The sequence below is a fragment of the Stenotrophomonas sp. FW305-3-2-15-E-LB1 genome, from assembly GCF_058787375.1.
On the sequence record NZ_JBYSZR010000018.1, the window covers coordinates 34490 to 90909 of the forward strand.

50 protein-coding genes are annotated in these 56420 nt (G+C 68.4%); 26 read left to right on the forward strand and 24 right to left on the reverse strand.

The features are described from left to right. Positions 1-99 precede the first annotated feature (99 nt). Genes AC3WL7_RS13670 through AC3WL7_RS13680 form a run of 3 tightly spaced genes read left to right on the forward strand, consistent with a single transcriptional unit; the run spans position 100 to position 1654 of the window. Complete coding sequence (locus tag AC3WL7_RS13670) at positions 100-726, forward strand: superoxide dismutase (RefSeq protein WP_492750845.1); 627 nt, start codon at positions 100-102, stop codon at positions 724-726. Continuing rightward, positions 726-1304: a flavin reductase family protein gene (locus AC3WL7_RS13675; protein WP_492750847.1), complete on the forward strand. Its 579-nt coding sequence runs from the start codon at positions 726-728 to the stop codon at positions 1302-1304. Before AC3WL7_RS13670 ends, AC3WL7_RS13675 begins: the two co-directional genes overlap by 1 nt. Next, the gene (locus tag AC3WL7_RS13680; RefSeq protein ID WP_492750849.1) at positions 1301-1654 is read left to right on the forward strand and encodes a tetratricopeptide repeat protein; all 354 of its coding nucleotides are present in this window, start codon (positions 1301-1303) and stop codon (positions 1652-1654) included. Before AC3WL7_RS13675 ends, AC3WL7_RS13680 begins: the two co-directional genes overlap by 4 nt. A gap of 5 nt (positions 1655-1659) precedes the next feature. Here the strand turns inward: AC3WL7_RS13680 and AC3WL7_RS13685 are convergent, their stop codons facing one another. Next, complete coding sequence (locus AC3WL7_RS13685; RefSeq protein WP_492750851.1) at positions 1660-2808, reverse strand: fatty acid desaturase family protein; 1149 nt, start codon at positions 2806-2808, stop codon at positions 1660-1662. Between the two features lie 12 nt (positions 2809-2820). Continuing rightward, positions 2821-3891 (reverse strand): ferredoxin reductase, encoded by a 1071-nt coding sequence (locus AC3WL7_RS13690; protein ID WP_234458271.1) that lies wholly within the window; start codon positions 3889-3891, stop codon positions 2821-2823. 92 nt (positions 3892-3983) lie between these two features. On the opposite strand from AC3WL7_RS13690, the gene fabR reads away from it, so the two are divergent. After that, a complete protein-coding gene (gene fabR / locus AC3WL7_RS13695; protein ID WP_079222136.1) occupies positions 3984-4643 on the forward strand; it encodes an HTH-type transcriptional repressor FabR in 660 nt (219 codons plus the stop codon). 304 nt (positions 4644-4947) lie between these two features. Here fabR and mntR read toward each other — a convergent pair whose 3' ends face one another. After that, positions 4948-5418, reverse strand: coding sequence for a manganese-binding transcriptional regulator MntR (gene mntR, locus AC3WL7_RS13700; protein ID WP_108746847.1), 471 nt, complete (start codon positions 5416-5418; stop codon positions 4948-4950). Between the two features lie 116 nt (positions 5419-5534). On the opposite strand from mntR, the gene AC3WL7_RS13705 reads away from it, so the two are divergent. Further along, positions 5535-6866, forward strand: a complete 1332-nt coding sequence (locus AC3WL7_RS13705) for an Nramp family divalent metal transporter (protein WP_492750856.1) — start codon at positions 5535-5537, stop codon at positions 6864-6866. Positions 6867-6957: 91 nt separating this feature from the next. Here AC3WL7_RS13705 and AC3WL7_RS13710 read toward each other — a convergent pair whose 3' ends face one another. The 4 genes from AC3WL7_RS13710 to AC3WL7_RS13725 all read right to left on the reverse strand — a co-directional run bounded on the left by AC3WL7_RS13710 (position 6958) and on the right by AC3WL7_RS13725 (position 11214). Continuing rightward, positions 6958-7284, reverse strand: coding sequence for a thioredoxin family protein (locus AC3WL7_RS13710; RefSeq protein ID WP_492750858.1), 327 nt, complete (start codon positions 7282-7284; stop codon positions 6958-6960). Further along, the gene (locus AC3WL7_RS13715) at positions 7256-7735 is read right to left on the reverse strand and encodes a flavodoxin (RefSeq protein WP_492750922.1); all 480 of its coding nucleotides are present in this window, start codon (positions 7733-7735) and stop codon (positions 7256-7258) included. The genes AC3WL7_RS13710 and AC3WL7_RS13715 overlap by 29 nt, the downstream gene beginning before the upstream one ends. Before the next feature lie 13 nt (positions 7736-7748). Continuing rightward, complete coding sequence (locus AC3WL7_RS13720; protein ID WP_079222141.1) at positions 7749-8789, reverse strand: ribonucleotide-diphosphate reductase subunit beta; 1041 nt, start codon at positions 8787-8789, stop codon at positions 7749-7751. A gap of 61 nt (positions 8790-8850) precedes the next feature. Further along, positions 8851-11214 carry a ribonucleoside-diphosphate reductase subunit alpha gene (locus AC3WL7_RS13725; protein ID WP_492750861.1) on the reverse strand — a complete coding sequence of 788 codons (2364 nt, stop codon included), beginning with the start codon at positions 11212-11214 and terminating at the stop codon, positions 8851-8853. A 432-nt stretch (positions 11215-11646) separates the two neighbouring features. On the opposite strand from AC3WL7_RS13725, the gene AC3WL7_RS13730 reads away from it, so the two are divergent. After that, positions 11647-12624 carry a zinc-binding dehydrogenase gene (locus AC3WL7_RS13730; RefSeq protein ID WP_079222143.1) on the forward strand — a complete coding sequence of 326 codons (978 nt, stop codon included), beginning with the start codon at positions 11647-11649 and terminating at the stop codon, positions 12622-12624. A gap of 200 nt (positions 12625-12824) precedes the next feature. Further along, complete coding sequence (locus AC3WL7_RS13735) at positions 12825-15449, forward strand: TonB-dependent receptor (protein WP_492750863.1); 2625 nt, start codon at positions 12825-12827, stop codon at positions 15447-15449. Between the two features lie 97 nt (positions 15450-15546). On the opposite strand, the gene betT is transcribed toward AC3WL7_RS13735, so the two are convergent. The 4 genes from betT to AC3WL7_RS13755 all read right to left on the reverse strand — a co-directional run bounded on the left by betT (position 15547) and on the right by AC3WL7_RS13755 (position 18788). Next, positions 15547-17526: a choline BCCT transporter BetT gene (gene betT, locus AC3WL7_RS13740; protein ID WP_079222144.1), complete on the reverse strand. Its 1980-nt coding sequence runs from the start codon at positions 17524-17526 to the stop codon at positions 15547-15549. Positions 17527-17666: 140 nt separating this feature from the next. After that, positions 17667-18047 carry a VOC family protein gene (locus AC3WL7_RS13745; RefSeq protein WP_295516868.1) on the reverse strand — a complete coding sequence of 127 codons (381 nt, stop codon included), beginning with the start codon at positions 18045-18047 and terminating at the stop codon, positions 17667-17669. 67 nt (positions 18048-18114) lie between these two features. After that, entirely contained in the window at positions 18115-18435 is a 321-nt protein-coding gene (locus AC3WL7_RS13750; RefSeq protein WP_492750868.1) for a DMT family transporter, read from the reverse strand. After that, on the reverse strand, positions 18432-18788 hold the full coding sequence (locus AC3WL7_RS13755; RefSeq protein ID WP_079222147.1) for an SMR family transporter: 357 nt from the start codon (positions 18786-18788) through the stop codon (positions 18432-18434). The genes AC3WL7_RS13750 and AC3WL7_RS13755 overlap by 4 nt, the downstream gene beginning before the upstream one ends. A 157-nt stretch (positions 18789-18945) precedes the next feature. On the opposite strand from AC3WL7_RS13755, the gene AC3WL7_RS13760 reads away from it, so the two are divergent. Beyond that, positions 18946-19797: a LysR family transcriptional regulator gene (locus AC3WL7_RS13760; protein WP_079222148.1), complete on the forward strand. Its 852-nt coding sequence runs from the start codon at positions 18946-18948 to the stop codon at positions 19795-19797. A gap of 93 nt (positions 19798-19890) precedes the next feature. On the opposite strand, the gene AC3WL7_RS13765 is transcribed toward AC3WL7_RS13760, so the two are convergent. Then, a complete protein-coding gene (locus tag AC3WL7_RS13765; protein ID WP_200732026.1) occupies positions 19891-20811 on the reverse strand; it encodes a M14 family metallopeptidase in 921 nt (306 codons plus the stop codon). Positions 20812-20955: 144 nt separating this feature from the next. On the opposite strand from AC3WL7_RS13765, the gene AC3WL7_RS13770 reads away from it, so the two are divergent. Together AC3WL7_RS13770 and AC3WL7_RS13775 are read left to right on the forward strand one after the other, a co-directional pair. Then, positions 20956-23031 (forward strand): TonB-dependent receptor family protein, encoded by a 2076-nt coding sequence (locus AC3WL7_RS13770; RefSeq protein WP_492750873.1) that lies wholly within the window; start codon positions 20956-20958, stop codon positions 23029-23031. 62 nt (positions 23032-23093) lie between these two features. Then, entirely contained in the window at positions 23094-24866 is a 1773-nt protein-coding gene (locus AC3WL7_RS13775; protein ID WP_492750875.1) for a chloride channel protein, read from the forward strand. A 90-nt stretch (positions 24867-24956) separates the two neighbouring features. On the opposite strand, the gene AC3WL7_RS13780 is transcribed toward AC3WL7_RS13775, so the two are convergent. From AC3WL7_RS13780 to AC3WL7_RS13800, 5 genes are all read right to left on the reverse strand, one after another. Beyond that, entirely contained in the window at positions 24957-25247 is a 291-nt protein-coding gene (locus tag AC3WL7_RS13780; RefSeq protein WP_237772068.1) for a DUF6959 family protein, read from the reverse strand. A 118-nt stretch (positions 25248-25365) separates the two neighbouring features. Then, complete coding sequence (locus AC3WL7_RS13785) at positions 25366-26205, reverse strand: OmpA family protein (protein ID WP_108759728.1); 840 nt, start codon at positions 26203-26205, stop codon at positions 25366-25368. Between the two features lie 62 nt (positions 26206-26267). After that, positions 26268-30848: a YadA-like family protein gene (locus AC3WL7_RS13790; protein WP_492750882.1), complete on the reverse strand. Its 4581-nt coding sequence runs from the start codon at positions 30846-30848 to the stop codon at positions 26268-26270. 181 nt (positions 30849-31029) lie between these two features. Next, positions 31030-32022: an AraC family transcriptional regulator gene (locus AC3WL7_RS13795; protein ID WP_108746860.1), complete on the reverse strand. Its 993-nt coding sequence runs from the start codon at positions 32020-32022 to the stop codon at positions 31030-31032. Positions 32023-32202: 180 nt separating this feature from the next. Further along, the gene (locus tag AC3WL7_RS13800) at positions 32203-32421 is read right to left on the reverse strand and encodes a hypothetical protein (protein WP_492750885.1); all 219 of its coding nucleotides are present in this window, start codon (positions 32419-32421) and stop codon (positions 32203-32205) included. 276 nt (positions 32422-32697) lie between these two features. On the opposite strand from AC3WL7_RS13800, the gene AC3WL7_RS13805 reads away from it, so the two are divergent. The 13 genes from AC3WL7_RS13805 (at position 32698) to AC3WL7_RS13865 (ending at position 45295) form a co-directional block, all read left to right on the forward strand. Beyond that, a complete protein-coding gene (locus AC3WL7_RS13805; protein WP_079222156.1) occupies positions 32698-32886 on the forward strand; it encodes a Flp family type IVb pilin in 189 nt (62 codons plus the stop codon). Between the two features lie 91 nt (positions 32887-32977). Beyond that, the gene (locus AC3WL7_RS13810) at positions 32978-33523 is read left to right on the forward strand and encodes an A24 family peptidase (protein ID WP_079222157.1); all 546 of its coding nucleotides are present in this window, start codon (positions 32978-32980) and stop codon (positions 33521-33523) included. Beyond that, complete coding sequence (locus AC3WL7_RS13815; protein WP_079222158.1) at positions 33520-34008, forward strand: TadE/TadG family type IV pilus assembly protein; 489 nt, start codon at positions 33520-33522, stop codon at positions 34006-34008. The genes AC3WL7_RS13810 and AC3WL7_RS13815 overlap by 4 nt, the downstream gene beginning before the upstream one ends. Positions 34009-34032: 24 nt before the next feature. Beyond that, positions 34033-35070 (forward strand): Flp pilus assembly protein CpaB, encoded by a 1038-nt coding sequence (gene cpaB, locus AC3WL7_RS13820; RefSeq protein ID WP_492750889.1) that lies wholly within the window; start codon positions 34033-34035, stop codon positions 35068-35070. 18 nt (positions 35071-35088) lie between these two features. Then, positions 35089-36447, forward strand: coding sequence for a type II and III secretion system protein family protein (locus tag AC3WL7_RS13825; RefSeq protein WP_079222160.1), 1359 nt, complete (start codon positions 35089-35091; stop codon positions 36445-36447). 24 nt (positions 36448-36471) lie between these two features. Next, entirely contained in the window at positions 36472-37728 is a 1257-nt protein-coding gene (locus AC3WL7_RS13830) for a CpaE/TadZ family protein (protein WP_313418098.1), read from the forward strand. After that, a complete protein-coding gene (locus tag AC3WL7_RS13835) occupies positions 37713-39062 on the forward strand; it encodes a TadA family conjugal transfer-associated ATPase (protein ID WP_313418101.1) in 1350 nt (449 codons plus the stop codon). Before AC3WL7_RS13830 ends, AC3WL7_RS13835 begins: the two co-directional genes overlap by 16 nt. A gap of 2 nt (positions 39063-39064) precedes the next feature. Next, positions 39065-39997: a type II secretion system F family protein gene (locus tag AC3WL7_RS13840; RefSeq protein ID WP_492750894.1), complete on the forward strand. Its 933-nt coding sequence runs from the start codon at positions 39065-39067 to the stop codon at positions 39995-39997. Positions 39998-40025: 28 nt separating this feature from the next. Continuing rightward, positions 40026-40955, forward strand: coding sequence for a type II secretion system F family protein (locus AC3WL7_RS13845; RefSeq protein WP_492750896.1), 930 nt, complete (start codon positions 40026-40028; stop codon positions 40953-40955). Between the two features lie 5 nt (positions 40956-40960). Then, on the forward strand, positions 40961-41842 hold the full coding sequence (locus tag AC3WL7_RS13850; protein ID WP_492750898.1) for a tetratricopeptide repeat protein: 882 nt from the start codon (positions 40961-40963) through the stop codon (positions 41840-41842). Further along, positions 41839-42336: a DUF3613 domain-containing protein gene (locus AC3WL7_RS13855; protein ID WP_492750900.1), complete on the forward strand. Its 498-nt coding sequence runs from the start codon at positions 41839-41841 to the stop codon at positions 42334-42336. The genes AC3WL7_RS13850 and AC3WL7_RS13855 overlap by 4 nt, the downstream gene beginning before the upstream one ends. 10 nt (positions 42337-42346) lie before the next feature. Further along, the gene (locus AC3WL7_RS13860) at positions 42347-44491 is read left to right on the forward strand and encodes a TadG family pilus assembly protein (RefSeq protein ID WP_492750902.1); all 2145 of its coding nucleotides are present in this window, start codon (positions 42347-42349) and stop codon (positions 44489-44491) included. A gap of 99 nt (positions 44492-44590) precedes the next feature. After that, positions 44591-45295, forward strand: coding sequence for a DUF2968 domain-containing protein (locus AC3WL7_RS13865; protein WP_079222167.1), 705 nt, complete (start codon positions 44591-44593; stop codon positions 45293-45295). A gap of 50 nt (positions 45296-45345) precedes the next feature. Here the strand turns inward: AC3WL7_RS13865 and AC3WL7_RS13870 are convergent, their stop codons facing one another. Continuing rightward, positions 45346-45765 carry a hypothetical protein gene (locus AC3WL7_RS13870; protein WP_492750905.1) on the reverse strand — a complete coding sequence of 140 codons (420 nt, stop codon included), beginning with the start codon at positions 45763-45765 and terminating at the stop codon, positions 45346-45348. 202 nt (positions 45766-45967) lie between these two features. Between AC3WL7_RS13870 and AC3WL7_RS13875 the strand changes: the two genes are divergently transcribed. Further along, positions 45968-46792: an alpha/beta fold hydrolase gene (locus tag AC3WL7_RS13875; RefSeq protein WP_492750907.1), complete on the forward strand. Its 825-nt coding sequence runs from the start codon at positions 45968-45970 to the stop codon at positions 46790-46792. A 121-nt stretch (positions 46793-46913) separates the two neighbouring features. On the opposite strand, the gene AC3WL7_RS13880 is transcribed toward AC3WL7_RS13875, so the two are convergent. The 6 genes from AC3WL7_RS13880 to AC3WL7_RS13905 all read right to left on the reverse strand — a co-directional run bounded on the left by AC3WL7_RS13880 (position 46914) and on the right by AC3WL7_RS13905 (position 52509). Then, the gene (locus AC3WL7_RS13880; RefSeq protein WP_492750909.1) at positions 46914-48563 is read right to left on the reverse strand and encodes an MFS transporter; all 1650 of its coding nucleotides are present in this window, start codon (positions 48561-48563) and stop codon (positions 46914-46916) included. Positions 48564-48615: 52 nt separating this feature from the next. After that, positions 48616-50463: an amidohydrolase gene (locus tag AC3WL7_RS13885; protein WP_492750924.1), complete on the reverse strand. Its 1848-nt coding sequence runs from the start codon at positions 50461-50463 to the stop codon at positions 48616-48618. Between the two features lie 119 nt (positions 50464-50582). After that, positions 50583-51008 carry a DoxX family protein gene (locus AC3WL7_RS13890; RefSeq protein ID WP_079222172.1) on the reverse strand — a complete coding sequence of 142 codons (426 nt, stop codon included), beginning with the start codon at positions 51006-51008 and terminating at the stop codon, positions 50583-50585. Between the two features lie 2 nt (positions 51009-51010). Then, positions 51011-51667 (reverse strand): hydrolase, encoded by a 657-nt coding sequence (locus AC3WL7_RS13895; RefSeq protein WP_492750912.1) that lies wholly within the window; start codon positions 51665-51667, stop codon positions 51011-51013. After that, positions 51664-52098, reverse strand: a complete 435-nt coding sequence (locus tag AC3WL7_RS13900; RefSeq protein ID WP_079222174.1) for a helix-turn-helix transcriptional regulator — start codon at positions 52096-52098, stop codon at positions 51664-51666. Before AC3WL7_RS13900 ends, AC3WL7_RS13895 begins: the two co-directional genes overlap by 4 nt. A 78-nt stretch (positions 52099-52176) precedes the next feature. Continuing rightward, complete coding sequence (locus tag AC3WL7_RS13905) at positions 52177-52509, reverse strand: hypothetical protein (protein ID WP_108745828.1); 333 nt, start codon at positions 52507-52509, stop codon at positions 52177-52179. Positions 52510-52608: 99 nt separating this feature from the next. Between AC3WL7_RS13905 and AC3WL7_RS13910 the strand changes: the two genes are divergently transcribed. Next, the gene (locus tag AC3WL7_RS13910) at positions 52609-55635 is read left to right on the forward strand and encodes a sensor histidine kinase (RefSeq protein WP_492750915.1); all 3027 of its coding nucleotides are present in this window, start codon (positions 52609-52611) and stop codon (positions 55633-55635) included. Next, on the forward strand, positions 55628-56281 hold the full coding sequence (locus tag AC3WL7_RS13915) for a response regulator (RefSeq protein ID WP_108759709.1): 654 nt from the start codon (positions 55628-55630) through the stop codon (positions 56279-56281). The genes AC3WL7_RS13910 and AC3WL7_RS13915 overlap by 8 nt, the downstream gene beginning before the upstream one ends. Positions 56282-56420 lie beyond the last annotated feature (139 nt).

Genomic DNA, 56420 nt, shown 5'->3' on the forward strand with positions numbered 1-56420 from the left:
CCGCCCCCCGCCACTACCCCACCCCTTGACCTCAACCAAAGTTGAGGTGCGATAACAGTCCTCCCGAGGCCCCCGGCCTTCCCCACGGAGACTGTTGCAATGCCGTACTCGCTTCCCGCCCTCCCCTACGCCTACGACGCCCTGGAACCGCACTTCGATGCGCGCACCATGGAGATCCACCACGGCAAGCATCACCAGGCCTACATCAACAACCTCAACACCGCACTGGAACAGGCCGGCATCGCCGAAACGCCGGTGGAAGCGCTGATTGCCGACCTGGATGCGCTGCCCGAGTCCGTGCGCGGCGCGGTGCGCAACAACGGCGGCGGCCATGCCAACCACAGCCTGTTCTGGACCGTGCTCAGCCCCAGCGGCGGCACGCCGGACGCCGGGCTGGCGGCAGCCATCGAGCGTGATCTCGGTGGTTTCGACGCCTTCAAGGACGCCTTCAGCAAAGCTGCACAGACCCGCTTCGGCAGCGGCTGGGCGTGGCTGACCAGCGATCGCGAAGGTCACCTGCAGGTCGAGAGCAGCGCCAACCAGGACAGCCCGCTGATGGGTGCCGCCGCGGGCCTGTCCGGCAACACCCCCATCCTCGGCCTGGACGTCTGGGAACACGCCTACTACCTGCACTACCAGAACCGCCGTCCCGACTACATCGGCGCGTTCTTCAACATCATCGACTGGGCAGAGGTCGGCCGTCGCTACCGCCAGGCACGCGGCTGATGGACGCCGGCGGCCCTGCCTACCCCGGGCCGTGGGCAGGGGTCTTCCCTGCCCCGGCGCCGGCCCCATCGGTGGACCTGCCGCCGCGCGCGCTGCGCCGACTGCTGGGCCACTACCCGACCGGCGTGGCCATCGTCACCGCGCGCGACGCACGGGGCACGCCGCACGGACTGACCATCAACTCGTTCGTGCCGGTATCGCTTCAGCCACCGCTGGTGCTGTGGAACCTGGCCCTGCACGCGCAGAGCCTGCGGGTGTTCCAGCGTGCCACGCGCTTCACGCTCAGCATCCTCGGTGCACACCAGGAAGCCCTGGCCCGGCGCTTCGCCGATCCGGCCGTGCGTGATCGCTTCACGGATGTGGCACTGCTCGATGGCGAACACGATGAACCCCCGCGCATCGCCGGTGCCGTCGCCCACCTGCACTGCAGCCGCCATGCGCAGTGGCCGGTGGGTGACCACCTGCTGCTGGCCGGACGCATCATCGGCGCACACGACGCCGGCGGCGCCCCCCTGCTGTTCCACCGCGGCCGCTTCCTCCCCGGGCCGCTTGAGCACCTGCACGAGGTAAAACCATGAACATCGGAGCACTGGAGAGCCTGCTGGCCAGCGGCAAGGACAGCGCGCTGCTGCGTTTCGGCCTGGGCAAGAGCTGGCTGGATGCCGGACAGCCGGTGCATGCGGCCACCCACCTGGCCCGGTGCGTGGCGCTGGATCCGCACTATTCGGCGGCGTGGAAGCTGCTCGGCAAGGCCTGGCTGGCCAGTGGCCAGCCACAGGCGGCGCGCGAAGCGTGGCAGCGCGGGCTCAGCGTGGCCGGCAGCAAGGGCGACCAGCAGGCGCGCAAGGAAATGCAGGTGTTCCTGCGCCGGCTGGACCGCGCCCCGAAGGACGGCGGCCCACCGGCAGCGCTGGCCAAGGCCAGCTGAAGGTCTCAGCCCGCGTTGGCGGGCGCCGGTGCCGGCATGATGTCCGGCATCGGCAGGCGGCGCGGCTTGCTCGGGAAGGCGTGGCGCAGGATGCGCCAGACCACCTGGGCGAACTGGCGCGGCAGCGAGCCGTTGTTGTAGTGCTGGCCGTAGCGGCGGCAGATGTCCTTCACTTCCCTGGCGATGGCCGCATAGCGGTTGGCCGGCAGGTCCGGGTAGAAGTGGTGTTCGATCTGGTGGCTGAGGTTGCCCGACAGCACGTTGATGATGAAGCCACCGCTGATGTTGGACGAACCACGCAGCTGGCGCAGGTACCAGTGGCCGCGCGATTCATTGCGCAGGCATTCCTTCGGGAAGGTTTCCGATTCGGCGGTGAAGTGGCCGCAGAAGATGATCACGTAGGTCCAGACGTTGCGCATGCCGTTGGCGACCAGGTTGCCCAGCATCACCGGCAGGAAGAACGGGCCGGCCAGCAGCGGGAAGAACACGTAGTCCTTCAGCACCTGGCGCAGCATCTTGCGTGCCACCGGGCGGGTCTGCAGCCACATCGCACGGCTGCTGATGCGGCCCTTGAACCAGCGGCCCAGGCGCAGGTCCTGTGCAGCCACGCCCCACTGGAACAGCAGCGCGAAGATCGGCGCGATGATCGGCTGCAGCAGGTAGAACGGCGACCAGCGCTGTTCCGGGAAGATGCGCAGCAGGCCGTAGCCGATGTCATCGTCCATGCCACGCACGTTGGTGTAGGTGTGGTGGCGGAAATTGTGGGTCTTGCGCCAGTTGTCGCCGGTGGCAACGATGTCCCACTCATAGGTGTTGCCGTTGAGCTTGGGGTCGCCGGTCCAGTCGTACTGGCCGTGCATCACGTTATGGCCCAGCTCCATGTTCTCCAGGATCTTGGCCAGCGCCAGCAGCAGGGTGCCGGCGATGCAGGCCGGCCACAGCAGCGGCGCCCAGAACAGCGGCGAGAACGCGCCCAGGAACAGCAGGCCACGGCCCAGCACGCCCGACCAGCGCACGGCGGCGGCCACGCGGCGGATGTAGCGGGTGTCGGAGGCGCCGAGGCTGCCCAGGATACGGTCACGGATCGCGTCGAGCTCGGCACCGAAGGCGTTCATCTCGGCGGGGCTCAGGGCACGGTCGGAAGCGCGGGTCATGGCAGCAGGTCCTCAGAGATCCAAAGTCAGGTCGGTAGTCGGTGCGCTCACGCAGATCCGCACCGGCTGCGCCGCTTCGGACTGCATTTCACCGGTGCGCAGGTGGCGGGTGGTGCCACTGACGCGGTCGCAGGTGCAGCTGTTGCAGATACCCATGCGGCAGCCGTGCTTGGGCTTGATGCCCTGCGCTTCCAGGCTTTCCAGCAGCGAACGGCCGCGCGCGACCTTCAGCTGGCGGCCACTGCGGGCCAGGGTCAGGGCGATCTCGCCGGCACTGTCGGCATCGCCGAGCGGTGCCGGCGGGGTGAAGGCCTCGGCCTGGAAACCGGCCACCTGGTGCACCAGGCGTTGCCGTGCAGCCGCCACGAAACCATCCGGGCCACACGCCAGCACGTGGCGCTGGGCCAGCGGGGTGTCGTCGCCGGGCACGGCCAGCGAATGGGTGGTGACGCGCGCAGCCGGGACCTCGCCTTCGCGGGTGGTCAGCAGGTGCACGCGCAGGTTCGGGGTGGCCGCGGCCAGCGCCTGCAGTTCCTCACGGAACTGGAACGCGGCGGCGTTGCGTTCCCAGTAGAACAGGTCCACTGGCGCGGCCAGCGGGCGGCGGCAGGCCTCGCGCAGCAGGCTGCGCATGGGCGTGATGCCGCTGCCGGCGGCCAGCAGCAGCACCGGGGCGGCGGCGGGCATGTGGAAGTCACCAAAGGCCGCGTCCAGGCGGAACAGATCGCCCGGCTTGGCGTGGTGGACCAGGTGCTGGCTGATGGCGCCGCCCTCGACCGCCTTGACGGTGATGGCCAGCTCGCGGCGCCCCAGCGCGGTCGGGCTGTAGCTGCGGCGCAACACGCGCCCTTCAAGCTCCACGCCCAGGGTGATGTGCTGGCCGGCGCGCATGCCGGCCCAGTGCCGGTTGCAGCGCAGAACCAGGGTGGCGGCGCCCTCGCCGGCCGGCTCGCGCCGGACCAGGCGGGCCAGGGGCTCGCGCAGGGTCCACAACGGATTCAGCTGGCCCGCCCAGAAATCGAACAGCGACGGCGACAGCCAGCGGTACGGGGAAAACAGGGAGGGACGGATCACAGCGCTCATGGGCGCACTATACGGCCGCACATACACCTGTGTATACATGTGTATATTGCTCCGGATTGGGTATGATTCAGCCTTGCCCCTCCGGAAGTGCCATGGCCGCCGCCACAGTTCTGTCGCCGCCCGAAGATGCCAACAGCCCGGCCCGCCGTACGGTGAGCCGCGAGGATCTGTTGGCCGCCGCGCTGAAACTGATCGGCCCGCACCGCAGCCTGTCCACGCTCAGCCTGCGCGAAGTCGCACGCGAAGCGGGCATTGCCCCGAACAGCTTCTACCGGCAGTTCCGCGACATGGACGAACTGGCCGTGGCGCTCATCGACGTGGCCGGCCGCTCACTGCGCACGATCATCGGCGAAGCGCGCCAGCGCGCCACGTCCAGTGCGACCAGCGTCGTGCGCGTATCGGTGGAAACCTTCATGGAGCAGCTGCGCGCAGACGACAAGCTGCTGCACGTGCTGCTGCGCGAAGGCGCGGTGGGCTCGGATGATTTCAAGCACGCGGTTGAACGCGAACTGCACTATTTCGAAGAAGAGCTGCAGCACGACCTGGTGCGCCTGGCCGCGCTGGACGGCGCCAAGCTCTACAAGCCGGAACTGGTGGCCACCGCCATCACCCGCCTGGTGTTTGCCATGGGCGCCACCGCGATGGACCAGCCACCGGAGAAAGACCCGGAGCTGGTCGAACAGATTTCCACGATGATCCGCATGATCATCGTCGGCGCCCGCAGCCCGGCCGCGTTCCGCCGCGGCAGGTAGATCCACGCCATGCGTGGATCTACTGTGTCGGCCAAGGTCGACATCCACCAGATCCTACCCCGTGCCGACCAACGGTCGGCACCCACCAGAGCAGAAAGCTGTTCTGACACATCGCGGGAAACTGTCGAAGGCGGGGTGGGTCCGGTTGAGGGGGTGTGAGCGCCATGGATGGCGCGACCAAGCCCCCATGGATGGGTTTACGGCGTCCCCCTCAACCGGACCCACCCCGCCAACCCTCAGCAAACCGGCTTTTGCCGTTGACGTTGATTCTGCAGGTGCAGGGCTGCAAGCCCTGCCCCAAACCTCAGCCCGCCCCGCCCTCGGCCTTGCGCACGAACGCTTCAAACAGCGCCAGCGTCTGCTCGCTCACATGGTGTTCGATGCCCTCGGCATCGCGTCGCGCCGTGTCCGGGTCGACGCCCAGCGCCAGCAGGAAGCGCTCCACGGTCTGGTGCCGCTCGCGGCTGGCATGGGCCAGCGCCTCGCCTTCCGGGGTCAGGAACACGCCCCGGTATGGCCGCTGTACCACCCAGCCATCACGGGCCAGGCGCCGCAGCATCTTCGCCACCGTCGGCTGCGCCACGCCCAGGCGGGTGGCGATGTCGACCTGGCGCGCCTCGCCGCCATCGGCCAGCAGGTCGGAGATCAGCTCCACGTAGTCCTCGACCAGCTCCATCCGGTGTGCCTCGCGCACCTGCCGGAAGCTCTCGACCTGGCGCTCGGCCTCGATCAAGGGTGGGTTCTTTGCCGATGTCGAAGCGCCTGTCTTGCCCACGCGTGTGCCTGTCCTGCCGAGGTATTCCGGATCTGAACCTGAATTCTGGACCAGTGACGCAGCAAAGACGATTGTTTCACATTGCTAATGGATATAGCAGTGGCTATATTGCAGCCATGAATACCGTCGCGCCCACCGACTCCCCGGCCGCCCCTGCAGCCAGTCTCGGCGCGCTCAACGCCTCGGTGGCCGTACCCGAAAAAGGCCACTGGTGGTTCCGCCTGCTGGCCTTCATCGGCCCCGGCTACATGGTCTCGGTCGGCTACATGGACCCGGGCAACTGGGCCACCGACCTGGCCGGCGGCTCGCGCTTCGGCTACCTGCTGCTGTCGGTCATCCTCATCTCCAACCTGATGGCAGTGATCCTGCAGGCCTTGTCGGCGCGGCTGGGCATCGCCACCGGCATGGACCTGGCCCAGGCCTGCCGCGCGCGCTACCCCAAACCGGTAAACCTCGCGCTGTGGGGCCTGTGCGAAGCGGCGATCATCGCCTGCGACCTGGCCGAGGTGATCGGCACCGCCATCGCACTGAAGCTGCTGTTCGACCTGCCACTGCTGTGGGGCGCGGTGATCACCGCACTGGACACGCTGCTGGTGCTGCTGCTGATGAACCGCGGCTTCCGCGCGCTGGAAGCCTTCGTCATCGCCCTGCTGATGATCATCTTCGGCTGCTTCCTGGTGCAGATCGCACTGGCCGCGCCGCCGGTGATGGAGGTGCTGGGCGGCTTCATCCCGCGCACGCAGGTGGTCACCGATCCGCATGCGCTGTACATCGCCATCGGCATCATTGGTGCCACGGTGATGCCGCACAACCTCTATCTGCACTCGTCCATCGTGCAGACGCGCGCGTATCCACGCACCGATGAAGGGCGTCGCAGCGCGCTGCGCTGGGCGGTGACCGACAGCACCATCGCCCTGACCCTGGCCCTGTTCATCAATGCCAGCATCCTGATCCTGGCCGCTGCCGTCTTCCATGCCAATGGCCGGTTCGACGTGGAGGACATCGAGCAGGCGCATCAACTGCTGGCACCGATGCTGGGCGTAGGCCTGGCCTCGACCCTGTTCGCGGTGGCCCTGCTCGCTTCGGGCCTGAATTCCACGGTGACCGCCACCCTGGCCGGACAGATCGTGATGGAGGGATTCCTGCACCTGCGCCTGCCCCCGTGGCTGCGCCGGTTGATCACCCGGGCGCTGGCGATCATCCCGGTGGTGGTGGTGATCCTGCTGTTCGGCGACCAGGGCGCGGTGAAGCTGCTGGTGCTGAGCCAGGTGGTGCTGTCGATGCAGTTGCCGTTTGCAATCATTCCGCTGGTACGGCTCGTGACCGACAAGGCCACGATGGGCGCGCTGGTGGCCCCGCGCTGGCTGGGCAGCATCGCCTGGGTGATCGCCGTGGTGATCGTCACGTTGAACGTGAAGCTGCTGGTGGATACCTTCGCCGGCACGTAACGAAAAGGAGCGTGGCTCCAGTAGATCCACGCCATGCGTGGATGGCGCCTCATCACGCACCGCGCGAACGGCAGCCGAGCATGGCTCGGCTCTACAGGTGCATCGCGATCGCGGCTTCTATCTGCTGCGGCGACTGGAAGCCTGGCAGGCGCTGGCGCTCGTCACCATCGCGGAACAAGGACAGCGTCGGCGTCTGCCGCAGCCCCAGTTCGCGGAAAAACGCTTCGCCCAGCACCTCCAGCTGCACGCGCAGCAACGTCGTGCCCTGCCCTGCCACGCTGTTGGCCACGCGGTGCAGCGACATCTCCAGCATCCGGCACCCCGGGCACTGGTCCTTGTGGAAATCCACCAGCACCCGCGGGTGCTCGGCCAGCAGCTGATGGAACTGCTCAGGCGTGGTGGCGTCGATGATCTGCATCGCAGGTGCTCCTGTAGTGGGCCAGGACCGTATCGGTCCAGGCGTCGATGGCCGCGGCGTGGCGTTCGCCATGCGGCATCTGTTCGATTTCCAGCGGCGGGTAGCTGCTGTTGAAGTAACGGATCAACCGGTGCACGGCGCCGCAGTAGTACTCCTGCCCCCACTGCGTTTCGCCGGTCCCGAACACCGCCAGCTGGCGTGGGCGCTGGCCGCGCTCGGCGATGCCGGCCACCCAGGCCTTCATCTCCGAGGGCGTCCGCCCGGCGTTGTCGGTCCAGCAGCCCAGCAGCACCAGGTCGGCTTCATCGGCAGCCAGCGGCGCGGCCGCGCGCAGGTCATCGACCTCCTGCCAGTGCACCACATGCCCGGCCGCCTGGCAGCGCGCCTGGATGTGCCGGCCCAGCTCGCGGGTGTTGCCGCTCAGCGAGGCCACCACCAGCAGGATGCGCAGCGCTGCACCCGGCTCAGAGGTCGTCGAAGCCGTTGTCGACGTTGGTCTTCTTGTAACTTGCATTGCGCATCTCGAAGAAGTCGGTCTTGGTTTCGGTGAAGTTGTCGGCGTAGGCCTTGATCCACGGCATCACGTTGTCGGTGGTGTCGCTGTACAGGCGCTCGATGCCCAGCATGCCGGCCATCTTGTTGGCGCGGTACTTCACGTAGCGGGTCATCTCTTCGACGTCGATGCCGTCGATGCCGTCCAGCACTTCCGACGACCACTGGGTTTCCAGCTCGATGGCGTGCTCGAAGGCCTGGTGCACATAGGCCGTCAGTTCGTTGGTCTGCAGCTCCGGGTTCTCGCCGATGATGGCGCGGATCAGCTCGCTGATGAACTTGGTGTGGGCCAGCTCGTCGCGGTTGATGAAGCTGATGATCTTGCCGGTGCCGGTCATGCGGTTCTGCCGGACCATGTTGTAGAAATACGCAAAGCCGGAATAGAAGTTGATGCCCTCCAGGATGGACGACTGGATCAGCGACTTCAGCAGGGTCTCGGCGGTCTTCTCGCGCATGAAATCGTCATACGCCCCCATGATCGGCGCATTGCGCTTGATGATGGTCGGATGGGTGCGCGCCAGTTCGAACACGCGGTTCTGGTTGGGCAGGTCGGTGATCGAGGCCAGCACGTAGCTGTAGCTCTCGTTGTGGATCACTTCCTGCTGGCCGATGATCGCCGCGTTGGCATGTGCCGCCGGGTCGGTGATGTACTCGGCCACGTTGTAGATGAAGCGGGTCTGCGGCGAATCGAGCGTGGCCAGCAGGCCGATGATCGAGTCATAGGCATTCTTCTCGCGCCCGGACAGCTCGCCGTACTGGCGCGCGTCCAGCTTCATGTCGACCTCGTCGGGGATCCAGAAGTTGGTCGACAGCTCCTTGTAGGCCCGGTAGAACGACGGGTACGGAATGTCGTTCCAGTTGAGGATGCCACTGGTGCGGCCGTTGATGATGCCGGTGCTGCGGTTGGGATGGCGCGGTTCGAGGATCTTGATGCGGTCGAGGGGGGTTGCCATGGTCGTCTGCCTTCGTTCTGTTTCTGACGTGTTGCCGGCCAGCGGCCGGCACTACCGTTGATCAGCTGGAGCACCACTCGCATTCGCTGATGTCGATGTCGTTGGAGCGCACGTAGTAGGTGGTCTTCAGGCCCTCGCGCCACGCGCTCAGGTGCAGCTCCAGCAGGGTGCTGGCGCGGATGGTGCTGGGCACGTACAGGTTGAAGCTGATGGCCTGGTCGACATGGCGCTGGCGGCGGGCGTTCTGCCGCACGCTGGCGAACTGGTCGACCTTGTAGGCGCCCTTCTCGTAGTAGGGCCACGTTTCCAGCGACAACCCCGGTGCGGCCACGGGCCGGCGGAAGTCCTTCTTTTCCTCGTAGTAGAACGCGCTGTAGATCGGGTCGATCGACGCGGTGGATCCGGCGATCTGAGCGGTACTCATGTTCGGTGCCACCGCCAGCAGCCAGCCGTTGCGCAGGCCATGCGTGGCCACGTCGCGGGCCAGGCTGTCCCAGGCGGCGCCTTCGTAGCGGCGGTCACGGAAATAGGCACCGGTCTGCCAGTCGCTGCCAGCGAACATCGGGTAGCTGCCCTTTTCGCGCGCCAGCTGCAGGCTGGCCTGGATGGTCAGGAAGTTGATGCGCTCGAACAGCGTGTCCGACAGCGTCTCGGCCTCTGCCGTCTCCCACTGGATGCCCTGCTGCGCGAGCAGGTGATGCCAGCCGAAGGTGCCCAGCCCGATGGCGCGGTACTTGCGGTTGGTGATGGTGGCCTGCGGCACCGGCAGTGCATTGAGGTCGATGACGTTGTCGAGCATGCGCACTTGGATGGGAATCAGGCGCTCCAGCACATCCTTGGCCAGCAGATCATCCGGCGCGGTGATGGCCCGCCCGAGGTTGATCGAGGACAGGTTGCAGACCACGAAATCGCCGGCACGCCGGGTGGTGACGATCTGGTCGCCGCTGACGATCTCCTGGATCATCCGCGTCGGGCTCATGTTCTGCAGGATCTCGGTGCACAGGTTGCTGGAATAGACCATGCCCGCGTGCTTGTTCGGGTTCTTGCGGTTCACTTCATCGCGGTAGAACAGGAACGGGTTGCCGGTCTCCAGCTGGCTGACCATGATCCGCTTGAACAGATCGATGGCACGCACCGTGCGGCGGCTGATGCGTTCGTCGCTCACCAGTTCGGCGTAGCGGTCGCGGAAGCTGCCCGCACCCCGCGTCTCATCGTAGAAGTCCTGCAGGTACCAACCCTTGGCCTGCTTCACCTCGTGCGGGTCGAACAGGTACCAATCGGCCCGACGCTCCACCGCCTCCATGAACAGATCAGGCACGCAGACCGCAGTGAACACATCATGCGCGCGCAGCCGCTGGTCGCCATTGTTCAGGCGCAGATCGAGGAAGGCCTCGATGTCGCGATGCCAGATGTCCAGATACACCGCCACCGCGCCCTTGCGCTGGCCGAGCTGATCGACCGACACGGCGGTGTTGTTGAGCTGCTTGATCCACGGCACCACGCCGCCGGAGGAGTTGGGCACGCCGCGGATCGGCGCGCCGCTGCTGCGCACATAGCCGAGGTAGGCACCCACGCCGCCACCGTGCTTGGACACCCGGGCGATATCGGTGTTGGAGTCATAGATGCCCTGCAGGCTGTCATCCACCGTATCGATGAAGCAGCTGGACAGCTGCCCGCCGACCTTGCCGGCGTTGGCCAGGGTCGGCGTGGCCACCGTCATGTACAGGTTGGACAGCGCCCAGTAGGCCTCGCCCACCAGCTGCATGCGGCGTTCCCTGGGCTTCTCGTCCTGCATCAGGTACAGCGCGATGGTCAGCCAGCGCTCCTGCGGCAGTTCGTACACCTCGCGGCTGCGGTCGCTGGCCAGGTAGCGCGTGGCCAGCAGGTACAGGCCGTTGTAGGCGAACAGGCGGTCGCGCTCGGGCTCGATCATCTGGCCGGCCTGCTGCAGTTCGTCCTTCGAATAGCAGCGCAGGATGTCGTTGCTGTACACGCCGCGGTCGGCCAGGCTTTCCTGCAGGCCCACGTAGGAACCGTATTTCAGGCTGACATCGTAGAAGCGGTTGCGGCTGGCACGCTTGTACAGCCGGCGCAGGTACAGCCGCGCGGCAAACTGCTCCCACTCCGGCGCCACCAAGTCCACGCGCGATTCGGCCTCGCGGATCAGCAGGTCCACCAGGTCATCGGCGCTGATGCTCGGCTTGCGCTCGACCATCGCCTGCACCACGCGGCGGTAGTCGCCCACGTCCAGCTGCGGGAACTCGGCATGCACGCTGTCGATGCTGCGCTGCAGGCGTCCGGCGTCGAACGGCAGCCGGCGGTTGCCCGCTTCCTTGGTGATCCAAGTCGGCACGTGCTCGCCCGCAGCGCGCAAAGCGTCGCCGGCGCCGGCCAGATCGGCCGTGCGGTGGGTGTTGTCGGTCATGGTGGTGGAACTCCAGGCTCGCACGCGCGGTGGCGTTCGATGCCATGGCGGCCCTGCACGCGATACCGGCGCACGGGGCGATCGGGGATGTATGCCAAAGCGCGGGAACACGAGGTCGTCGGCGATAGCCTGCGCCTGCGGCCGGTATCCGGGCCGTGGGGGCGACCTGTGTCCGCACGATGGCGGCCGCGTCGACACGGCAAGCCTTCAGGGGCGGGCCGCGGGACGTTTGCTGCGTGTCCGGCGGCGGCGGCTGACCGGGGGTGACGGCCACAACATAGTGGGGATGGATCGAACCGTCAACACAAGATGCGGTAATCACGACATGCCGCGACGATCCGTCGCAGGATGCCGTGTTGCACCACCGGCGCCTTGTCCACGGCGCCGCCATCCCCAGTTGGTTACAACCTCCTTTTCAACCGGAAGTCCCCCATGCGTGCTGCCCAGTACACCGCCTTCGGCGATCCCGCCACTGTCCTTGCCATCGCCGATGTCGCCCTGCCCGAGCCCGGCCCCGGCGAGGTACGCATCCGCACCACGCTTGCCTCCATCCACAACCACGACCTGCTGACCGTGCGCGGCCTGTATGGCTACAAGCCGACCTTGCCGGCAGTCGGCGGCAGCGAAGCGCTGGGCGTGGTCGATGCTCTCGGCGAAGGCGTGCAGGGCCTGCAGGTCGGCCAGCGCGTCGCCGCTGCGTCGGTGCATGCCACCTGGGCCGAAGCGTTCATCGCGCCGGCGCGCATGGTCATCCCGATGCCGGACGCCATCGCCGATGAAACCGCGGCACAGTTGATCGCGATGCCGCTGAGCGCCCTGATGCTGCTGGAATTCCTGCACGTCGAGGCCGGCCAGTGGATCGTGCAGAACACCGCCAACGGCGCCGTCGGCAAGTCGCTGGCGATGCTGGCGCGCGCACGCGGGGTCAACGTGGCCAACCTGGTGCGCAATGCCAAGGCGGTCGCGCAGCTGCAGGCCCTCGGCATCGACCATGTGTTCGATACGTCGCAGGACGGCTGGAAGGACCGCGTGCGCGAGGCCACGGGCGAAGCACAGGCAGCCGCTGCGGTCGATTCCATCGGTGGCGATGCCAGCGCCGATCTGGTCGAGCTGCTTGGCCTGCACGGCACCCTGGTCTCGTTCGGGGTGATGAGTGGCGAGGCGATGCGCATCCCCGCCAGCGGCCTGATCTACAAGGAAGCCACGGTGAAGGGCTTCTGGGGCAGCAAGGTCAGCCAGGCGATGCCGGTGGAAGACAAGCGCCGGCTGGTGGGCGAACTGCTGCAGCGCGCGGCCAGCGGCGAGCTGACCCTGCCGGTGGACGGCATCTTCGCGCTGGACGACATCCAGGCCGCGGCCACTGCAAGCGCGCAGCCGGGGCGCGGCGGCAAGGTGCTGCTGCGGGTCTGATCGCCGCATGGTGGAGCCTGGCACGGGGCCCGGCTCCACAACATCGCCAGAGAAACGGTAGCGCCGGGCCATGCCCGGCGGTGTGGACACCGCGCGGGTTCGTTAAGAACCTGTGATACATAACTGAATGCGTATTCGTCATTGGTCGTCCCTGCAACCGCCATGCGGTACTGGGAACTCCTCCAGCCACTGGCGTTTCCATGTTCCGCACCACCCTGCTGGCCAGCGCCGTCGCGCTGGGCCTGGCGGCCGGCACTGCCGCCGCTGAAACCTCTCCCGCCGAAACCGGCAAGGACAGCACGACCCTCGGCGCCGTGCTGGTCACCGGCTCCAACATCAAGCGCAGCGATACCGCTGGCCCCAATCCCGTGCAGGTGCTGTCGCGCGAGCAGATCGAGCTGAGTGGCAAATCCACCCTCACCGATGTGCTGCGCAGCCTGTCGGCCAACGCCGGCAACAGTTACGACGAGCAGTACACCGGCAGCTTTGCCGCCGGCTCGGCCTCCATCGGCCTGCGCGGCCTGTCGCCGAAGAACACCCTGGTGCTGGTCAATGGCTACCGCGTGTCCAACTTTGGCTTCGCCCTGAACACCCAGGACACCTTCGTCGACCTGAACGCGCTGCCGATCAGCGCCGTGGACCGCATCGAAGTCCTGAAGGACGGTGCCTCGGCCGTGTACGGATCCGATGCCATCGCTGGCGTGGTCAACATCATCCTGCGCCGCAATTTCCAGGGCGTGGAAGTAGGCGGCGGCCTCGGCACGGCAACCCAGGGTGGCCTGAACGAGCGGAAGGCCAACCTGCTGGCAGGATTCGGAGACGTCGACCGCGATGGCTGGAACGTGCTGTTCGGGCTGGACGTGCTCAAGCGTGACCGCCTGGATGCCGACGAACGCGCCTTCACCCGCAGCGGCGACTTCCGCGACAAGCCCGGCGGCCGCCTGGCTGGCTGGAATACCGCAGGTGGCAACTGGCTGTCCGACCCACGCGCACCGCAACCGTTCTCCAGCTGCCCGGACGGCAGCCAGCTGCGTCCCTACAGCGATTTCGGCAGCACCCTGCCCGGCCAGGCCTGCGCATTCAACGCGCAGCCGTACAAAACCCTGCAGCCCGGTGCCGAGCGCCTGCAGGCGTCACTGAGCGCGACCTACCGCTTCAATGACAGCGTCGAAGCCTTCGCCGACATCCTGTATGCGCACAACAAGGCCGACCAGATCTTCAGCGCACCGCTGACGGTCGGCCCTGGCCTGCGCGCCTATGACGCCACCAGCGGCACCCTGGTCGACATTCCTGCCGTGCTGCCGGTGGGCAACCCGTACAACCCCGGCACCACGCCACTGCCGTTCGAGACATCGCTGTTCGCGCTCGGCCCGCGACTGAAGGACAACACCCAGGTGTTCTACCGCGCGCTGGCCGGCGTGCGCGGCACGACCGAGCGCTGGGACTGGGAGCTTGCCGCACTCAGCTCGGAGAGCGCGCAGCGCGAATACGTCGACAACTTCGTCAACCGCTATGCGTTCCAGCAGGCGCTGGCCGATGGCAGCCTGAACATCGTTGATCCCTCGCAGACCCCGCAGGCACTGGAGGCGCTGCGACTGCAGACCAAGCGACCGGGCTGGTACCGGTTGAGCCAGGCCTCGTTCAAGGCCTCCACCCAGCTGTGGAACCTGCCGGCCGGTTCCATCGGCTTCGCCTGGGGTGCCGAAGTTCGCCGCGAGTCACTGGACGCGCGCACCAGCGAACAGGTCTTGTCCGGCACTGAATTGCGCCCGGCCATCAACGTGGTCAACGGCGAACGCGAGGTCAGCGCAGCCTACGCCGAGTTCAGCATTCCGCTGCACCGCACGCTGGAACTGCAGCTGGCCGGGCGCGGCGACCATTACGACGATTTTGGCAATGCGTTCTCGCCGAAGGTGGCGCTGCGCTGGCAGCCCTTGGACAGCCTGCTGCTGCGCGGCTCGTTCTCGCGCGGCTTCCGCGCGCCGTCGTTGCCGGAGATCGCGCCGGGCCAGACCATCAGCTACGGCTCGGTGGTCGATCCCTACGATCCGCTGCAGCCCGGCGGCAGCCGTGGCGTGACCAACGTGCGTACCGGCAACCCGGACCTGAAGGCCGAGCGCTCGCGCAACTACAACCTGGGCGCGGTCTGGTCGCCCGACGCTGACACCAGCATCGGCCTGGACTGGTACCGCATCGAGCAGGACAACCTGGTGCAGCCGGACAACGCACAGTTCATCGTCAACAATCCGGAGCTGTTCCCGGGTCGCGTGCAGCGCGATGCGCAGGGGCGCATCCAGTTCATCACCAACCAGTACGCCAACCAGGGCGAGCTGAAGACCTCCGGGCTGGATCTGGAAGCCAGCCGCCGCTTCCGCACCGACCGCTGGGGCAGCTTCACCGTGGCCGGCAGCTGGACGCACCTGCTGGACTACAAGCAGCCGCTGGTGGCCGGCCAGGCCGCCTATGACGGCGCGGGCAACAACCGCCTGGGCGCCCTGCCGAGCAGCCGTGGCACGACCTCGCTCACCTGGAACGCGGGCCACTGGACCAGTTCGCTGAGCCTGCAGTACATCAGCGGTTATGACCAGCGCGTGGCCACGACCACCAGCAACCCAGGGCTGGATTCACGGGTGAAGTCGTACCAGCAGCTGGATCTGTACGTGGCCTATGAAGGCATCGCCAACACCACGCTGTCGCTGTCGGTGTTGAACCTGGCCGACAAGGATCCGCCGTTCGATCCGGCCGGCGGCGCCAATGGCTTCGACATCACCCAGTACAACCTGCGCGGGCAGTTCGTATCGCTGGGCGCGCGTTACCGGTTCTGATGGATATCGGAGGGGCGGTGATACGCCGCCCCGTTCGCGCAGCCGGCCAGCGGCCGGCACTACCACCGACCGCCGGGCCATGCCCGGCGGTCGCGCATCAACGGCTCAGATGCAGGAACTGCAGGTGCCGTTCGTACTGGCTGATGATGTCGTTGATGATCTGCTTGCGGCTGTAGCCGACCAGGTCGTAGTCCTGGCTGCCTTCGAACAGATGCACTTCGGCGCGGTAGTAGCGCTGGTTGCGCAGCTGCTGGGCGGCGAAGGACGGGGTCAGGTAGCCGCTGAGGATCACCCGGTACAGGAAATCCTGCTGCTCGCCGTGGTTGACCGACAGTTCCATGTCGCCCGCCTCGAAGCGCGTGGCCACATCCCAGCCCTGCCCGCGCAGCTGCTCGGCCACCGCTTCCATCGCCGGCTTCACCGTATCGTCCATGAAGCGGTAGACCTGGTCGCGCACCGGGAAGTGCATGGCTTGGCTCAGGCGCTGGCGCCAGCCCTGGTGGTGGCGGTCATCGCCGATCAGCGGTGATGGCCGGAACTGCTGCGCGCGTTCGCGGTGCGATTCGTCACTGAAGGCGCGGGTCAGGCCCCACATCATCAGCAGCAGCACCGCCGAGAACGGCAGCGATGCCAGCACCACCGCCGATTTCAGCGCATCGATGCTGCCGGCCAGCAGCAGGCCTGCGGTGAGCACCGCGATGACCGTGCCCCAGAACACGCGCAGCCAGCGCGGGCCGTCGTCCTCAGGCGCACCGCCGTGCGAGGACAGTGTGGACAGCACCACCGCGCCCGAATCGGCCGAGGTCACGAAGAAGATGAAACTCACCAGCACGGTCACCGCGATCACCACCCGGCTCCATGGGTAGCCATCCAGCAGCGCGTACAGCACCGTGGGCGGATCATCCACCGCCAGCTGTGCCAGCTGCTGCTGGCCATGGTGCAGCACCTGGTCCAGCGCACTGTTGCCGAAGATCGACAGCCACGCCAGGGTGAAACCGAGCGGTATCAGCAGCACGCCGAACACGAATTCGCGGATGGTGCGGCCACGCGAGATGCGCGCGATGAACAGCCCCACGAACGGCGCCCAGCCGATCCACCAGGCCCAGTAGAACACCGTCCAGCCACCCAGCCACTGCGGGCGGCCGCCATAGGCATACACGTCGAAGCTCTTGCCGACCACGCTGCCCAGGTAATCGCCCAGGTTCTGCATGAGCGTGCTGAGCAGGTACTGGGTGGGGCCGGCGCACAGCATGAACAGCACCAGCGCGATGGCCAGCAGCATGTTGATGTTGGCCATCCAGCGCACGCCCTTCTCCACCCCGGACACGGCCACCGCCACGGCGGCGCCCATCATGCTGGCCACCAGCAGGATCTGCACCAGGTTGGAGTGCGGCACGTTGAACAGGTGGGTCAGGCCGGCGTTGAGGTGCAGCACGCCGAAACCCATGTCCGCACCGATGCCGAACACGGTGGCGACGATGCCCAGTGCATCCACGGTGTAGCCGATGGGGCCGTTGATGCGCTTGCCGATGAGCGGGTACAGCGCCGAGCGCAGCGCCAGCGGCAGGTTGTGGCGGTAGGCGAAGTAGGCCATCGCCATGGCCGCCAGCGCGAACACGCCCCAGCCATGCAGGCCCCAGTGCAGGAACAGCAGCTGCATGGCCTGCCGCGCGCCTGCCTCGCCAGCAGCGGCATCGCCCTGCGGTGGCTGCAGGTAATGGGTGAGCGGCTCGGAAACGCAGAAGAAGAACAGGGTGATGCTGATGCCGGCGGCGAACAGCATGCCGGCCCAGGAGAGATAGCTGAATTCCGGCTCGTCGTGGTCGGCACCGAGCTTGATGCCGCCGTACTTGGACAGCGCCACGCCCACCACGAACACCAGGTACAGGGTCATCGCCAGCAGGTAGTACCAGCCGACGTTGAGTGCGGCCCAGTCCTGCGCCTTCAGCAGCAGGCGGCCGGCCCCCAGCGGGAACAGGCTGACGAACAGTGCGAAGGCAACGACAACGATCGCCGCAAAGGCGAAGACAGGCCGGAGAGTGCGCACCGGGGTGTGTTGAGGCTCCAGTGCTTCCATCGGCAGCCATCTCCGGTCGATCAGGGATTAGCCGACCGAGTCTGCATGAACGGCAGTGGACGCAGGATGAAGTGCGGGGTCGCAACGACAGCCCGCGGACAGGTACGGCGTGCTATCACGCGCGCGCCGCGCCGCGCCGCTCAGTCCATCACGTGTACACCGCACAGCTTGTTGCCATCCGGATCGCGCAGGTAGGCCAGGTACAGCTGGCGCCCCGCCTTGTGGCGCACACCGGCCGGCGCTTCGATGGCGCTGCCGCCCTGGGCCACGCCGGCATCCTGCCAGGCATGCACCGCCTGCGGGGACTGCAGCGCGAAACCAATGGTGCCGCCGTTGGCGTGGCAGGCCGGCTGGCCATCGATGGGCGGGGTGACGATGAACATCCGCCCCTCCTTGATGTAGACCAGCTTGCCGTCTTCGTCGGTCATGCCCGGGCGCCCGCCCATGGCGGCGAACAAGGCATCGTAGAAGCGGCGCGAGACTGCAAGATCGTTGGAACCGACGGTGATGTGGCTGAACATGGCGGGCACTCCATTGCGGGATGGCTGCAGTGTCGGCCACCCCACCGCGCGCCGCAATCGCGGTCGCTCAGGCGGTGCTGAGCAGCAGGACCGCAGCGGTGACCAGGGCGATGCCCACCCAGCCGATGGGGCGCAGCCGGTTGCCGAACAGCAGGCGGCCGCAGGCGGCCGTGCCGATCACACCGATGGCACCCCACAACGCATAGGCCGTGGCAAGGTCGATGTGGCGCACTGCCTGGCCCAGCATCGCGAAAGCGATCCAGACCAGCACGATGGCCCCGGCACCCCAGCGCCAGCGGCGGAAACCATCGGATCGGGCCACCATCATGTTGGCGGCCACGTCGATCAGGGCCGAACAGATCACGAAAAACAGTGCAGTCGTGTTCATGCGTGCGCCTCCCCCAGGGTGACGCAGACGATGCCGACCACCGCCAGCCCCAGGCCGGCCAGCTGCTGCAGCGACAGGTGCTCGCCGAACACCCACACGCCGACCACGGTCAGCAGGGTCAGGCCCAGGCCTTCCCACACGGCATAGGCCACGCCCACCGCGATGCGGCGCACCGACAACGCCAGGAAGTAATACGACAGGGCCAGTGCGGCCGCCATCACCGCATAGCCGACCCAGCCGCCATCGCGGGCGGCGTGGGCCATGAACGACGTGCCGACCACTTCGGCGACGATCGCCACGGTCAGGCAGGCCCAGGCGACCAGCGCGCCACGGGCAGGAACAATGCGGGACATGGGGAACTCCTTGTGGCCGCGCCGAAGCCGGAGGGTAGATCCACGCCGTGCGTGGAAGCGCGCTGCCTGCCGCAGGAGGGCGGTGGACACGGGAGGCAGTATCATCGCCTTTTACGTTGGCCCCAAGATGGATTCCATCGACAGGAGCGATGGATCGATGCCCTACTCTCCCGAATCCCTGCAGGCCTTCGTCGAGGCCGCTGCGCTTGGTTCGTTCTCCGCAGCGGCGCGGCGCCTGCGCAAGACCCAGTCCACCGTCAGCACCGCCATCGCCCACCTGGAAGCCGATCTGGGCGTGGCCCTGTTCGACCGCAGCGCGCGCTACCCGCAGCTGACCGAGGCCGGGCGCGAGGTGCTCGGCCACGCGCAGGAGATCCTTGCCGCCGACCAGCGCCTGCAGCAGTTGAGCGTACGCCTGGCCGCGCCCGTCGAGCCGCGGCTGACCGTGGTGTTCTCCGATGTCTACCAGCTTGACCCGGCGCAACGCGTGCTGCAGCGTTTTGCTGAGGCGTTTCCCGAGGTGGAGCTGGAATGGCTGGATGCCGAAGGCCACGATGTGCTGGAGATCGTCGCCAGCGCGCGCGCCGACCTGGGCCTGCTGCCACGACAGGACCGCTATCCCGATGCGCTGCTGGCGCAGCCGCTGGCCCACCACAGCGAGCTGGCGATCTACGTGGCCCTCGAGCATCCGCTGGCACGGGCCGGCACGCGCGCCTCGCAGCAGTTGGCCCGGCACCGGCAGGTGCGGCTGAGCGCGCAGGCCGATCACGCACGCGCCGCCGCTGGCCGGGTGTGGACGGCTTCGGACTACCTGATGGTGATGGAGATGGCCGAGGACGGCATCGGCTGGGCTGAACTGCCGCGGGCACTGGTGCAGCGCTATGACCGCGGGCGGCTGCTGGAGCTGCGCCTGCCCGGCTGGCCCCGGCGCATCCACAGCGACCTGGTGCGCCGCCGCGACAGCCCGCCAGGGCCGGCCGCGTTGTGGTGGGCCGACGCATTGGGGTAATCGCGAGGAGGTTGTCCCGCGATTGCCGGCCAGCGGCCGGCACTACCCATCAGTAGATCCACGCCATGCGTGGATGCGAACGATTTCAACCGGTCAACGGTGGGCCAGCGCGTAATCCAGCGCCGAGCGCACCGCCGCCACCTGCGCATCGTTGCACTGCTCCGGCGTCGCCCGCGGGCTGTCCGGGTAGACCTCGGTGGTGGTGGTGTACTTCGCACCGGTGATGCCCGCGCACAGCGCCAGCTTCACCAGCGGGTACTCGATGACGCCGTGCGCGACCACCGGCGAACCGATGATCTCGTTCTTTTCGTCGGCCGGAGCGATATGGGTCACCTGCTCGACCGCGGCGATCACCGCCTGCTGGAACGCCGGCTGCGGGTTCTCGCTGTCATCGACCAGATAGAAGCCATCGGGAATCAGGCCCGGTTCGAACGGCTTGCCATCGCGCGCGGCCAGCGCCGGGCGGAACTCGCTCTCGTCGCTGTCGGTGGTCTCATGCAGGTCGATGTGCAGCACGAACTGCCCCTTGTACGGGGCGATCAGCGCGATGACGGCGGTCGATTCACGGGCCGGGCCATCAGCGCGGAAATTGCGGTTCGGGTCGATCGCATCGTAGTTCCAGCGGTTGATGCGCTCGAAGCCCCACGGGTTCACGCACGGCGCCACCAGCAGGTTGGCCTTGCCGGCGTAGTCGGCCGCGTGCTGTTCCAGGAAATCCAGCGCCCCCATCACGCCGCTGGTTTCGTAGCCGTGCACGCCACCGGTGACCAGCGCCGCCGGCAGGGCCGGATTCCAGTCGTGGCTGCGCAGGGCGAACAGGGTGTAGGTCTCACCGGCATAGTCGAGCTGGCCATAGGCCACCTTCTCGAAGCGGCCGGCCAGCGCTTCGATGCGCGGCAGCACTTCCTGGTCATAGCGGCGCAGGCGCTGCTGGCGGCCGCGCCACTGCTCCCGTTCCGCCGTGCCCCACGGCTGGCCAGGGGTTCCGACGGGATAGAAAGCGGCAGTGGACATGGCAGATCTCGGCAGTCAGGAAGCAATCCTCCACTTTACCACCGGGCCATTCACGCCACGGCCGCGCCACCCCCGAAAGACGCATTCCATTGGCGAATGGAATCAGCAATAATTCTCATTTACGACCCTTCCGCGCCCGCCTCCATGCCCTTCCGAATCCTGCCCCCGGCCCGCCTGCCCCTGGCCGCCGCCCTGACCCTGTGCCTGTCCGCCACCGCCTTTGCGCAGGACAGCGCCACCACCTTGGACAGCATCCAGGTCTCCGGCAGCTGGCTGGGCACCGGCCTGCACGACAGCGTGAAAAGCTTCGCCGGTGCCCGCACCGTGGTCGACCGCCAGCGCATCGACGCCAGCGGCGCAGCGAGCATCGGCGATGCCATGCGCCGCATTCCCGGCGTGCAGGTCACCGACAACTCGGGCACGGCCGGCAGCTCGGTCTCGCTCAACATCGGCGTGCGTGGCCTGACCGGCCGCTACTCGCCGCGCTCGACCGTGCTGCTGGACGGCGTGCCGCTGGCAGTGGCGCCGTACGGCCAGCCGCAGCTCTCGTTTGCCCCGACCAGCCTGTCCAACATCGAGTCCATCGACGTGGTGCGCGGCGGCGGCGCGGTGCGCTACGGGCCGCAGAACGTCGGCGGCATCATCAATTTCAGCACCCGCGCCATCCCCACCGAGGCCGGCCTGCACGGCGAAGCCGGCGTGCGCTACACCGCCTACGACCACGGCGGTGGTGACAGCACCCAGTACAACGCCTTCCTCGGCGGTACCGGCGACAACGGCCTGGGCATGGCCCTGCTGTACTCGGGCCAGGACGGCCGCGGCTGGCGCCAGGGCAGCGATGACCGCTTCGACGACCTCGCGCTGAAGTTCGCCTATGCCATCGACGAGCAGCAGGAGCTGCGCGCGAAACTGTCGTACTACGATGTGCGCTCGCTGACCCCGGGCGGCCTGACCCGCGCCCAGTACGAGGCCGATCCGTTCCAGAACACCCGCCCCACCGATTTCTGGAAGGGCCACCGCACCGGCATCGACCTGGGCTACACCAATACCCTGTCGGCCAGCAGCGAATTCGAAGTGCTGGCGTATTACAACGAAAGCAACCGCGCCAGCTCGCTCATCAACGCTGCCAACACCCAGCTGACCGTGCAGCCGCGTGACTACCGCGTGCTGGGCATCGAGCCGCGCTACACCCAGCGCCTGCACTGGGGCACCACGGTGCATGACATCACCGCCGGCTACCGCTTCCTGCGCGAGCGCGGCAACGACCGCAGCTACACCGTGGTCCGCCGCACCGGCGTGGAAAGCGCCATCACCCGCTTCGACAACGCCACCGATGCGCACGCCTTCTACGTCGACGACCGCATCGCCTTGGGCCAGTGGCGCATCACCCCGGGCGTGCGCATGGAGTGGATCGACATGGACCGCCGCCAGGCCGGTGGCGGCGCCACCTTCAGCAGCCGCAACGACAAGGCGCTGCCGTCGATCAACATCGCCTACCTGCTGACCCCGCAGCTGACCGTGTTCGGCAACTACACCACCTCGTTCGGGCCGGTGCAGAACATCCAGCTGAATTCGCAGACCGCCAGCAACCCGCTGAACCCGGAAGTGGCCAAGACCACCGAACTGGGCGCGCGCTGGCAGGACGGCGCCCTGCGCGCGGAAGTGACCGTGTTCAAGATGCGCTTCGACAACCAGATCCAGCAGGTGCCGGGCATCACCCCGCCCACCTTCCAGAACATCGGCGCCACCGACCACAAGGGCGTGGAGAGCGCGCTGGAATACCGTTTTGCCGAGGACAGCGCACTGGCCGGGCTCGAGCTGTACGCGAACTACACCTGGACCAAGGCGATCCAGCAGTCCGGTGACAACCGCGGCCTGGACGTGCCCTTCTACTCGCGTGACACCGACAGCATCGGCGCCCGCTACGCCCTCGCCGCCTGGACCTTCAACGTCTCCAGCACGCACCAGAGCGGGCAGTTCTCCGATGCCGCCAACACCTGGGCCGAGAGCGCCGATGCGCGCGTGGGCCGGGTGCCGGGCGTGCGCCTGTTGAACGCGCAGGTGGCCTGGCAGGTGCCGGGCCTGGCTGACAGCGAGATCGCGCTGGGCGTGAACAACCTGGCCGACAAGCGCTGGTACACCCGCAACGTCGACGGCAACGCCGGGCGCATGGTGGCCGCGCCGCGCACCTTCTACGTGCAGGGCCGCTACCGCTTCTGAGCCCGCAGCCGCCCGATGCGGTGAGGGCAGCGATCACGGTGGCGGCGTATCATGCCGCCACCATGTCCTCCCACGCTTCGCCATCCCGCCTGCATCTGGCCCTCCAGGGCCTGCGCCTGCGCCTGCGCGGCAGCGACCTGTGGTTCATCGCCCTCGCCCTGGTGGTCGGCCTGCTCGCCGGCGGCCTGACCCTGCTGCAATCGGGCATCGCGCGCTGGCTGCAGGCCGCGCTGTACGGCCTGGATGAAGGCATCCGCCTGAGCTCCCTGCCCTCGCTGCCGTGGACCGCCCTGCTGGTGCTGCCGCTGGGCGGCCTGCTGGTCGGCCTGGTCGCGCTGGCCGCCACCCGCCTCAAGCGCCCGCTCCTCGATGCGGTGGAGGCCAACGCCCTGCACGGCGGCCGCATGTCGATGCGCGACAACCTGATCGTGCTGACCCAGACCCTGATCTCCAACGGCTGCGGCGCATCGGTGGGCCTGGAGGCGTCGTACACGCAGATGGGCGCCGGCAGCGGCTCGCAGCTGGGCCGGGTGATGCGCCTGCGCCGCAATGACGTGCGCATCCTGGTCGGTGCCGGTTCGGCCGGTGCCATCGCCGCCGCCTTCGGTGCGCCGCTGGCTGGCGCGTTCTACGCCTTCGAGATCGTGATCGGTGCCTACACGCCCGCCGCCCTGGCGCCGGTGGCCGTGGCTGCACTGGCCGGTGCCTTCGTGGCCGACCAGGCCGGCATCGACGCCTATCTGCTGCCGGCCGCATCCACCATCGACGTGCGCGCCGCCGACTACGCCATCTACGGCCTGCTCGGCTGCTGCTGCGCGATGGTCGGCATCCTGGTGATGCGCCTGATCGCTTCGATCGAAGGCACGGTCAAGCGCAGCCCGCTGCCGCTGTGGGGCCGCCCGGTGCTCGGCGGCCTGCTGCTGATTCCGCTGGCGATGGCCAGCCCGCAGGTGCTGTCGTCCGGCCACGGCGCGCTGCACCTGGACCTGACCACCCACCTGCCGCTGATCTGGATCGGTGCGCTGCTGACCCTCAAGTGCCTGGCCTCGGGCATCTCGCTGGGCTTCGGCTTCCGCGGTGGCCTGTTCTTCGCCTCGCTGTTCATGGGCACGCTGGTAGGCGCCCTGTTTGCCGGCCTGCTGGCGATGGCCACCGGCGTGCCGGTGATCGATGCCACTTCGGCTGCTCTGGCCGGCATGGCCGCGCTGGCGGCCGCCGTGGTCGGCGCGCCGATGACCATGGCCATGCTGGTGCTGGAAGGCACCCACGACTTCCTGCTGACCAGCGTGGTGATGAGCGCCGTGCTGGTGTCCAGCACGCTGGTGCGGCAGTGGTTCGGCTACTCGTTCTCCACCTGGCGCATGCACCTGCGCGGGGAAACCATCAAGAGCGCGCGCGACGTGGGCTGGGTGCAGAACCTCAATGCCGGGCGGATGATGCGCAAGGGCGTGGCCACCGCACCGGCCGATCTGGATACGGCTTCGTTCCGCCAGCGCTTCCCGCTGGGTTCGGGCGGCCGCGTGATCCTGGTGGACAGCGAAGGCCACTACGCCGGCATCGTGCAGATTCCGCGCATGTACGGCGATGGCGTGAAGCCGGACGCGGTGGTGGGCGACTATGCCGAGAACCGCGACGTTGCGCTGGCCGCCAACGCCAACGTGGTGGCGGTGATGCAGCGCTTCGACCAGACCCAGGCCGACGAACTGGCGGTGGTGGCCAGTGATGGCCAGGTGCTGGGCGTGGTCTCCGAAGCGTTCGTGCGCAAGCGCTACGCCGAAGAGCTGGACAAGCGCCAGCGCGAGTTGATGGGCGAGCGCGTCGAAGACAGCGATTGACGTTCATCCACGCATGGCGTGGATCTACTGCCACGGATCCGGTTGATTCAGTAGATCCACGCCATGCGTGGATGGCAGAACCTGCGGCCGTTACAGCGCCTCGCCGGCGTCGGCCAGGCGTGACTCGATCAGCGCGTACCACTGCTGCAGCGTGTCGATCAGCATGTCCATCTCGGCATCGGCACGTTGCGCGCGCCCGCTGCGCAGGCAGGCCTGCGCGTCCTGCAGCTGGGTGAGGAACCCGGCCACGGTGTCGGCCTGCAGGATCAGGCCGGGAAGGCGCCGACCGGGAAGGCGCACCACTGAATGGTTGCCAAGCTGGCCATACACGCTGACTGTGGTTTCCGTCTTCATGGACAAGGGCAGGAATTGGGCATTCATCGCGTGCACCATGGAAAGACCTGGCCCGCCGGCAAGCGGAGATGACGGGGGAGACGCATCCACGCCGGCCGGCGGATCAGGGGGGAAACACGGGCGCCGACCGGGCCGGCGGGGGCGCTCAGTCGAGCCGGGCCGTACCGGCGATCTGCACGCGGCGGTTCGGCGCCAGGCAGGCGATCAGCTCGCGCTGGCTTCGCTGCGTGCACTCCACGAGGGGGTCGGCGGCGCCGCGTCCTTCCGCGCTGATGGCCTGTGCAGGTACCCCGCCCTGCACCAGTGCCACCCGCACCGACTCGGCGCGCCGCTGCGACAGCCGCTGGTTGTAGTCGGCGCCGCCGATACGATCGGTGTAGCCGACCACCTGGATCGACTGCACCTGGCTGGCTTCACGCACCTGCGCGAGCACGCCCTGCACCGCCGTCTGGCCTTCCTGGCTCAGCACGTCGCTGTCGAAGCCGAACAACGCATCGGCGGACAAGCGCAGCGGCTGGGCCGGCAGTGGCGCAGGCGCGGCTGCAACCGGCGGCGGCGGCGGTGGGTCAAGCACGGCCGCGCAGGCCTGCGGCTTCCAGTGCCCGGCCTGGGCAATGCCCTTGCCGTCGAATTCCACCTGGAACTGGCAAGTGAAGTACTCCGCGCCCTGTGCGGTGCGGAAGTTGAACAGGTAATTCCATCTGCGCACGCCCCACATGCCTTCATTGAAGTGCGGCGTGCCCAGCAGCGCGTACAGCTGGCGCTTGCTCATGCCAGGGGCGAAGCGGCGCAGGTCGGCCACGTCGGGATAGGTGCCTTCCTTCAGTGATGCCTTGCTGGCATCGGGGAAGCTGACCAGGGTGTCCGCAGCCGGCGATTCCCCGGCGGGTGCGGTGCTGCGACAACCGGCCAGCAGGCCGGCGGCCAGGACCAGGATGAGCGACGCGGCGAACGGGCCGGGGCGCGAGGTACGTTGGAACGTCATTGGGATTCCCCCTGTCGATGTGGTGGGCAGGGCCGGGCTGTCGCGCAGCCCGGCCCGCGCGCTTACCACTGGATGCCGGCGCCGACGGCTACGCCGGCTTCGCCACGGGTGTTGGTGGAACCGCTGAACTTGTAGATCCAGCGGCCACCTTCGGAGACACCGGAAATGCCCAGCGCCATGCCCGATTCGCCGTTGTAGCTGCCCGCCGCGAACGAGGCCATGCTGCGACCCGCTTCACTGGGCTGCGGCAGTGCGGCGGTGGCCATGGCCGAGGCGATGCCGGCCGAAGCGCGGTTGTCGGTCTTGCGCAGTTCGCGCTCGAAGCCGCCCATGCGCTCGTCGGTGTAGGCCTTGGACCAGTCCAGGGTCTGCGACATGCCGGCCCTCAGCTGGTCGACGTTGACCGCATCGGTGCCGGCGGTACCGGCCGCCACGTTGCGCACGGTGGTCGGGCCACCGGTGGTGCTGCCGAGGGTGACGCTGTTGAAGTTGGTGTCGCCGTTGACGGTGGTGTCGTAGCGCAGCGTGCCCTGCTGCGATGCCTGCAGCTGGCGCACGTTGACCGCATCGGTGGCCTGCGTGCCGTCGGCCACGTTGACCACCTGGCGTTCGGCACCGGCAGCGCCCACCGACACCGTGTTGGCGCGGTTGGCGACGGAGCCGGCGCCCAGCGCCACCGAGTTGTCGGCCTGCGCCTGCGCGCCATTGCCCAGCGCAGTGGAGTTGGCCCCCGCGGCGGTGGAACCGGCACCACCGGCGGCGGAGTTGGCACCGGTCGCGGCCGGGTCGGCCAGGTTGTTGCTGTTGTTGGCGCGGAAGCTGCCCGCCACGTTGGTGATGTTCTGGATCTTCTGGTCGGTGTAGGCCTTGGACTGGTCGATGGCGTAGTTCACGCCGTTGTTCAGCTGGCCCACGTTGGTGGCGTCGTGGTCATCGGAACCATCGGCCACGTTGGTGATCTTGCGCTCGGCACCACTGCTGCCGACCGAGACTTCACCGGCCGAGTTGCTGGCCCCGGCTTCGCCGTAGGCGCCGGTGTAACCGGTCTGTGCGCCGACGCTGGCGACCGAACCGCTGCCCAGGGCCACGCTGTTGTCGGCGCTGGCGCTGGCGCCGTTGCCGACGGCCACGCTGGAGGCACCGGCCGCGCTGGCCTGCGGACCCACCGCCACCGCCTCGTCGCCGGTCGCGGTTGCTGCGGCGGCAGCCGAATTCACTGCCAGGTAGGGACTGGCGCTGCCATTGAGGATGCGCTGGTTGAGCGTGCGCAGCGAACCGTCGACCGCCGAGAAGGCGGCGGTGACGTTGCTGTAGTCGTTGAGCGAGATGCTGCCGTCGGTGGCGATGCTGGAAATGCTGAAGGACGGTGCGGTCCACTGCGAGGTGGTGCCGTCGTAGGTGGTGCTGCCGCCGAAGTAGTTGGCGATGGTGGCGTGGGTGGCGAACAGCTGGTCGCCGGTGATGGCATCGCTGCTGCCGGCCTGGATGCTGCCAGCGGCCACGTTGGTCAACCTCACTGCAGCGCCACCGGTACCGTTGAGGGTGACCGAATCCATCAGGTCGCCGTTGCCATCCACATCGTATTTCACGGCGCGCTTGTCCAGGTCGCCGGTCTGGTCGACCACGTTGGCCAGCGAAGTGCTCACCGCATCGAAGGCACTGCCCACGTCGTTGTAGCTGCCCTGGCTGATGGTGCCGTTGGCGGCGACGTTGTTGATGTTGTAGGTCGGCGCGGTGACCACGCCATTGCCATCCACCGTCGAACCGCCGCCCAGGTGGGTGGCCACGGTCTGGTTGGCGGCAAACAGCTGGGCGCCATTGATGGCTTCGCTGCTGAGCGCGCTGACTTCACCCGGGCCCAGGTTGCGCAGGGTGGTGGCGGTGCCGCCCTGGCCCAGCGTGGCGCTGGCGTAGTCCACGCTGCCATCGGCGTTGAGGTCGTAGCGCAGCGCGCCCTCCTCCGATGCCTGCAGCTGGCCCAGGTTGACCGCATCGGTCGCCTCGGTCGCTGCGGCGACGTGGGCGATCTGGCGTTCGGCACCGGCGGCGCCGACGGAGACGGTGTTGTCACGGTCGGCCAGGCTGCCCGCGCCGACGGCGATGCTGTTGGCGGCAGTGGCCTGCGCGTTGCTGCCGACGGCGATGGAGTCGCTGCCGGTGGCCACGGCTTCCACGCCGGTTGAGTTCACCCGCAGGTACTTGGTGCCGCCGTTGCGGATGTCGTTGATCTGCGTGTTGAGGTTCACCAGCGAGCCATCGACGGCGTCGAAGGCATCGGTGGCGTTCTCGTACGCGCCCTGCGCGATCGCGCCGTCTCCGGAGATGGTGCTGATCTCGAACAGCGGTGCGGTGAAGGCACCGGTGGCCGGGTCGAAGGCCGTGCGGCCACCGAAGAAGCGCGTGATCGCATCGTTGCTGGTGAACAGCTGGCCGCCATTGACCGCGTCGGTGCTGGTGGCGCTGATCGCACCCGCCGCCAGGTTGCCCAGGGTGGTGGTGCCGGTGCCATTGCCCAGCGTGACACGGCGGTAGTCCGGGTCGCCGTTGGCGTCCAGGTCGTAGGTCACGGCGACGTCGCCCAGTGCATCGATCTGGCTGATCGCGCCCCTCAACTGGGCGACGTTGACCGCATCGGTGTTGGCACTACCCGCGGCCAGGTTGGTGATCTGCCGCTCGCCGCCGTCGGCGCTGCCCACCGACACTTCACCGGCGGACACCTGCGCTGCGGTCAGGCCGTATGCGCTGTAGCTGGCCTGCGCGCCGCGCAGTGCAGCCGAACGGTAGCCCAGCGCCACCGAATTGGCCTTGTCGGAAGTTGCCTCGGCGCCGAGCAGGGTCTGCCCATTGGCGGTGCCGGAGGCGCTGTCGCCGACGATCACCGAATGGCCCATGCGCGCGGCGTAGTCCGCGGTGGGCACGCCGGTGGGGTTGGTCGGATCGTTGGTGCCGTTGCCGGGGAAGGCGACGTTGGCATCGACCTTGGGCAGTTCGTGGCGTGCGTTGGCGCCGATCACCACTTCGCGGGAACCGTTCGCATAGGCGCCGTCGCCCATCAATACCTGGTAGTCCTGCGCGGCGTTGACCGCCCAGCAGGAGATGTCGGCCACGCCGAGGACGTCCAGACACTTGGCCGCCCAGTCCGGCGACTGCCCCGGCAGCAGCAGGCCAAGCAGGCCGCCCGGATTGCCGTTGTTGATGTTGTAGATGTAGCTGTCCGACGTGACACCACCGATCAGGGTGAGGTGCGAGCTGCCACCGGTGACCGCACCGCCCAGGCCATTCAGCGTGGTTCCGACCGGCGTGGCGTTGACCAGCGGAATGCCCAGCACGTTGACCGTCGAATAGGTCTGCATCACGTTGGCCGTGCTGACCTTCAGGTTGCCGTTGGAGAGGTAGCCGGTGCCGCCGAACAGGCTGGCGGTGGTCGGGCCGATCAACGCGCTGACACCACCGACCAGGCCGCCGGTGCCGATGATCAGGCCAGCATTCGGATCAGCTGCTGCGGGCGCCTTCGGGCTGTCCGGCGGAATCGCTGACGGCTGGGTCAGGCCCAGGCCATCGAGCGTGTTGCCGAGCAGGCCGCCCACGGCACCGCCGAGGTTGCCGACCGTGCCGTTGAGATCGCCGTTGACCAGGCTGCCGACGGCACCGCCGACACCGTTCAGCGCACTGCCGACGCCGGTGAGCAGGCCACCCAGGCCCAGCGAACTGGTCTGCGCGCCCACCACCGTGCTGCCGGCCAGTTTCAGGTTGCGGTCGGCGATGACCGCCTCGCCATCCGGGCCCAGCACGCGCACCTTGCCGGCGACGGTGCCATCGAGCCCGGCAGTCAGTGCACGATCGTCGGTGTCGCCCGGCAGCTCCTCCTTGGCCGGCAGCGTGGCCGACGCCGCAGCGCCCACCTTGCCCTGCCCTTCGATGGCATGGCCGGCCAGCGCCAGCTTTGCATCGACCTGGCCATCGACTGCGGCCTTCAGGCCGGACAGCGACGTGGTCGGCGTTGCCGCCACGTTTGCGGCGACCGCAGCCTTGGTATCGAGAGCCGCAACCGGCGTGCCCGCTACGCCCACATGGGCCTTGGCAGCGGCCGTGGTGGCCACGGCGAGCGGCGCCTGCGACTGCTGGGCCAGCTGCGCCGCCACGGCGGCTTCGACCCGGGTGCTGCTGCCCAGCCCGACCGACGCACGCACATCGGCCGCCACGCCCGGCGCGGCCACCTGCTGCGGCGCCTTGACGGCGCCCAGTGAAACCTTGACCGTGGCCGGCAGCACATCGCGTACCACCGGCAGGCCGGTGGTGCTCAGCTGCAGCCCGATGCGCGCATCGGTGCTGATGGCCGGGCTGGTCTGCGCCTGGCGTGCGGCGGCGGCCAGTGCCACTTCGGCATCGACCTTCACCGGCATGGTCTGGGTGTACTTGGCCGCCAGTGCCTGCAGGTCACGCAGTGACTGGTTGGCTTCACTGGCGGCCGCTGTGCCGCTGGCGAGGACACTGAGCAGTGCCAGGGCCAGTGCGCTGGGCACCAGCAGTTTCGATTGCGGATCGCGGAGCGTGGTTGCACCGCCATCGCCGGTGGCCAGTTCCGAGGCCACGACAAGAGCATTGAGCTGGCGGTTCCATACACGCCGGTAAATGCGGTTCATGAGCACTTCCCCCGTTGACGAACGACTTGAAATCCAGTGGGCATGCCGGTCGGCACGTGACTGACATTTCAGCGGTTTCAACGGTGGCGGGGCACTTCATTCCGGCACGGCAATCGCGCATTCCGGCAAAGCCACGGGCGGATTCGGCAGGCGGATATGCAGATTCGGCAGCGCGCCGGTTTCAGGCCGGTTGGCCGATCTGCGCGGGCGAACGCATCAGGGTGTCGCGTGGCAGTTCGCCGAACACCTTGCGGTAGTTGTCGGCAAACCGGGACAGATCCCACAGGCCGCAGCTGAGCGCGATGGCCTTGACCGAGCGGCGGCTGGAATCGGCCATCGAAAGGCTGCGGCACGCCGCGCACAACCGCAGCATCGACAGGTAGCGGTTGGGCGACACGCCGAACAGATCCTCGAACGCATAGCGCAGGCCGCGTTCGCTGACCCCGGCCGCATCGCAGATTTCATTCATGTATATATTGCGCCGCAGGTTGAGCCGCATGAAGTTCTCGGCCCGCTGCGCGATCAGGTAGTGCGTCCGCCGCGCCCGGGTGAAGCCGGGCCGATCGCCGGGCCCCGCCGCCAGCAGCGCCTGGATGTGTTCATGCAACAGGCGGTCGGTCTCTTCCGGCTGCAGGGCGGTGCCCTGCCCCAGCTGCGCGTGCAGCTGCAGGTAGTGGTTGGCCAGCGCCTGGCTGTCGACGGGCAGCTGCACCAGGCTCAGGGCCTGGCCGGCCGGCGGCGTGCTGCGCAGGCTCAGTTCGGTGAGCTTGCGCTGCACCCGCGCCACCGGCAGCAGCATGGCCGTGATCCGGGTGCCGGCGCTGAGCGTGAATTCACTGATGCCTTCCGGCAGCACGGTGAATGACATGCCCGCCACCATCGGCACGCCGTGGCACCAGCTCTGCACCTCATCGGTGGCATGCACGAACCCGAGCATCGCCCAGTCCGGGGGCAGCATGAAGCGCCCGCGGCAATGGAAGCCGCAGGTGATGCTGCAGAACAGCGCTTCGTCGTGCACGCGCGAAGAGAAGGCAGCCCTGGGGCCGTTGCCGTCGAGCAGCAGCAGCTCCACATCGCAGACGCGAAGCACACCGCTCAGCGTCGCCAGGTCGATCGACCGCAGTTCGCCGTCGTCGAGCTGGCCGCCTTCGATATCGCCCACCCCACCTTCCATGACAGTGTCGTCCCCCCATGAGTCCGTATCCGCCGCCCCCACTGCCTGACAGGGCGCGCGCCGTAGTCCATTCACCGTCCCGGCTTTCAATGCAGGTCGGCTGCCACGCTTGCTTGTCGAATGCACCTGAGTATTGCGTGTAAATCAGCGCCCGTAAACAGTGACGCATTACGTTAACCATTAATTCTTCCTGTTTCCAAACAGGCCGCCGAATGGCACGGAATTCGCATGCGGCAACGCCTCCCGGCGATTTTCTCGATCCAAATGAACGGATTTGCCGGGCAACGTTTTTTCTTCACGCAAACGGCCGCTTTTCTTCACGTGAAAATGGCTTTGTGCCGAATTTGCATATTGATTGGGCTTGCGGCACCGCGCCATTCGGGCAAGAGTCGAAGCCATGGTGATCCGGCCAGGCGACAACGGCCTCACCCAGGGGGAAACATGCGAAAGCACGCCACCAGCAGACACTCGACCCGCGGCCGGACGCCGCGCCATGGTGCTCGCGTGGCAGCTGCTCCCCGGGTTCTGGATCACGACGAATAAACAGGGAGGGGAATGTCCCGCCCTGTCCCCCTGCCAGGAAGGCGGGGGTCCATGGATGGACCCGGCGGAGCCGGGCGCCCATTCAAACCGGGTAATACAGCTAAACCTGACTGGTATAGGGAGACAACCGTCATGAACGCATCCATCCGCAGATTCCTCAACGAAGAAGACGGCGTGACCGCGCTGGAATATGGCCTGTTGGCGGCGGTCATCGCCGGCATCCTGGTCGTGGTCGGCAAGGAACAGATCACCTCGTTCTTTACTTCGCTGTTTACCGCGCTCACCGAAACCGCCGAGAAAGCCACAACGGCCGCGGAGTGAGTCGCCATGCCGTCGAGGGTTGCCCCCGCGCAACCTCGATGGCGGTTTCAGTTTCACGTACTTGTCCATTGAAGGACGCTGAGGGTGTGGGATGACGCTACTGGGGCTGTTGGCCATGGGATTGAGCCTGCGCATCGCGATCAGCGATCTGTATGCCCGCCGTGTCCCCAACGCCTGGCTGGCCGGAGCGTGCGCGCTTGCCCTCCCGTTGATCGTCGCCGGCCAGTTTTCCGGCCCGCACCTGCCATGGTGGGGGCACCTGCTGGGCGCCGCGCTGGGGCTGGCATCGCTGCTGCCCTTCTACGCGCTCGGCTGGATGGGCGCCGGTGACGTCAAGTTCTTCGCCGTGCTGGGCCTGCTGCTGGGCTGGAACGCCCTGCTGCCGATCTGGATCGCCGCAAGCCTGGTGGCAGGCCTGCATTCGGTACTGGTGATCAGCGCACGACGGGTAGTGCCCTGGGTGCCGCCACGCCTGCACCTGCACTGCGCGCGGCTGAGCGCGCACTGGCAGGCGCGCCCGGCCATCCAGGACATGCACCTCGCCCGCCAGGGACGCAAGGGCATCCCCTACGCCGCCTATCTGGCCTTCGCCGCCATCGGCTGGGTCCTGGCCTCGACCCAGGGAGTCATGCCATGAGGATGATCGGACGCCATCGCCAACGCGGCGTCATCACCGTCGAGTACGCGCTGATGATGATGCTCGGCTTCATCCCGCTGCTGATGCTCACTTTCTCGGGCGTGATGATCATGGCCGCGCAGCAGACCCTGGCCACCGCATCGGCCGAGGGTGCGCGCGCATCGCTGCGTTTCGGCAGCACCGCCGAGCGTCGCGTCGCCGCGTGCTCGGCCGCGCGCCGCTCGATGCAGTGGCTGCTGCAGTTCTCGGGCCAGGATCCCGATTGCGGTTCGGCCAGCAGCACGGGCAGCGGCGCCGGCGCCATCGTGGTATCGCCGCCTGCCGCCTGCAGCGGCCTGGCCAGCGCGCAGTGTGTGACCGTCACGGTCAGCTACGACTATTCCAGCCACCCGTTCCTTCCTGGCACCGGCACGCTGTACGGCTGGGTGATGAAGGCCCCCATCCGCAGTGTCGCGGTCGCCCAGCTCGACCTCGGCAGCAACTGACGACCGGTTTCAGGAGATGGTTCCATGCTCAAGTTGACCCGCATCGCCTCCATCGCACTGATCGCCCTGGCCCTGCTGCTTGCCGTAGTGGCGTTCATGGTGGGGCGCAAGCCCGCCACCACGGCGACCGCGCCCATGGCCGCCTCCACCAGCGATGCACGCACCGTCACCGTGGTGGAAGCCGTGGCCCGCCTGCCGGCCGGCGAGCCGATCCGCGCCGATGGCGTGCGCCTGGCCCAGCGCACTGCGGCCGAGCCCGGCGCGTCGTCCGATCTGGCCTCGGTGCTGGGCAAGGTGCCGGTGCAGGACATCGCCGAGGGCACTACGGTCAACCGCAGCCTGCTTGCCCAGGGTTTCTCGCTGCAGCTTCGTCCCGGCGAGCGCGCACTGGCGGTGCCGGTCGATGAGCTGGTGGGCGCGGGCAACCGCATCCTGCCCGGCGATTTCGTCGATGTGTTCCTCAATCTGCGCAGCACCAGCAACAGCGCGAACGGCCAGCCGGAACTGGCCCAGACCCGCCTGCTGCTGTCCCGCCTGCGGGTGTTGAGCTACGGCCAGCAGGACATCGCCGTGGACCCGGGCCAGGCCAGCGCTGACAACGGCGGCAGCGCGCAGGGCGACGACCCGCGCGCCGCCGACATTACCGGCAGCTCGAGCGCCAGCAGCCACAACGATGCCACCCAACCGGCGCGCAGCGCGGTGCTGGCAGTGCCGGTGGACGAGGCCAACCGCCTGTTGCTGGGCGCCCAGCAGGGCAAGCTCTACCTGGCGCTGCGCAACCCGGCCGACGCGGGCCTGCCCGACGTCGCCCTCTTCCCGCAGGCACGCGGCGTGCTGGATCCGCTGCGCGGCCTGGACACCGAACAGCAGCAGGCCTTGCAGCGCCCCGAAAACAACGCCTATGCCGGCATCGACGGCGACGGCCTGGCAGGCGCTTCCGCGCGGCCGCGGCCGGTGGCCGACGCAGCGCCGCGCGCGGCCGCACCGCGTCGTGCAGCCGCGCGCCCGGCCGGCATCGAGATCATCCGTGGCGACAGTGCAGCCCCCCGCGGTTCCCTTTGACCTGCCCCGAGACCTTCCATGACCGTACATCGCTCGCATCCTCGCCCGACCGCCCGCCAACGCTGGCTGGCCCTGCTGCTGGTGCTGCTGGCGCCCGGCACGGGCGTGGCGGCAGATGAGCTGGTGCTGCAGGCCCGCGAACAGCGTCCGTGGACCCTGCCGGCCGACCTGGAACGGGTGGCCATCGCCGATCCGGGCGTGGCCGATGTGGTGATGCTGCGCGGCCAGCGCCAGGCACTGCTGGTGGGCAAGGCGCCCGGCACCACCACCCTGCTGCTGTGGCACCGCAAGCAGAGCGAGCCGCAGCGGCTGCAGGTCCGCGTGCAGAGCGCCGTGCAGGGTGCCGCCGATGCCGGACGCAACGGCCTGGTGTTCACCCAGCAGGACCAGCAGGGCCTGCTGCAGGGAAGCAGCGACAGCATGCTGTCCCACATGCAGGAGCAGAAGACTGCTGCCATGGCACTGGGCAAGGAAGGCATGCTGGCCGACGCCTCCACCATCGCCAGTGGCGGCGTGGTGCAGGTGGAAGTGAAGGTGGTCGAGTTCAACAAGACCGCGCTGAAGCAGATCGGCATCAGCTTCCAGAACCGCAACGGTGGCTTTGCCTACGGCTTCGCCCGCCCCGGCGGCATCCTGCCGGGCAACACCGGCATCCTGCCCGGCATGCAGGAAGGCAACAGCAGCAACGAAGCCGAATCACCCATTTCCTCGGCATTCCGGCTGGTGTTCGGTTCCACCAACGGGTTGTGGAACGCCGACGTCGACCTGCTGCAGAGCAACGGCATGGCACGCGTGCTGGCCGAGCCGACCCTGGTCGCCCTGTCCGGCCAGAGCGCGAGCTTCCTGGCCGGCGGCGAGCTGCCGATCCTCGAGCCGCAGGGCCTGGGCACCACCACCGTCACCTACAAGCCGTTCGGCATCGGCCTGACCGTCACTCCCACCGTGCTGTCGGCCAACCGCATCGCGCTGAAGGTCGCGCCGGAAGCGAGTGACCTGGACTACACCAACGCGATCGCCCTCAACGGCGTGCAGATTCCCTCCATCAGCACGCGCCGTGCCGATACCACGGTCGAGCTGGGCGACGGCGAGAGCTTCGTCATCGGCGGCCTGGTCAGTTCCACCGTCGCTTCCACGGTGAACAAGATCCCGATGCTCGGTGACCTGCCGATCATCGGCTCGTTCTTCCGCAACCTGGATTACAAGCGCCAGGACAAGGAGCTGGTGATCATCGTCACCCCGCGCCTGGTGCAGCCACTGGCCCGCAACACCGAACTGCCGCTGCCCGGCGACCGCGAATCCCGCCCGCACCTGCCCGAGTGGGGTGCGTGGCTGCTGGGTCCGGTCAGCCAGGACCCGGTACCCGGATTCTCGCGCTGACCCGATGCTGCGGACCCCACGCCCATGCCCTACGCCACCGCCCAGCCATTGCATGCCTCGGGACCACCGATGAACTTGGTCCTGTACGGCGTCGATCGTGAACTGCTGCCCCGGCTGGCGGCACGGCTGCCGGCATCGGCAGTGCTGCACTGGCAGGACAGCGCGCAGCCCACCTCCGCGCAGGACCTGCAGCGCGGTGCCAATGGCCTGGTCCTGCTCGACTTCCGTCCCGAGTACGCGGCCTCGTCCATGGTGCTGGCCGCGCAACTGCAGCAGACCCAGCCCGACCTGAACCTGGTGGCCGTGGGGGCGACAGGCAACAGCCAGGTGGAAGGCGTGGTGATGGCCCTGCGTGCCGGCCTGCGCGACGTGCTCGACCTGGACAGTGACAACGCCGGCATCGAAGCCGCACTGCGCCGTGCACTTTCGCCGCGTGCTGCAGCCGCCGCACAGCCGTCGCACCGGGCGCGGTTCATCCTGCTGCTGGGCGTGCGCGCCGGCGTCGGCACCAGCACGCTGGCGGCCCATCTGGCCGTGCTCGCGCAGCAGCAGCGTGGCGACGCCGCCGACGATGCCGCCGGAACCGATGGCCTGCTGATGGAACTGGCGCAGCCGGCGGGCGACCTCGCGCTGTACCTCAACCTGGACAGCCGCTTCCACTACGAGGATGCACTGCGCAACGCCAGCCGCATCGACGCCACGCTGGCGCGCACGGCGATGGCCCGGCACACCAGTGGCCTGGTCCTGCTCGACCGTGCCAGCGGCAGCGATGCCGTGCCGCCGTCCGACCCGGGCGCCCTGCTGCAGCGCCTGCGCGGGGTGTTCACCAGCGTGCTGTGCGATGCCGGCGGCTGCCCGCTGCGCCAACTGCCGCCGCTGCTGCTGGAACAGGCCGATGAGATCTGGCTGGTCGCCGATACCGCCATCGCCACCCTGGTGTCGCTCGACCACGCCCTCAAGCACCTGAGCGGGCAGCGCGAACGCGAAAGCCGGCTGCAGCTGGTGGTCAACCGCCATGACGAACACAGCGGCCTGACCCCGGAACAGATCGCACGACGCTTCGAACTGCCCCTGCTGGCCACCCTGCCCGAGCGCCCGCGCGTGCGGGCGGCGGCCAGCCACGGCCACCTGCTGCTGCAGGATGCCCCGCGCGATCCATACCTGCGCGCCCTCGCCCCGCTGGTGGCGCGACTGGACCCGGCCGCCGGCCCGGCCCTGCCGCCCGGCCTGCGGGAAAGACTTGCCCTTGCCCTGGGTGGAACGCCATGGAAGACAAAGTGACCCTGTTTCCCAACGCCATGGCGCGTGCCGTGCTGCCTGAAAGCGCACCGGCCAGCCCACCGTTCGCGCAGACCGAGCAGTACCAGAAGGTGCTGTCGGCCGCGCATGAGCATCTGCTCAACAGCATCGAGGACGAGCGGATCGACATCGATTCGTGGGCGCCGGACACCATCGCACGCTGGGTGCAGGTGCAGACCGTCAGCTTCATCCAGGAATGGCGCATCCCGATCAACGAAGAGGAGATGCAGGCTGTTGCCCAGGGGCTGGTGAAGGAACTCACCGGTTTCGGCCCGCTGGATGACCTGCTGCACGATCCGACGATCGAGGACATCCTGATCAACGGCTTCAAGGACGTGCACGTCTCCCAGGGCGGCGTGCTCCGCCGCGCGACCCAGCGCTTCACCGACGATACCCACCTGCTGCGCATCCTGCGCCGCATCCTCGCCCCGATCGGGCGCCGCCTGGACGACTCCAATCCGATGGTGGACGCGCGCCTGCCCAACGGCGGCCGGCTCAACGCCATCATCTCGCCACTGGCCGTGGACGGGCCGATGGTGTCCATCCGCAAGTTCCGCAAGGATCCCTTCACCCCCGACGAGCTGCTGGCCAAGGGCACCTTCGATGCACCGATGCAGGCGCTCATCAAGGCCATGGTGCTGGGCCGCTGCAACATCCTGGTCTCCGGCGGCACCAGCTCGGGCAAGACCTCGCTGCTGAACGCACTGACCAGCTACGTGCCGGAAACCGAGCGCGTCATCACCGTGGAGGACACCGCCGAGCTGTCGCTGAACCATCCGCACGTGGTGCGCCTGGAAAGCCGCGTGGGGGGCGCCGACGGACACGGTGCCGTCGGCATCCGCGACCTGGTCCGCAACAGCCTGCGCATGCGCCCGGACCGCATCGTGGTGGGCGAAGTACGTGGCGCGGAAGTGCTGGAGATGCTGCAGGCCATGAACACCGGCCACGACGGCTCGATGGCCACCATCCACGCCAACTCGCCGCGTGACTGCCTCTATCGCATCGAGATGCTGGCCGGTTTTGCCGGCTTCCAGGGCAGCGAGGACAGCCTGCGCCGGCAGATCGCCAGCGCGATCGACTTCATCGTGCAGATCGCACGACTGGGCAGTGGCCGCCGCGTGCTGGTATCGATCACCGAAATCACCGGCGTCAGCGACAACCTGATCACCACCCAGGAAATGTTCCGCCACGAGGTGCAGGTGGACGCGAGCGGGGCCGAGGTCAACCGCTGGATCGGCCTCGGCTTCCAGCCGCATTCGCGCAAGCTGGAGCCTTTCCGCCAGCTGCTGCGCGAATCGCTGTACGGAGACTTCTGAGCATGGGCATCGGCGCACTCCTGCTGCTGAGCATCGTCGCCGTGCTTCTGGCCGCCGCCGTGTGGCTGTGGGGCGCCGCGCACGGCCGCGAACAGCGCCAGGCCTCCCTGCAGCATGCCGAGCAGCAGCTGGGCCGCGGCGGCAACGCGCCCCCTGCGGCCAGCGACCCGAGCCGGGGGGCACCGGCAGCCGCCAAGCGCAGCCTGCCCTGGGATGCCTTCCTGCAGCGCGCCGGGCTGAGCCCGGGCTGGAAGCTGCCGCTGCTGCTGGTCGTGCCCGGCATCGCGCTGTCCGCCGTGGCTGTACTGCGCCTGGGCACGCTGTGGATGTTCCCACTCACCCTGGGCCTGTACCTGCTTGCCTGCGCACTGTGGATCGTCCGCCGTACCACGCGGCTGCGGGCGCGCCTGCTGCACCAGCTGCCCGATTTCCTCGACAACCTGGTGCGGCTGACCGCGCTGGGCAACAGCCTGCAGATGGCGTTCCAGACCGCATCGGTACAGACCACCGCGCCGTTGCGCGACATGCTCGACACCACCGTGCGCTATGCGCGCAGCGGCATGGACCTGGACCGGGCGCTGGGCATGGCCGCCCAGCCCTACCAGATGGATGTGCTGAAGGTGCTCGCCGTGGTGATCGGCGTCAGCGTGCGCATAGGTGGCCGCTCCGACCAGATCCTGCAGCGCATGGGCGACTTCATGCGTGACCTGGAACAGGCACAGCAGGAACTGGCCGCCACCACTTCGGAAACCCGCATGTCGGCCTGGGTGCTGGGGCTGCTGCCACCGATCAGCGCGGTGCTGATGGCCATCAGCAGCCCCGATTTCTTCCAGCCCGTGCTGCACGACCCGCTGGGCCACAAGGTGCTGTTGATCGCCCTCGGCCTGGAACTGGTCGGTGGCTTCCTGCTGTATCGCCTGGCGCGCTCGCTATGAACGCACGCCTGTTCCCGGGAGACCTGCAATGAGCGCCGCGACCTGGTGGATGCTGGCCCTGCTGGTGCTGGCCGCGGGCGTGGCCCTGCTCGGACTGGGCGGCTGGGTGCGCGGCAGCCGTGAAGCACGCACCAGTGCCACCCTGCAGACCGCCCTGCGCCCGCGTGACGCTGCGCCGCCGGACGCCGCGCCGGCACGCGATTCCCTGGGCTGGCTGCAGCAGCTCGGCCAACTGTTCACCGGCGGCCGCCTGGAGGCCGCCCTGCTGGCCAGCGAAGACCGGCTGCTGCTGGATCTGGCCGGCTGGAACACGCGGCGCGGCACCGCCATCTATCTCGCGCTGCGGCTGCTGCTGGCCGTGCTGGTACTGGTGGCTGCACTGGCCCTGAGTGATGCTACCGGGGCGTCACGCTTCATGGTGGTCATCGGTGCACTGGCTGCGGGCCTGCTGCTGCCCAAGTTCGCACTGTCCAGCTGGGTGGCGCGCCGGCGCCGCGCGGTATCCAACGAACTGCCGCTGCTGATCGACCTGCTGCGCCTGCTGCAGGGCGTGGGCTTCAGCATGGACCAGAGCCTGCAGACGCTGGGCGAGAAGCTGCGCGATGCACTCCCGGTGCTGGGCGGCGAGATCCATGAAGCCAACACCGCCTATTCGCTGGGCCGTACGCGCGCACAGTCGCTGCGCCGCCTCAGCGACGTCTATGGCGACGATGACCTGTCCAGCCTCGTGCAGCTGATCCTGCAGGTGCACGCGCATGGCGGTGCCGTGCAGGAACCGCTGCGCCAGTTCAGCGTCCGCCTGCGCGAGCAGCGCCGCAACACGCTGAAAGAAAAGGTCGGAAAGCTCTCGGTGAAGATGACCGTGGTGATGATGCTGACCCTGCTGCCGGCGCTGATGCTGGTGCTGGCCGGCCCTGCGCTGGTGGCGCTGGCCAATACCTTGACCAAGATGGGATGAACACCATGCCCGCACTTCGCCCCGCCTACCTGCTGTGTGCCCTGGCCGCGCTGGCCGGATGCGCCTCGACCACGCCGGCCTACCGGCAGGCGCCGAGCCTGGCCGAACCCACGCCGGCGCCGCAGGACAGCCGCAACACCTACCTGGAGCTGATCGCACGCATGCAGCAGCAGGGGGCATGGTTCGCCTCGCTGGCCCACGTGGATGCCTATCGCCAGCGCTTCGGCGATGCGCCCGCGCTGCGCCTGCTGCAGGCCGATGCACTGCGCGAAACCGGCCAGGCCGACGCCGCGGCCGACATCTACCGCAGCCTGGATTCCGGCCCACAGGCGGCCGCGGCCGCGCACGGCCTGGGGCTGATCGCCGCGCGCCGCAACGATGATGCCGCCAGCGAACAGGCCCTGGCACGGGCCACCCGCCTGCAGCCATTGAACACCGACTACCTCGGTGACCTGGGCTACGCACGCTTGCGTGCCGGCCAGCTGGACCAGGCGCGCGAACCACTGGCCAAGGCACTGGAGCTGCAGCCGGGCAATGCCAAGGCCACCGCCAACCTGGCGCTGTGGGCCGTGCTGCGCGGTGATGCCGCCACCGCCGAGCGCCTTGCGGCGCAGGCACAGCTCAGCCCGGACGTACAGCGCAACATCAGTGAACAGGCGCAGCAGATACGCGCGCGCTGGCAGCAACGCGACGCCGCGCGCAGCACGCAGGCCACCGCGCCCGTCGCAGCCGCGCGCAGCAGCATGCCCACCCGCGTTGCCGTGCCGGGCCGGATCGCCGCTGAAACCCCACGCAGCGAACGCGATGACCGGCTTGTCCCACGCCTCGCCCCTTCCATGCTTGAACGCTTCGGCAGCGCCGACCACCCCACCGGGAACACGCCATGACCGCCTCCACTTTCCTGTCCCGCCCCCGCATGGCCCTGGCCGCCAGCTGCCTGCTCTGGGCATCGGCAAGCAACGCGCAGTCGCCGCAGCCGCCGCTTACCGGGCAGATGATGGGCGGCCCCCTGCCCGCCGTGGCTGTGCCAGCGCCAGCGCCGCCGGTGCCCGTGCACACGCCAGCAGCGGCCGAGCCGCTGCCCACCGTCGATCTGACGGCGCCCGCGGTTGCGTCTGCAGCCAGTACCGCCAGCATGCAGGCCGCGCCGGTTGCCACCAGCAGCACCGCCGCCCTGGCACTGTCCGGCAACGGCGCCACCGTGCGCCACCTGTTCCAGCTGCAGGCCTCCGGCACCCAGGCGGGCACCCGCCTGCCGATGCTCGGCGACCAGGCCACGGCCAGCTATGCGCGCTACCTCAAGAGCTTCGAACACGAAATCCCGGACTTCTTCGAAACCGACGTGACGCGCGGCTCGGGCACGTCCGGCTCCAGCCGCTGAGGACTCGACCATGCGCCGTCCGCCACGCACCCTCACCTTCCACCAGCGCGGTGGCATGTCGGTCACCATGATGCTGGTGATGGCCGGGCTGGTGACGATGCTCGGCTTGGTCGAAGTGGGCTACCTGCTCTGGGCCAAGCGGGACGCGCAGAAGGTGGCCGACCTGGCCGCGCTGGCAGGCGCGCAGCGCCTGGACCTGTGCACCTCCGGCAACAGCGACAATACCGCCGCGCGGCAGAACGCGCTGCAGGAGAACCGGTTCGGCGGGCAACTGGATGTGCGCTGCGGCAACTGGAATGCCAACCATGCTACTGCCGATCACTTCATCGGTACCGTCAGCGTGGAGAATCCGCGCAATGCGGTGAAGGTGGTGGCGCAACGCAGCGTGCTGCCGTTCTTCGGCGCCCACGCACAGCTGCCCACGGTCAGCGCCCAGGCGGTGGCCAAGCGCACGGCACCGTCTGCGGTGTTCAGCGTCGGATCGCAGCTGCTGCGCACCAACGGCAACTCGCCGTTGATGGCCACCCTGCGCCTGGTCGGCCTGGATGTGAGCAACGCCACCGTGCTGTCCTACGACGGCCTGGCCCAGGTGAGCGTCACGCCGTCGGGCCTGCTGAAGGCACTGGGCATTCCGGTGGAGGCCAACCTGAGCGTGGCCGACTTCAACCGCCTGTTGTCGGTCAACAAGATCTCGCTGGCGCAGCTGGTCGACGCCACCGCCGTCGTGCTTGGCCGTGACAGTGCCGTGGCCGCGCAGCTGCGTGCGCTTGGCAGCCTGGTGTCGACCGGGCTGGACATCAACCAGGCCAACATCACCCTGGGCAGCCAGAACGGCGGCGGCGGCCTGTTCGCCGAGGTGATCGCGCCGGATGGCAGCATCGGCAGTGCGCTGGAATCGAAGATAAACGTGCTGGATCTGCTCAATACCGGCATCTCCATCGCCAACGACAACAACGGCGTGCAGGTGCGCGGGCTCAACCTGCTCGGCATCGACGTCAAGGCCGGCGTGATCGAGCCGCCGTCGATCGCCATCGGTGGCGTCGGCGCGCGTGCGTACAACGCCCAGGTGCGGCTGATGGTGGACGTCGACAGCAACCGCGTGCCTGCGGTCGGCGCGCTGCTGTCGCTGCTGGGCACGCGCCTGCACCTGCCGCTGCACGTGGACGTGACCAATGCGATGGGCACGCTGTCGTCGATCCAGTGCGGCGCCACGCCGCCCACCGCCACGGTCAAGGTGGACTCGTCGGTGCTGCGGGCCTGCGTCGGCAACGTCAACGCGGCCGATGTCTTCTCGAAGAACAACGTGTGCGACGCCACGCTGCAGAACGCGCAGCTGCTCACCCTGCTCGGCCAGCCACTCATCAACAACAGGATCACCCTGCCGGCGTTGACCGACAGCCAGAACCTGACCCTGGCCGCAGGCCAGACCGCCTCCACGCGCATCAATCAGCTGGCCGTGGGCGATACGGTGTCCACCCTGGTCAACGAGCTGCTGCGCGTGCTGTCCGGCATGCTCAGCGGCCCGAAGAGCGACCCCAAGCAGGCCGCTACCGCCCTGGCCGAACGCTACCTGGCCGCTGCGCATGCTCCGAACAGCCGCTACAACGTCGACAACGTCATCCCACTGCTGCGCGATGGCAGTCCGGCGCAGAACCTCGCCCCCCTGGGCGACTGGACCGTCACCAAAGGCGTGCCCCGGCTCTGCGTGCTGGGCCTCACCACGTGCTGGGAAGACGGATCGGTGTGGACCGGCTACCGCACGGCGGTCACCGGCCAGGGCCTGGGCCTGCTCGATGGTGCCCTCGGCGCGCTGCTGGGCGGCCTGCTGATCAACCGCTGCGACAGCCTCATCACCAACCTGGTCAGCTACAACAACTGCGTGCGCGACAACCTGGCCTCCTACATCCAGACCAAGCCCGGCGGTTTCAACGACCCCACCGGCGGCGATGGGGTCACCGGGCCCGGCAACGCGGTCAGCTGCTCGGGCCTGCTGTGCACCGTGCTTACGCCGATCCTGTCCGCGCTCAAGCCCGTGCTCAACAGCGTCGGCGCACTGCTGACCCAGGTCCTGGCCGATCTGCTGGGCCTGGAACTGGGCCGTACCGACGTCAGCATGCAGTCGATCCAGTGCAATGCCGCCCAGCTGGTGTATTGACCCCTGTCCGGTGCGGTTGGCGGCTGCTGCACCCATGCTAGACTCGCGGCGGGGAACCACATTCATTTCAACCACACTTCGTTCGTGGATGGTCTAGACATGCGAGAAACTTCAGGGGGCACCGTCTTCGCCCGGTATCCGCGCGGCGCGGCACTGCTGGCCATGGCCATGATCGTGGTGGCACCGCCGGCACTGGCAGCACGCGGCGATCGCGAAGCGGCGGCCGAACCGGTCCGCAGCGGGCCGGTGGTGCGCAATACGGTTGACGAACTCAAGCAGTTGATGGATGCCAACCAGCTCACCGAGCTGCGCACCACCTACAACGGCAACTACGGCGCCAGCCTGCTGTTCAATGCCAGCACCCTGACCTACTACGTGGCGCTGTTCCAGGAAAAGAACTTCTGGCGCGTCATCAAGACCGATGCGGTCGACAACGCCGAGCGCGTCTACCGCACCTTCGTGCAGCAGACCGAGCAGCTGGCCCAGGTCTACATCGACACCACCCGCCTCGAAGCAGGCAAGCGCTACACCGAGCGCCTGGTGTCCTACAACGAAGAGCGCCTGCGCACCCTGCAGCTGGAAATGGAGCAGCAGCAGGCACAGTCGGCCCAGGTCAGCGCCTCCCTGCAGCAGGCCCAGCAGCAGGCGGTCAGCCTGAGCACGGACGTGCAGAGCACCAACAACCAGCTCGATGCCCTGCAGCGCCGCATCCAGATCCTGCAGGCCGAACAGGGCAACCCGGAACTGAGCCTGCCGAAGGCCGGCGCTTCGGGCGCACCGGCGGCCGCCAGCGACGGCAACTGAGTCACCGGCACTGCACGCACGCAACGGCACCTTCGGGTGCCGTTGTTGCTTCAGGGTTGCTGGCAGGCCAGGCGCAGCGCGTCATCCAGCTGCCGCCGCTGCTGGTAATCCAGCCGACGCGCCCGCGTCATCCTCCGCGCCTGCTCGCGACGCGCCTGCTGACAGCCGGCGGGATCGCGTTCCAGCGTGATCAGCGCACCTTCGCTGCGGCTACTGCGGCCACGCGTGGCTCTACCGGGCGCACGGCCAGACCGCGTCGGCCGTGCCACACGCGAGGGTGCCACCTCGCCACTGCCACGCGGCTGCGCCGCCTCCGCCAGCACGTCCCAGCGCCATTCCGCGCGCCCCTGGCAGGGCGTCTGCTGGTAGACCGGGTGCGGCCCGTCCACGCATTTGTAGACATGGGTCTGGGCCTGCACCGCACCGGCCAGCAGCCACCCCACGATCATTCCCCACAGTGTCCTCTGCATGCCGCCTCCTCCCTGGCCTGGCGGACATCGTGGCCAGCATCGACCCGGTTCCGCCAGAGCGAAGCGCGTCATCGCGGCCTGTGACCGCCTGCCATCCATCGGACACAGGCGTGCAAGCCACGCGGTGGATCCTGCGCTGTACTGCCGGTACGCCGGCAGCGCGACCGCCGGTGTCTTTCCCCTACCGCCAAAGGAACCTCCAATGAGCAACTTCGTAACCGTCAAAGACGGCGCCCGCATCTTCTACAAGGACTGGGGCACCGGCCAGCCGATCGTGTTCGCGCATGGCTGGCCGCTGTCGTCCGACGCGTGGGACCCGCAGATGCTGTTCATGGGCCAGAACGGCTACCGCGTCATCGCCCATGACCGCCGCAGCCACGGCCGTTCCAGCCAGACCTGGGACGGCAACAACATGGACACCTACGCCGATGACCTGGCGGCGGTGATCGAAGCCCTCGACCTCAAGGACGCGATCCTGGTCGGCCACTCCACCGGTGGTGGCGAAGTGGCGCACTACATCGGCCGCCACGGCAGCAAGCGCGTGGCCAAGGTGGTGCTGGTCGGCGCCGTGCCGCCGCTGATGCTGAAGACCGATGCCAACCCGGCCGGCACCCCGCTGGACGTCTTCGACGGCATCCGCCAGGGCACCGGCGGTGACCGCTCGCAGTTCTTCAAGGACCTGACCACGCCGTTCTTCGGCGCCAACCGCGATGGCAACAGCGTCACCCAGGGCATGCGTGATTCGTTCTGGCTGCAGGGCATGCTCGGCGGCGTCAAGGGCCAGTACGACTGCGTGCACGAATTCTCGGAAGTGGATTACACCGAAGACCTGAAGAAGATCGACGTGCCGGCCCTGGTCGTGCATGGCGATGACGACCAGATCGTGCCGTTCGATGCCTCGGCCAAGCTGTCCTCGCAGATCATCAAGGATGCCGAACTGAAGGTCTACGCCGGCGCCCCGCACGGCCTGACCATCACCCACGCCGACCCGTTCAACGCCGACCTGCTGGCGTTCGCACGCAAGTAACGCGTGGCGGCGGCGCCGCAATGGCGCCGCCGCTCCTTCGGTAGTGCCGGCCGCTGGCCGGCAGCTCGCGCCCATCCATACCGCGGGCAGCCGGCCAGCGGCCGGCTCTACCACGTGCCGGTCAGATATCGCTGTGGTGGTGCGGAACGCCGGCTGCCGGCAGCGGGCCATGCCCGCCCACGAAATGCCGCACCACTGGCGCACGTTCGCCGCGATGCAGGCCGCGCAGCACTTCCTGGATCGCCTTGTCATCGGCGGTGATGCGTTCGTGCTGGCGCAGGTGCTCCAGCCACGAGGCAGTCACGAAATACTCCAGGTGGATCCCCGGCGTCGCCACATCCTCCACCACGCCCCAGACCACTGCACCATCGCGGCGACGGATCGTACCCAGCGCGCGCATCTGTGCGAGGAAGGCAGCGCGGTCAGCGGCATCGATGCGGTACTCCACCGTCACCAGCACCGGTCCACGGTCATGCGACACCGGCACCGACAGCTCGGGTGCGGGCCAGTGCCCGGCCGGGCGCAGGTTCAGTTCCTCGGTACCGGCAATGCGCACGCGCCAGACCAGCAGGCCACCGATCACCGCACCCGCAGCAGCCACCAGCAGCGCAAGCTCCGGCGAGGTGCGCTGCGCCAGCGCGCCCCAGCTCAGGCCACCGGCGGCCATGCCAGCCGAGAACACCATGATGTAAAGGGCCAATGCACGCGCGCGCACCCATGCCGGCACCGCGGTCTGCGCAGCGATCTGCAGCGAGGACAGCACGGTGATCCAGGCAAAGCCATTGACCAGCATCACCAGCGGCAGCACGAACCAGCTGCGGGTCAACGCCAGGCCGACCAGGCTTGCCGCCAGCGCCAGGGTCGCCAGCAGCACCAGCAGGTCGCGGTCGAGCTTCGCACGCAGCTTGGGCAGCAGCAGCGCGCCGCCCACTGCACCAATGCCGATGCAGCCCAGCAGGATGCCGTACTGCCCTGCCCCGCCGTGCATCTGGCCACGGACCACCACCGGCAGCATCGCGTTCATCGCTGCAGCAAAGAAGAAGAAGCCAACCGATTTGATCAGCACTGCCTGCAGGCGCCCGGCACGGCTGGCATAGCGCAGGCCGGCCTTCAGGCCAGCGCCGAACCCTTCAGGCGGCAGGCTCGAAGCCTTCGGATCGCGCTTCCAGCCCCACACCACGAACAACATCGCCGCGAACGTGATGGCATTGAAGCCGAATGCCCAGACCGCGCCCAGCTGCGCCACGATGACGCCACCGATGGCCGGGCCGATCGACCGGGCGATGTTGATGCCGATCGAGTTCAGCGCCACCGCCGAGGCCAGCATCGGTTGCGGCACCAGCTCGGAGACGATGGCGGCCTGTGCGGGCATCGCCATCGCCGCGCCGCAGCCCATGCAGAAGGTCAGCACCACCAGCAGGTTCGGGCTCAGGTGGCCGGTGGCGGTCAGCGCTGCCATCACCGCCGCCACCAGCAGCATCCAGCCCTGGGTGAACAACAGGTACCTGCGGCGGTCGACGATGTCGGCCAGCGTGCCGGCGACCAGCGCCAGCAGCACGATGGGCACCGTGGTGGCCGACTGCACCAGGGCCACCATCAGCGGCGAACCGGTGCGTTCGGCCATCACCCAGGCGGCGGCAACATCATTGACCCAGGTGCCGATGTTGCTGGCCAGGATGGCCAGCCACAGTGCGCGGAACATGCTGATCTTCAGCGGGGACCAGGCACCGGCAGTCTGTGCGGGTGCCTGCGGCGGGGGTGCGTTCACCATGGCCTTGCTCCAACGATCGATGCGTCCACCGTGCCCGCGGCACCGGCGTGGTTCAGAACGCGAAACATGAGCATCCCATCGCACCCCAGAACGCGGTCAGGTCATCGGTGGGCGCGGCGTGCTGCGCGGCATGGCCGTGCGCGCCGTGGGTGCCGCAGGCCACGCCGTGATGATGACGGTGGGCGGCGGCCAGGCCGGTGGCGATGCCGCCGACGTGGTAGCCACCGAATCTGTTGACCGGCGACCAGTCCGGCATCGCCGGCGGCAGCTGCGGGGCCAGGCCAGCGTAGTCACCATCGGCATGCACGATGCGGCCACCGACCACGGTCAGCAGGCTGGTGATGTCGGCGATCTGCGCATCATCGACACGGAAGAAGTCGGCCGACAGCAGGATGAAGTCAGCCAGCTGGCCTTGCTTCAGCGTGCCCTTCACGGCTTCGTCGCCGGAGAACCACGCGCTGCCCTGCGTCCACAGGCGCAGGGCCTGTTCGCGCTCCAGCAGGTTCTCGTCGCCATACAGCGCCAGGCCACCGACGGTACGCCCGGTCACCAGCCACGACAGTGCTACCCAGGGGTTGTAGCTGGCCACGCGGGTGGCATCGGTACCGGCACCCACCGGCACGCCTTCGGCCAGCATGCGCTTGACCGGCGGCGTGTGCCGCGCGGCCTGCACGCCGTAGCGCTCGACGAACGCCTCGCCCTGGTAGGCCATGCGGTGCTGCACGGCGATGCCGCCGCCCAGCGCACGGATGCGCTCGATGTTGCGCGGGGTGATGGTTTCGGCGTGGTCGATGAACCAGCGCAGCCCGTCGAACGGGATTTCGCGGTTCACCTGCTCGTAGACGTCGAGGATGCGGGTGATGCTCTCGTCATACGTGGCGTGGATGCGGAATGGCCAGCGTTTCTGCACCAGCAGCTTGACCACATCGTGCAGTTCGGGCTCCAGCTCCGGCGGCAGTTCCGGGCGCGGTTCGTTGAACAGCTCGAAATCGGCTGCCGAGAACACCAGCATTTCGCCGGCCCCGTTGTGGCGCAGCAGATCATCGCCCTGGCGCGGCTGCAGGATTTCGCTCCATCCGCGGAAATCGTTGACCTCGTTGCCCTTGTTCTGGGTGAACAGGTTGTAGGCGATGCGTACGGTCAGCTGGTCATCGCGATGCAGCTGCTCGATGACCTGGTAGTCCTCGGGGTAATTCTGGAAGCCACCACCGGCATCGATCACCGAGGTGATGCCCAGGCGGTTCAACTCGCGCATGAAGTGGCGGGTGGAATTGGACTGGTACTCGATCGGCAGGCGCGGGCCCTTGGCCAGCGTCGCGTACAGGATGAGCGCGTTGGGCTTGGCCAGCAGCAGCCCAGTCGGGTTGCCCAGCGAGTCGCGCACGATCTGGCCGCCCGGTGGGTCCGGTGTTTCCTTGGTGTAGCCACAGGCACGCAGCGCCGCGCGGTTGAGCAGCGCGCGGTCGTACAGGTGCAGCAGGAACACCGGCGTGTCCGGTGCGATGTCGTTGAGTTCCTGCAGCGTCGGCAGGCGCTTCTCGTTGAACTGCGCGGCAGTGAAACCACCGACCACGCGCACCCATTGCGGCGCCGGGGTGCGGTCGACCTGGGCCTTCAGCATGGCCATGGCATCGGCCAGCGAGCGCAGGCCGTCCCAGCGCAGCTCCAGGTTGTAGTTCAGGCCACCGCGGATCAGGTGGGTGTGGCTGTCATTGAGGCCCGGCACAATGCGGCGGCCCTGCGCGTCGAGGATGGTGGCCTCGTTGCCCCACTCGCGCATGATCTGCTCGTCGCTGCCGACAGCGGCAATGCGGCCGTTCTGCACGGCCAGCGCCTGCGCATGCGGCTGCTGCGGGTCCAGGGTGGTGATGCGGGCGTTTCTGATGACCAGCGTGCTCATGCGACGCTCCTTCGGTATGGAATCGATGGCCGCAGCGGCACCGCCGGCCAGCCCCAGCGCCATCGCGGCGCCGCTGGCCAGCACGACGTTGCGTCGGCCAGGGTCGAGGGGGGAAGAACTCATGCAATGTCTCCAGCACGCGCCAGGCCATCGAGCGCCCAGGCGCCCGGACCGGCCAAGGCGATCGCCAGCAGTGCCAGCGTCCACATCAACGGGTATTCGGTGCCGCCACGCATCCAGAACCAGCCCTTGGGCAGGGCCAGCAGCGCGGTGAAGGCAATGAACGCGGCCGCGAGCAGCGCCGCACCACGGGTCTGCCAGCCCAGCAGCACAGCCAGCCCGGACGCGACCTGCAGCAACGCCAGCAACAGCGGCAGCGGGGCCACCGCTGGCAGGCCGAAGCCACGCAGTTCTCCGGCAAACCCGGCCAGGCCAGGGCCACCGAACCAGCCGAACAGTTTGCCAAGCGCATGTGGCAGCAGGAAGCCTCCCGCTGCCACGCGCAGGATCAGCAGGGCAAGGTCCAGGCCGTGCCCGCTGTCCATGTTCAGTGGCCGCCTTCCTGCGCGCCGAACATGGTCTTGGCGTACTGGATGCCGATGCCGTAGCCGCCGGCGTGGTCGCGGGCGATGCCGGTGGTCAGGCCATAGGTCTCGCCGCGTGCCCAGTCGCGCTGCAGTTCCAGCAGGTACTGCACGCTGGTGATCGGGCGCGCGCCGGCCTGCACCATGCGGGTGATGGCACGCTCGTGCGCTTCGTCGCTGACATCGCCGCAGGCATCGGTGATCACGTAGACCTCGAAGCCCTGCTCCAGCGCCGACAGGGTCGGGCCGACGATGCACACGCTGGTCCACAGGCCCGCCAGCACCAGGCGCTGCTTGCCGATGCGGTTGATCTCATCGATCACCGGCTGGTCTTCCCAGGTATTCATCGAGGTGCGGTCGAACACGGCCTGGCCGGGGAAGATCTCCGGCAGTTCCGGGAACATCGGGCCGGAGAACGACTGCTCGGCAACCGTGGTCAGCACCACCGGCACGTTGAAGCCCTTGGCGCCCTTGCTGATCAGCGACACGTTGTTGCGCAGCGCGGAGATATCGATGGTGTGGGTGGCGAACGCCATCTGCGACTGGAAGTCGATCAGCACCAGGGCGTGGTCGGTCGGGGAAAGCAGGCCCTTGGCAGGCGTGGCGGTAGCGGTGGTCATGGGTGGGTTCCAGTAGTGGGCGGGGCAACAGAAGAGGGATGGACAGCGGGCAGGTGCAGCGCGGCATCACCGGCGAGGTACTGGCCGGGGCTGCACCCGGTCTCGGCACGGAAGCTGCGGACGAAATGGCTCTGGTCGAAGAAGCCCAGGTGCTGGGCCAGGCGGGACATCGGCTGGTCCGCGGCCGGCAGCAGCTGCCGCGCGCGTTCGATGCGGCGGCGGCGCAGATAGCGCAGCGGGCTCGCACCGGTGCCGGTGCGGAACAGCCGCACGAGGTGGAAACGGCTCACGCACGCGACTTCGGCCAGCTCGGTCACCCGCAGCGGCTGCGACAGGTGCGCATCGATGTAGTGCAGTGCGCGCTGCAGGGCGGCAGCCTGGTGCGGCGCCAGCGCGGCGGCAAGGACGACGGGCGGTGTAGCTTCGGCCATGACAGAGCACCGCGACGGGGTGTCCCATGGTGCGGTGGACGGCGCTGGCGCCGTACCCCCGTCGGTCGTGGCTGCCACTCACCCATTCGGGGGAGGCCGCCGGCCCAGCCGGCGCCGGCCGAACTGCCGCGCATCCAGCGAATAGGCGCCCGGCCCCAGCAGCAGCAAGGCCAGCGGCAGCGCCAGCAGCGGCAATGCCGCGCCCTGCAGCCACAGCCCGGCACAGGCCAGCCCGGCCGACAGCGGGGTCAGCCAGCCCAGTACCAGCAGTGCCACGCCGAGCGCGCACAGCACCACCAGCCCGCCGTCATGCAGGCCTGGCGCGCACAACGCACCGGCCAGGCACAGGCGCAGCCAGAGCAGGCCCAGCCCGGGCCCGCGATCAGGGAACATCACGAACAGCCGCTGCATCCTCAGCCTCCGCCACTCCATTGCCGGCGTGATAGCTGATCCGGCGGCCACCGCGCCTACCCCGTTCGGGTCACCCTGGCCTGCCCCGCACCTGCCAGAATGCTGCCCATGCGTGGCCGCCCCTTCCCCTTCCTGCGTCGACTGTCGGCGCTGCTGACGTGCCTGCTGCTGATCGCCCTGCCCGCCTTCGCCGAGCAGCGCCCGGTCGTGGCCAACGGCATGCCCGGCTACCAGCACACGGCATGGCGGGTGGGCCAGGGGGCGCCCGGCGACATCTGGGACATCGCCCAGGACCACCAGGGCATGCTGTGGCTTGCGACCGGTTCGGGGCTGTACCGCTTCGACGGCCGTCGCTTCGAACGACAGCCGGCACCGGCCGGTTCCGCGTTCCCGTCCACCAACATGGTCAGCCTGGCCCTGGATGCCGACGACAGCCTGTGGATCGGCTACTTCCAGGCCGGCATCAGCCAGCTCTCTGCGGCGCACCTGCGCAGCTTCGGCCGTGGCCAGGGCGTGCCAACGGGCGTGGTGCCCCACTTCAGCCGTGACCGCGATGGCCACCTGTGGGCGGCCATCAACGGTGGCCTGCGCTGGTTCGATGGCCTGCACTGGCGTGCGTTGCCCGTCGGCAGCGGCGTTCCCGAGCGCCGCGTGCAGTGGCTGCTGCATGACCGCCACGGCACGTTCTGGGTGCTGGCCGACCTGAAGGTCTGGCGACGGCCAGCCGGTGCCAGCACGTTCGAGGACACCGGGATTGCCGTCTCGCAGATGGCCTCGCTGGCGGAAAGCCCGCGCGGCGAGATCTGGCTGGCCGACCGCAACCGGGGCACCTCGCCACTGGCCAACGCGCAGGGCCTGCTGCCTGCCGCCGAGCGCGAGGCGCGGCGCCTGCCCGAGCTGGTCGCAGCGCGCCTGCAGTTCACTGCCGATGGCGCGCTGTGGGCCACCATGAGCCCGCACGGCGGCGTGGCAAGGGTCACCTTCGAAGGTGACCAGGCCACGCACATGGAGCGTTTCGATACGCCGCAGGGCCTGACCGCGACGTCGGCGGTGCCGGTCCTCCTCGACCGCGAAGGCAATCTCTGGGTCGGCACCAACCTCGGCCTCAACCGCTTCCGCGCGCGCAGCGTGCAGGCCCTGGCGGCCGGCCCCACCGATCCCTACCGCTCGCTGGTACGTGCCAGCGACGGGCGCGTGTATGGCTATGGCGAGGATCTGAAACCCTACGACCTGCGCCGCTCACTGCTGGGCGAGCGCGCCGCGCAGCTGCAGGAGGCCGCGCGCCAGGCGCCGACACCGCTGTGGCAGTTCGACTGGATCAACCTGGTCCGCACCGTCAACGGCCACGCGACCCGCATTCCGTCGCCAGCCCCGTACACCGGTCAATCCCTGCAGGCGGTGCTGTTCCCCAACGACGAGGAAGCCTGGGCCTGTGTCGGCGAGCGCGGCGTCCTGCACTACCAGCATGCGCAGTGGTACCGCCAGGCGCGCCTGCCCGAGCAGGCATGTTCGACGATGGCGATGGGCAGCGATGGCGCCCTGCTGCTGGGCTATGCCGATGGCCGCCTGCGGCGCATGGATGCCAGCGGCGTGGCGACCTTCGATGCGCGCCAGGGCCTCGCCGTCGGGCCGGTGACCGCCCTGCTGCAGGACCAGGACATGCTGCTGGTGGCCGGCGAAGCCGGGCTGGCCGCGCGCATCGGCGAGGCCCCCTTCAGCGAAGTGCGCACGGATATGGCGGGCGTGCTGGAAGGCATCACCGGCATGGTCGCCGATGCACACGGGCGGCTCTGGCTCAATGGCAGCCGCGGGCTTGTGCGACTGGACCGCACGGCCCTGCGCGATGCTGTACGCAGCCATCAACCGGTGGCACCGCGGCTGTTCGATGCCGTGGACGGCATGCCTGGCATCGCCCTGCAGAGCGGCCCGATCCCCACGGCCGTCCAGGCCGCCGACGGCCTGCTCTGGCTGGCCACCAACCAGGGGTTGGCATGGCTGGACACCAACGCCGCGCACCGCAACACCCTGGCACCCGGCGTCCGCATCGGCGATGTGCTCTACGGCGCCACCCAGGCACCGCTGCGGGAAGGATTGCGCCTGCCAGCCGGCACCACCCAGCTGCAGATCGACTATGTGGCGCTGTCGCTGGCCCGCCCGGAACGCAACCGCTATCGCTACCGGCTGACCGGCGTGGACGAGGGTTGGCAGGACGCCGGCAGCAGCACCCGTGCCTACTACACCAACCTGGCCCCGGGCACGTACCGCTTCGATGTGGAGGCGGCCAACGAAGACGGCGTCTGGAGTACGGCGCCGGCCAGCCGAACCTTCAGCATCGCCGCCACGTTCGTGCAGACGGTCTGGTTCAAGCTGCTGTGCGCTGCGCTGCTGCTGGCGGCGCTGGTACTGGCCGTGCGCATCCGAAGCGGCCAGCTGGCCGCGCTGTTCCGTGCCCGCCTGCAGGAACGCCACGGAGAACGCGAGCGCATCGCGCGCGACCTGCACGACACCCTGCTGCAGGGCAGCCAGGGACTGATCCTGCGCCTGCACGCCATCAGCCAATCGGCGCAGACGCCGGACAGCGTGCGCACCCAGCTGGAATCGGCAATGCAGCTGGCAGAGCGCAACCTCGCCGAGGGCCGCGAACGGGTCAACGCGCTGCGGGATGGTCCGTTCGCCGGCCGTGACCTGGCCACCGCGCTGGCCGACGTGCACGCCGAATACGCCGGCCAGGGCACCAACCCGCTGCGGCTGACCGTGGAGGGCACACCGCCGCCGCTGCAACCCGATGCGGTGGAAGAGGTGTTCCTGATCGGCCGCGAAGCGATCCGCAACGCATTGCGCCATGCCGAGGCCAGCGCCATCGAAGTGGAACTGTCCTACGGCAGCCGTTGTTTCCTGCTGCACGTGCGCGATGACGGCGTGGGCATCGCCGACGACGATGCCGGCCATGGCCACTGGGGCCTGCAGGGCATGCGCGAACGCGCGCAACGCCTGGGTGCCGAACTGCAGCTGTGGACCCGCCCGGGACTGGGCACCGAAGTGGCGCTGGCGGTCCCCGCACGGCGCCTGTATCACCGCCGGCCGCCGCGTTGGCGCTGGCCCTGGAGCAGAAAACGCGATGACTGAATCCCCTTCCCCGATCGGCGTGCTGGTGGTTGATGACCACCCCCTGCTGCGCGACGGCCTGGCCGCCCTGCTCGGCGCGCAACCGGACCTGCGCCTGCTGGGCGAAGCCGCCGATGGCGAAGAAGCGATCGCGCGCTACCAGGAACTGCAGCCAGACGTGGTGCTGATGGACCTGCAGATGCCGCGCCTGGACGGCGTGGAAGCGATCGTGCGGATCCGTGCACTGGATCCGCGCGCACGCATCATCGTGCTGACCACCTACCGCGGCGATGTGCGCGCGGTACGTGCGCTGCAGGCCGGTGCCAGCGCCTACCTGCTCAAGGACATGCTGCGCCACGAGCTGGTGGACACGATCCGCACGGTGGCTGGCGGCCGGCGCGCCGCGATTCCACCGGCCGTGGCAGCGAGCATTGCCGCGCACGTGGTGGAGGACCGGCTGTCGCCGCGCGAGACGGAGGTGCTGCGGCACGTGGCCGGCGGCCTGTCGAACAAGCGCATTGGCGAGCGGATGCAGATATCCGAGCAGACGGTGAAGGCGCACATGAAGAGCCTGATGGACAAGCTGGGCGTGGGTGATCGCACGCATGCGGTGACGCAGGCGCTGCGTCGCGGGATCATCAGCCTGGATGACACCGGCCACGATTGAAGGTGGGGTTTTCTGCAGGGCTTGCAGCCCTGCACCTGCAGAAGCAACGTCAACGTCAAAACCCTGCATTCCGTGGGATGGCGGGGCACTGTGGGTTTGCGGGGACGCCGTAAACCCATCCATGGGGGCTTGGTCGCCG

Coding starts and splice junctions, on each gene's coding strand:
- AC3WL7_RS13670 (WP_492750845.1), top strand. CDS start 100: ATGCCGTACTCGCTTCCCGCCCTCCCCTACGCCTACGACGCCCTGGAA.
- AC3WL7_RS13675 (WP_492750847.1), top strand. CDS start 726: ATGGACGCCGGCGGCCCTGCCTACCCCGGGCCGTGGGCAGGGGTCTTC.
- AC3WL7_RS13680 (WP_492750849.1), top strand. CDS start 1,301: ATGAACATCGGAGCACTGGAGAGCCTGCTGGCCAGCGGCAAGGACAGC.
- AC3WL7_RS13685 (WP_492750851.1), bottom strand. CDS start 2,808: ATGACCCGCGCTTCCGACCGTGCCCTGAGCCCCGCCGAGATGAACGCC.
- AC3WL7_RS13690 (WP_234458271.1), bottom strand. CDS start 3,891: ATGAGCGCTGTGATCCGTCCCTCCCTGTTTTCCCCGTACCGCTGGCTG.
- fabR (WP_079222136.1), top strand. CDS start 3,984: ATGGCCGCCGCCACAGTTCTGTCGCCGCCCGAAGATGCCAACAGCCCG.
- AC3WL7_RS13705 (WP_492750856.1), top strand. CDS start 5,535: ATGAATACCGTCGCGCCCACCGACTCCCCGGCCGCCCCTGCAGCCAGT.
- AC3WL7_RS13710 (WP_492750858.1), bottom strand. CDS start 7,284: ATGCAGATCATCGACGCCACCACGCCTGAGCAGTTCCATCAGCTGCTG.
- AC3WL7_RS13720 (WP_079222141.1), bottom strand. CDS start 8,789: ATGGCAACCCCCCTCGACCGCATCAAGATCCTCGAACCGCGCCATCCC.
- AC3WL7_RS13725 (WP_492750861.1), bottom strand. CDS start 11,214: ATGACCGACAACACCCACCGCACGGCCGATCTGGCCGGCGCCGGCGAC.
- AC3WL7_RS13730 (WP_079222143.1), top strand. CDS start 11,647: ATGCGTGCTGCCCAGTACACCGCCTTCGGCGATCCCGCCACTGTCCTT.
- AC3WL7_RS13735 (WP_492750863.1), top strand. CDS start 12,825: ATGTTCCGCACCACCCTGCTGGCCAGCGCCGTCGCGCTGGGCCTGGCG.
- betT (WP_079222144.1), bottom strand. CDS start 17,526: ATGGAAGCACTGGAGCCTCAACACACCCCGGTGCGCACTCTCCGGCCT.
- AC3WL7_RS13745 (WP_295516868.1), bottom strand. CDS start 18,047: ATGTTCAGCCACATCACCGTCGGTTCCAACGATCTTGCAGTCTCGCGC.
- AC3WL7_RS13750 (WP_492750868.1), bottom strand. CDS start 18,435: ATGAACACGACTGCACTGTTTTTCGTGATCTGTTCGGCCCTGATCGAC.
- AC3WL7_RS13755 (WP_079222147.1), bottom strand. CDS start 18,788: ATGTCCCGCATTGTTCCTGCCCGTGGCGCGCTGGTCGCCTGGGCCTGC.
- AC3WL7_RS13760 (WP_079222148.1), top strand. CDS start 18,946: ATGCCCTACTCTCCCGAATCCCTGCAGGCCTTCGTCGAGGCCGCTGCG.
- AC3WL7_RS13765 (WP_200732026.1), bottom strand. CDS start 20,811: ATGTCCACTGCCGCTTTCTATCCCGTCGGAACCCCTGGCCAGCCGTGG.
- AC3WL7_RS13770 (WP_492750873.1), top strand. CDS start 20,956: ATGCCCTTCCGAATCCTGCCCCCGGCCCGCCTGCCCCTGGCCGCCGCC.
- AC3WL7_RS13775 (WP_492750875.1), top strand. CDS start 23,094: ATGTCCTCCCACGCTTCGCCATCCCGCCTGCATCTGGCCCTCCAGGGC.
- AC3WL7_RS13780 (WP_237772068.1), bottom strand. CDS start 25,247: ATGAATGCCCAATTCCTGCCCTTGTCCATGAAGACGGAAACCACAGTC.
- AC3WL7_RS13785 (WP_108759728.1), bottom strand. CDS start 26,205: ATGACGTTCCAACGTACCTCGCGCCCCGGCCCGTTCGCCGCGTCGCTC.
- AC3WL7_RS13790 (WP_492750882.1), bottom strand. CDS start 30,848: ATGAACCGCATTTACCGGCGTGTATGGAACCGCCAGCTCAATGCTCTT.
- AC3WL7_RS13795 (WP_108746860.1), bottom strand. CDS start 32,022: ATGGAAGGTGGGGTGGGCGATATCGAAGGCGGCCAGCTCGACGACGGC.
- AC3WL7_RS13800 (WP_492750885.1), bottom strand. CDS start 32,421: ATGGCTTCGACTCTTGCCCGAATGGCGCGGTGCCGCAAGCCCAATCAA.
- AC3WL7_RS13805 (WP_079222156.1), top strand. CDS start 32,698: ATGAACGCATCCATCCGCAGATTCCTCAACGAAGAAGACGGCGTGACC.
- AC3WL7_RS13810 (WP_079222157.1), top strand. CDS start 32,978: ATGACGCTACTGGGGCTGTTGGCCATGGGATTGAGCCTGCGCATCGCG.
- AC3WL7_RS13815 (WP_079222158.1), top strand. CDS start 33,520: ATGAGGATGATCGGACGCCATCGCCAACGCGGCGTCATCACCGTCGAG.
- cpaB (WP_492750889.1), top strand. CDS start 34,033: ATGCTCAAGTTGACCCGCATCGCCTCCATCGCACTGATCGCCCTGGCC.
- AC3WL7_RS13825 (WP_079222160.1), top strand. CDS start 35,089: ATGACCGTACATCGCTCGCATCCTCGCCCGACCGCCCGCCAACGCTGG.
- AC3WL7_RS13830 (WP_313418098.1), top strand. CDS start 36,472: ATGCCCTACGCCACCGCCCAGCCATTGCATGCCTCGGGACCACCGATG.
- AC3WL7_RS13835 (WP_313418101.1), top strand. CDS start 37,713: ATGGAAGACAAAGTGACCCTGTTTCCCAACGCCATGGCGCGTGCCGTG.
- AC3WL7_RS13840 (WP_492750894.1), top strand. CDS start 39,065: ATGGGCATCGGCGCACTCCTGCTGCTGAGCATCGTCGCCGTGCTTCTG.
- AC3WL7_RS13845 (WP_492750896.1), top strand. CDS start 40,026: ATGAGCGCCGCGACCTGGTGGATGCTGGCCCTGCTGGTGCTGGCCGCG.
- AC3WL7_RS13850 (WP_492750898.1), top strand. CDS start 40,961: ATGCCCGCACTTCGCCCCGCCTACCTGCTGTGTGCCCTGGCCGCGCTG.
- AC3WL7_RS13855 (WP_492750900.1), top strand. CDS start 41,839: ATGACCGCCTCCACTTTCCTGTCCCGCCCCCGCATGGCCCTGGCCGCC.
- AC3WL7_RS13860 (WP_492750902.1), top strand. CDS start 42,347: ATGCGCCGTCCGCCACGCACCCTCACCTTCCACCAGCGCGGTGGCATG.
- AC3WL7_RS13865 (WP_079222167.1), top strand. CDS start 44,591: ATGCGAGAAACTTCAGGGGGCACCGTCTTCGCCCGGTATCCGCGCGGC.
- AC3WL7_RS13870 (WP_492750905.1), bottom strand. CDS start 45,765: ATGCAGAGGACACTGTGGGGAATGATCGTGGGGTGGCTGCTGGCCGGT.
- AC3WL7_RS13875 (WP_492750907.1), top strand. CDS start 45,968: ATGAGCAACTTCGTAACCGTCAAAGACGGCGCCCGCATCTTCTACAAG.
- AC3WL7_RS13880 (WP_492750909.1), bottom strand. CDS start 48,563: ATGGTGAACGCACCCCCGCCGCAGGCACCCGCACAGACTGCCGGTGCC.
- AC3WL7_RS13885 (WP_492750924.1), bottom strand. CDS start 50,463: ATGAGCACGCTGGTCATCAGAAACGCCCGCATCACCACCCTGGACCCG.
- AC3WL7_RS13890 (WP_079222172.1), bottom strand. CDS start 51,008: ATGGACAGCGGGCACGGCCTGGACCTTGCCCTGCTGATCCTGCGCGTG.
- AC3WL7_RS13895 (WP_492750912.1), bottom strand. CDS start 51,667: ATGACCACCGCTACCGCCACGCCTGCCAAGGGCCTGCTTTCCCCGACC.
- AC3WL7_RS13900 (WP_079222174.1), bottom strand. CDS start 52,098: ATGGCCGAAGCTACACCGCCCGTCGTCCTTGCCGCCGCGCTGGCGCCG.
- AC3WL7_RS13905 (WP_108745828.1), bottom strand. CDS start 52,509: ATGCAGCGGCTGTTCGTGATGTTCCCTGATCGCGGGCCCGGGCTGGGC.
- AC3WL7_RS13910 (WP_492750915.1), top strand. CDS start 52,609: ATGCTGCCCATGCGTGGCCGCCCCTTCCCCTTCCTGCGTCGACTGTCG.
- AC3WL7_RS13915 (WP_108759709.1), top strand. CDS start 55,628: ATGACTGAATCCCCTTCCCCGATCGGCGTGCTGGTGGTTGATGACCAC.